General features: G+C 72.3%; 51 protein-coding genes (1 of these 51 only partly in view). 24 read left to right on the top strand and 27 right to left on the bottom strand.

Annotated features, from left to right (window positions below; translation table 11 throughout):
* Positions 1-207: 207 nt before the first annotated feature.
* A complete protein-coding gene (locus ACIQJT_RS07255; protein ID WP_365450174.1) occupies positions 208-801 on the top strand; it encodes an AAA family ATPase in 594 nt (197 codons plus the stop codon).
* Here the strand turns inward: ACIQJT_RS07255 and ACIQJT_RS07250 are convergent.
* From ACIQJT_RS07250 to ACIQJT_RS07220, 7 genes are all read right to left on the bottom strand, one after another.
* Positions 789-1,760 carry a BadF/BadG/BcrA/BcrD ATPase family protein gene (locus ACIQJT_RS07250; protein WP_365450176.1) on the bottom strand — a complete coding sequence of 324 codons (972 nt, stop codon included), beginning with the start codon at positions 1,758-1,760 and terminating at the stop codon, positions 789-791. The two genes, ACIQJT_RS07255 and ACIQJT_RS07250, sit on opposite strands and share 13 nt — an antisense overlap.
* Positions 1,751-3,016, bottom strand: a complete 1,266-nt coding sequence (locus ACIQJT_RS07245) for a 6-phospho-beta-glucosidase (RefSeq protein WP_402640637.1) — start codon at positions 3,014-3,016, stop codon at positions 1,751-1,753. Before ACIQJT_RS07245 ends, ACIQJT_RS07250 begins: the two co-directional genes overlap by 10 nt.
* A gap of 7 nt (positions 3,017-3,023) precedes the next feature.
* The gene (locus ACIQJT_RS07240; RefSeq protein ID WP_402640635.1) at positions 3,024-3,917 is read right to left on the bottom strand and encodes a carbohydrate ABC transporter permease; all 894 of its coding nucleotides are present in this window, start codon (positions 3,915-3,917) and stop codon (positions 3,024-3,026) included.
* A gap of 2 nt (positions 3,918-3,919) precedes the next feature.
* The gene (locus ACIQJT_RS07235; protein WP_365450182.1) at positions 3,920-4,864 is read right to left on the bottom strand and encodes a sugar ABC transporter permease; all 945 of its coding nucleotides are present in this window, start codon (positions 4,862-4,864) and stop codon (positions 3,920-3,922) included.
* Positions 4,864-6,207 carry an ABC transporter substrate-binding protein gene (locus ACIQJT_RS07230; protein ID WP_402640632.1) on the bottom strand — a complete coding sequence of 448 codons (1,344 nt, stop codon included), beginning with the start codon at positions 6,205-6,207 and terminating at the stop codon, positions 4,864-4,866. The genes ACIQJT_RS07235 and ACIQJT_RS07230 overlap by 1 nt, the downstream gene beginning before the upstream one ends.
* A gap of 54 nt (positions 6,208-6,261) precedes the next feature.
* Positions 6,262-7,455, bottom strand: a complete 1,194-nt coding sequence (locus ACIQJT_RS07225) for an ROK family protein (RefSeq protein ID WP_402640629.1) — start codon at positions 7,453-7,455, stop codon at positions 6,262-6,264.
* A 183-nt stretch (positions 7,456-7,638) separates the two neighbouring features.
* Positions 7,639-8,742, bottom strand: coding sequence for a mechanosensitive ion channel family protein (locus tag ACIQJT_RS07220; RefSeq protein WP_402640627.1), 1,104 nt, complete (start codon positions 8,740-8,742; stop codon positions 7,639-7,641).
* A 282-nt stretch (positions 8,743-9,024) separates the two neighbouring features.
* On the opposite strand from ACIQJT_RS07220, the gene ACIQJT_RS07215 reads away from it, so the two are divergent.
* Entirely contained in the window at positions 9,025-9,561 is a 537-nt protein-coding gene (locus ACIQJT_RS07215; RefSeq protein ID WP_030609777.1) for an HNH endonuclease, read from the top strand.
* Positions 9,562-9,651: 90 nt separating this feature from the next.
* Here the strand turns inward: ACIQJT_RS07215 and ACIQJT_RS07210 are convergent, their stop codons facing one another.
* From ACIQJT_RS07210 to ACIQJT_RS07200, 3 genes are read right to left on the bottom strand one after another with little or no spacing between them, the layout of a single operon-like run.
* On the bottom strand, positions 9,652-11,019 hold the full coding sequence (locus tag ACIQJT_RS07210) for an ABC transporter permease (RefSeq protein WP_402640625.1): 1,368 nt from the start codon (positions 11,017-11,019) through the stop codon (positions 9,652-9,654).
* Complete coding sequence (locus ACIQJT_RS07205; protein WP_402640622.1) at positions 11,016-11,702, bottom strand: ABC transporter ATP-binding protein; 687 nt, start codon at positions 11,700-11,702, stop codon at positions 11,016-11,018. Before ACIQJT_RS07205 ends, ACIQJT_RS07210 begins: the two co-directional genes overlap by 4 nt.
* Positions 11,699-12,232 carry a PadR family transcriptional regulator gene (locus ACIQJT_RS07200; protein ID WP_402640619.1) on the bottom strand — a complete coding sequence of 178 codons (534 nt, stop codon included), beginning with the start codon at positions 12,230-12,232 and terminating at the stop codon, positions 11,699-11,701. The genes ACIQJT_RS07205 and ACIQJT_RS07200 overlap by 4 nt, the downstream gene beginning before the upstream one ends.
* Positions 12,233-12,443: 211 nt before the next feature.
* On the opposite strand from ACIQJT_RS07200, the gene ACIQJT_RS07195 reads away from it, so the two are divergent.
* The 3 genes from ACIQJT_RS07195 (at position 12,444) to ACIQJT_RS07185 (ending at position 15,151) form a co-directional block, all read left to right on the top strand.
* On the top strand, positions 12,444-12,656 hold the full coding sequence (locus tag ACIQJT_RS07195) for a hypothetical protein (protein ID WP_365450199.1): 213 nt from the start codon (positions 12,444-12,446) through the stop codon (positions 12,654-12,656).
* A complete protein-coding gene (malQ, locus tag ACIQJT_RS07190) occupies positions 12,657-14,711 on the top strand; it encodes a 4-alpha-glucanotransferase (RefSeq protein WP_402640616.1) in 2,055 nt (684 codons plus the stop codon).
* 143 nt (positions 14,712-14,854) lie between these two features.
* The gene (locus tag ACIQJT_RS07185) at positions 14,855-15,151 is read left to right on the top strand and encodes a hypothetical protein (RefSeq protein WP_402640613.1); all 297 of its coding nucleotides are present in this window, start codon (positions 14,855-14,857) and stop codon (positions 15,149-15,151) included.
* 127 nt (positions 15,152-15,278) lie between these two features.
* On the opposite strand, the gene ACIQJT_RS07180 is transcribed toward ACIQJT_RS07185, so the two are convergent.
* Positions 15,279-15,845 (bottom strand): TetR family transcriptional regulator, encoded by a 567-nt coding sequence (locus ACIQJT_RS07180; RefSeq protein ID WP_402640610.1) that lies wholly within the window; start codon positions 15,843-15,845, stop codon positions 15,279-15,281.
* Positions 15,846-15,958: 113 nt separating this feature from the next.
* Here ACIQJT_RS07180 and ACIQJT_RS07175 point away from each other — a divergent pair, with 113 nt between their 5' ends.
* From ACIQJT_RS07175 to ACIQJT_RS07165, 3 genes are all read left to right on the top strand, one after another.
* Complete coding sequence (locus tag ACIQJT_RS07175) at positions 15,959-17,416, top strand: FAD-dependent monooxygenase (RefSeq protein WP_402640607.1); 1,458 nt, start codon at positions 15,959-15,961, stop codon at positions 17,414-17,416.
* Positions 17,417-17,496: 80 nt separating this feature from the next.
* A complete protein-coding gene (locus ACIQJT_RS07170; protein WP_365450212.1) occupies positions 17,497-18,450 on the top strand; it encodes a radical SAM protein in 954 nt (317 codons plus the stop codon).
* Complete coding sequence (locus tag ACIQJT_RS07165; RefSeq protein WP_402640604.1) at positions 18,447-18,860, top strand: NUDIX hydrolase; 414 nt, start codon at positions 18,447-18,449, stop codon at positions 18,858-18,860. The genes ACIQJT_RS07170 and ACIQJT_RS07165 overlap by 4 nt, the downstream gene beginning before the upstream one ends.
* Here the strand turns inward: ACIQJT_RS07165 and ACIQJT_RS07160 are convergent.
* The 4 genes from ACIQJT_RS07160 to ACIQJT_RS07145 form a co-directional block, all read right to left on the bottom strand.
* Entirely contained in the window at positions 18,832-20,553 is a 1,722-nt protein-coding gene (locus ACIQJT_RS07160; protein WP_365450218.1) for a hypothetical protein, read from the bottom strand. The genes ACIQJT_RS07165 and ACIQJT_RS07160 overlap by 29 nt on opposite strands.
* Positions 20,554-20,555: 2 nt before the next feature.
* Positions 20,556-21,254: a hypothetical protein gene (locus tag ACIQJT_RS07155; RefSeq protein ID WP_365450220.1), complete on the bottom strand. Its 699-nt coding sequence runs from the start codon at positions 21,252-21,254 to the stop codon at positions 20,556-20,558.
* Positions 21,255-21,314: 60 nt separating this feature from the next.
* On the bottom strand, positions 21,315-21,944 hold the full coding sequence (locus ACIQJT_RS07150; RefSeq protein WP_365450222.1) for a hypothetical protein: 630 nt from the start codon (positions 21,942-21,944) through the stop codon (positions 21,315-21,317).
* Positions 21,945-22,014: 70 nt separating this feature from the next.
* Positions 22,015-22,524 carry a MarR family winged helix-turn-helix transcriptional regulator gene (locus ACIQJT_RS07145; RefSeq protein ID WP_402640600.1) on the bottom strand — a complete coding sequence of 170 codons (510 nt, stop codon included), beginning with the start codon at positions 22,522-22,524 and terminating at the stop codon, positions 22,015-22,017.
* Positions 22,525-22,635: 111 nt separating this feature from the next.
* On the opposite strand from ACIQJT_RS07145, the gene ACIQJT_RS07140 reads away from it, so the two are divergent.
* The 3 genes from ACIQJT_RS07140 (at position 22,636) to ACIQJT_RS07130 (ending at position 25,895) form a co-directional block, all read left to right on the top strand.
* A complete protein-coding gene (locus ACIQJT_RS07140; RefSeq protein WP_402640598.1) occupies positions 22,636-23,586 on the top strand; it encodes an EamA family transporter in 951 nt (316 codons plus the stop codon).
* Positions 23,587-23,655: 69 nt separating this feature from the next.
* Positions 23,656-25,032, top strand: coding sequence for an RNA polymerase subunit sigma-70 (locus tag ACIQJT_RS07135; RefSeq protein WP_402640596.1), 1,377 nt, complete (start codon positions 23,656-23,658; stop codon positions 25,030-25,032).
* Between the two features lie 104 nt (positions 25,033-25,136).
* A complete protein-coding gene (locus tag ACIQJT_RS07130; protein WP_402640593.1) occupies positions 25,137-25,895 on the top strand; it encodes an SDR family NAD(P)-dependent oxidoreductase in 759 nt (252 codons plus the stop codon).
* Here the strand turns inward: ACIQJT_RS07130 and ACIQJT_RS07125 are convergent.
* The gene (locus ACIQJT_RS07125; protein WP_402640591.1) at positions 25,864-27,039 is read right to left on the bottom strand and encodes a hypothetical protein; all 1,176 of its coding nucleotides are present in this window, start codon (positions 27,037-27,039) and stop codon (positions 25,864-25,866) included. The two genes, ACIQJT_RS07130 and ACIQJT_RS07125, sit on opposite strands and share 32 nt — an antisense overlap.
* Positions 27,036-28,382, bottom strand: coding sequence for a HesA/MoeB/ThiF family protein (locus ACIQJT_RS07120; protein WP_402640589.1), 1,347 nt, complete (start codon positions 28,380-28,382; stop codon positions 27,036-27,038). The genes ACIQJT_RS07125 and ACIQJT_RS07120 overlap by 4 nt, the downstream gene beginning before the upstream one ends.
* A 315-nt stretch (positions 28,383-28,697) precedes the next feature.
* On the opposite strand from ACIQJT_RS07120, the gene ACIQJT_RS07115 reads away from it, so the two are divergent.
* Positions 28,698-29,951, top strand: coding sequence for a M14 family zinc carboxypeptidase (locus tag ACIQJT_RS07115; protein WP_402640586.1), 1,254 nt, complete (start codon positions 28,698-28,700; stop codon positions 29,949-29,951).
* Positions 29,952-30,015: 64 nt separating this feature from the next.
* Here the strand turns inward: ACIQJT_RS07115 and pepN (ACIQJT_RS07110) are convergent, their stop codons facing one another.
* Entirely contained in the window at positions 30,016-32,592 is a 2,577-nt protein-coding gene (gene pepN, locus ACIQJT_RS07110; RefSeq protein WP_365450236.1) for an aminopeptidase N, read from the bottom strand.
* Positions 32,593-32,750: 158 nt separating this feature from the next.
* On the opposite strand from pepN (ACIQJT_RS07110), the gene ACIQJT_RS07105 reads away from it, so the two are divergent.
* Complete coding sequence (locus ACIQJT_RS07105) at positions 32,751-33,221, top strand: DUF1203 domain-containing protein (protein ID WP_365450238.1); 471 nt, start codon at positions 32,751-32,753, stop codon at positions 33,219-33,221.
* A 3-nt stretch (positions 33,222-33,224) separates the two neighbouring features.
* Here the strand turns inward: ACIQJT_RS07105 and ACIQJT_RS07100 are convergent, their stop codons facing one another.
* Entirely contained in the window at positions 33,225-34,241 is a 1,017-nt protein-coding gene (locus ACIQJT_RS07100) for an aspartate-semialdehyde dehydrogenase (RefSeq protein WP_402640582.1), read from the bottom strand.
* Between the two features lie 303 nt (positions 34,242-34,544).
* Here ACIQJT_RS07100 and ACIQJT_RS07095 point away from each other — a divergent pair, with 303 nt between their 5' ends.
* Together ACIQJT_RS07095 and ACIQJT_RS07090 are read left to right on the top strand one after the other, a co-directional pair.
* Positions 34,545-35,069: a sigma-70 family RNA polymerase sigma factor gene (locus tag ACIQJT_RS07095; protein WP_053852501.1), complete on the top strand. Its 525-nt coding sequence runs from the start codon at positions 34,545-34,547 to the stop codon at positions 35,067-35,069.
* A 1-nt stretch (position 35,070) separates the two neighbouring features.
* Positions 35,071-35,784, top strand: a complete 714-nt coding sequence (locus tag ACIQJT_RS07090; protein WP_402640578.1) for a hypothetical protein — start codon at positions 35,071-35,073, stop codon at positions 35,782-35,784.
* 60 nt (positions 35,785-35,844) lie between these two features.
* On the opposite strand, the gene ACIQJT_RS07085 is transcribed toward ACIQJT_RS07090, so the two are convergent.
* On the bottom strand, positions 35,845-39,138 hold the full coding sequence (locus tag ACIQJT_RS07085; RefSeq protein WP_402640576.1) for a S8 family serine peptidase: 3,294 nt from the start codon (positions 39,136-39,138) through the stop codon (positions 35,845-35,847).
* 275 nt (positions 39,139-39,413) lie between these two features.
* A complete protein-coding gene (locus tag ACIQJT_RS07080) occupies positions 39,414-39,956 on the bottom strand; it encodes a CGNR zinc finger domain-containing protein (protein ID WP_365450247.1) in 543 nt (180 codons plus the stop codon).
* A gap of 121 nt (positions 39,957-40,077) precedes the next feature.
* On the opposite strand from ACIQJT_RS07080, the gene ACIQJT_RS07075 reads away from it, so the two are divergent.
* From ACIQJT_RS07075 to ACIQJT_RS07055, 5 genes are all read left to right on the top strand, one after another.
* Positions 40,078-40,521: a VOC family protein gene (locus tag ACIQJT_RS07075; RefSeq protein WP_365450249.1), complete on the top strand. Its 444-nt coding sequence runs from the start codon at positions 40,078-40,080 to the stop codon at positions 40,519-40,521.
* A gap of 2 nt (positions 40,522-40,523) precedes the next feature.
* On the top strand, positions 40,524-41,405 hold the full coding sequence (locus ACIQJT_RS07070; RefSeq protein ID WP_402640573.1) for a pyridoxamine 5'-phosphate oxidase family protein: 882 nt from the start codon (positions 40,524-40,526) through the stop codon (positions 41,403-41,405).
* A 9-nt stretch (positions 41,406-41,414) separates the two neighbouring features.
* A complete protein-coding gene (locus ACIQJT_RS07065; protein ID WP_402640571.1) occupies positions 41,415-41,861 on the top strand; it encodes an NUDIX hydrolase in 447 nt (148 codons plus the stop codon).
* Positions 41,862-42,093: 232 nt separating this feature from the next.
* Positions 42,094-43,860, top strand: a complete 1,767-nt coding sequence (locus tag ACIQJT_RS07060; RefSeq protein WP_402640568.1) for a TIGR03767 family metallophosphoesterase — start codon at positions 42,094-42,096, stop codon at positions 43,858-43,860.
* A 99-nt stretch (positions 43,861-43,959) separates the two neighbouring features.
* Positions 43,960-45,096, top strand: a complete 1,137-nt coding sequence (locus tag ACIQJT_RS07055; protein WP_402640566.1) for a serine hydrolase domain-containing protein — start codon at positions 43,960-43,962, stop codon at positions 45,094-45,096.
* A gap of 92 nt (positions 45,097-45,188) precedes the next feature.
* On the opposite strand, the gene ACIQJT_RS07050 is transcribed toward ACIQJT_RS07055, so the two are convergent.
* Both ACIQJT_RS07050 and pepN (ACIQJT_RS07045) read right to left on the bottom strand, forming a co-directional pair.
* Positions 45,189-46,247, bottom strand: coding sequence for a hypothetical protein (locus tag ACIQJT_RS07050; protein WP_402640564.1), 1,059 nt, complete (start codon positions 46,245-46,247; stop codon positions 45,189-45,191).
* Positions 46,248-46,453: 206 nt separating this feature from the next.
* Positions 46,454-49,048, bottom strand: a complete 2,595-nt coding sequence (pepN, locus tag ACIQJT_RS07045; RefSeq protein ID WP_402640562.1) for an aminopeptidase N — start codon at positions 49,046-49,048, stop codon at positions 46,454-46,456.
* A gap of 136 nt (positions 49,049-49,184) precedes the next feature.
* Here pepN (ACIQJT_RS07045) and ACIQJT_RS07040 point away from each other — a divergent pair, with 136 nt between their 5' ends.
* A complete protein-coding gene (locus ACIQJT_RS07040) occupies positions 49,185-49,847 on the top strand; it encodes a disulfide bond formation protein DsbA (protein WP_365450264.1) in 663 nt (220 codons plus the stop codon).
* On the opposite strand, the gene ACIQJT_RS07035 is transcribed toward ACIQJT_RS07040, so the two are convergent.
* From ACIQJT_RS07035 to ACIQJT_RS07025, 3 genes are all read right to left on the bottom strand, one after another.
* The gene (locus tag ACIQJT_RS07035; RefSeq protein ID WP_402640559.1) at positions 49,848-50,054 is read right to left on the bottom strand and encodes a hypothetical protein; all 207 of its coding nucleotides are present in this window, start codon (positions 50,052-50,054) and stop codon (positions 49,848-49,850) included.
* Positions 50,055-50,150: 96 nt separating this feature from the next.
* Positions 50,151-51,578 carry an FGGY-family carbohydrate kinase gene (locus ACIQJT_RS07030; RefSeq protein WP_365450269.1) on the bottom strand — a complete coding sequence of 476 codons (1,428 nt, stop codon included), beginning with the start codon at positions 51,576-51,578 and terminating at the stop codon, positions 50,151-50,153.
* Positions 51,579-51,598: 20 nt separating this feature from the next.
* Positions 51,599-52,642: a 2-hydroxyacid dehydrogenase gene (locus tag ACIQJT_RS07025; RefSeq protein ID WP_402640556.1), complete on the bottom strand. Its 1,044-nt coding sequence runs from the start codon at positions 52,640-52,642 to the stop codon at positions 51,599-51,601.
* Between the two features lie 97 nt (positions 52,643-52,739).
* Here ACIQJT_RS07025 and ACIQJT_RS07020 point away from each other — a divergent pair, with 97 nt between their 5' ends.
* From ACIQJT_RS07020 to ACIQJT_RS07010, 3 genes are all read left to right on the top strand, one after another.
* The gene (locus tag ACIQJT_RS07020; RefSeq protein ID WP_402641333.1) at positions 52,740-54,182 is read left to right on the top strand and encodes an FGGY-family carbohydrate kinase; all 1,443 of its coding nucleotides are present in this window, start codon (positions 52,740-52,742) and stop codon (positions 54,180-54,182) included.
* 85 nt (positions 54,183-54,267) lie between these two features.
* Complete coding sequence (locus ACIQJT_RS07015) at positions 54,268-54,897, top strand: histidine phosphatase family protein (RefSeq protein ID WP_365450273.1); 630 nt, start codon at positions 54,268-54,270, stop codon at positions 54,895-54,897.
* Between the two features lie 12 nt (positions 54,898-54,909).
* Positions 54,910-55,686: an SAM-dependent methyltransferase gene (locus ACIQJT_RS07010; protein WP_365450275.1), complete on the top strand. Its 777-nt coding sequence runs from the start codon at positions 54,910-54,912 to the stop codon at positions 55,684-55,686.
* Between the two features lie 113 nt (positions 55,687-55,799).
* Here the strand turns inward: ACIQJT_RS07010 and ACIQJT_RS07005 are convergent, their stop codons facing one another.
* Positions 55,800-56,078, bottom strand: partial view of a superoxide dismutase gene (locus ACIQJT_RS07005; protein ID WP_402640554.1) — the 3' end only. It continues 363 nt past the right edge of the window; only the last 279 of its 642 coding nucleotides appear in the window; its start codon lies off the right edge, out of view; it ends in the stop codon at positions 55,800-55,802.

Here is a 56,078-nt window from a genome sequence, read left to right as displayed (position 1 = left end):
CGGGTGTGTCACCGTTTGACCTCCCCCATGGTCATCCCTCGCCGCAAGTATCGCTGCCGGGACCGACATCCGCACCGGGCTTCACTGGATCTTGATCGGATCGCAGCGGACTGCCTGCCGCCGGCTCCGCGTTCTGCACCACCCCTTGCCCATCAATACGCCGCCGGAATCGGTTCGGTTCCCCCGGGGGCGCGTAGGGTCGACGTCGTGCGCGGGGTACGTGTGGTGATGATCGGCGGAACGTCTCATACCGGCAAGACGACGGTCGCGGAGGCGGTCGCCGGCCGGCTCGGCTTCGAGCACCGCTCGACGGACCTGCTGGCGAGACATCCGGGGCGGCCCTGGCGCACGCCGGAGCGGGAGGTGCCGCCGCACGTGGCCGAGCACTACGCGACGCTCGGCGTCGACGAGCTGATCGACTCGGTCCTCGCCCACTACGAGCGGCTCTGGCCGCGCATCGAGGAGCTGGTCAGGGCGCACGCCGGCGCGGGACCCGGTCTCGTCCTGGAGGGTTCCGCCCTGTGGCCGGAGCGGGTCGCCGCGCTGGACGTCCCCGGCACGGCCGCCGTGTGGCTCACCGCCGGCGAGGACGTCGTACGCGCCCGGATCCGGGCGGGCGGGCACTACGGCGAGGCGTCGGAGGCGGAGCGCGCGCTGATGGACACGTTCCTGGCCCGCAGCGTGCGTTTCCAGGAGCTCGTGGTGGCGGCGGTCGACCGGCTGGGACTGCCCCGCGTCGACGTCGGGGACGGCATGTCCGTCCCCGACGTGGCCGACGCGGTGCTCGCTCAGACCTCGTAGTACGCCCGCACCCTCGCCTGCGCCTCCGGGGGCGCCCCCGCCCGGTCCAGCCCGAGGAGCGCGGCGCCCAGGACCGGGCTCGCGGTCACCACCCGGGGTACCGCCTTGGGGGCGCGGGCGGCCAGGAGTTCCCGTACGCCGTCGTCCAGTTGGGGATGGCGGGCGGCCAGGACGCTGCCGCCGAGCAGGACCGGGGTCTCCTCGTCGAGGAGGTCGAGACGGGTCAGGGCCACCGTCGCCATGGACACCACCTCGTCGGCCAGGCGGTCGACGAGCGAGCGGGCCACCGGGTCGCCGGCGGCGGCCGTGGCGAACAGCACCGGCGTCAGTTCGTGGCGGCGGGCGGGGGCGATCTCCTCCAGGTGCAGGGCCTCGATGAGGGCGTACATCGACGGCAGCCCGAAATGCGCGGGCAGCACGCGCGCGAGTTCGGTGGGGGCACCCCGCCCGTCCTCCGCGCGGGCCGCGTGCCACAGCGCCTCCTCCGCGAGACCCCAGCCGCCGCCCCAGTCACCGGAGATCCGGCCGAGCGCGGGGAAGCGGGCGGTACGGCCGTCGGGGCGCATGCCGACGCAGTTGATGCCCGCGCCGCACACCACGGCCACCCCGCGCGGTTCGGTCGCCCCGGCCCGCAGGATCGCGAAGGTGTCGTTGCGGACCTCCACGTCCGGGCCCCACGCGCGCGCGTGCAGCGCCGCGGTCAACTGCTGCTCCTCCACCGGGAAGTCCGCGTTGGCGAGACAGGCCGAGACGTGCTCCACCGCGCTCACCCCGGCCGCGGCGAAGGCCCGCCCGACCGCGTCGGCGACGACGTCCACCGCCTTCCCGACGCCCACCACCGGGGGCCGGAACCCGCCGCCGCGGGCCGTGGCGAGGACGCTGCCGTCGGCCGCCACGACCGCGACGTCGGTCTTGCTGTTGCCCGCGTCGACGGCGAGGACGCTTGCGGTCAGGCCCACGCGAGATGCTCCCGGTTGTGTGCGATCAGTCGGTCGGTGAGTCCCTCGGCGTACGCGTACTGGCCGACGAGGGGGTGGGCGAGGAGCGCCCTGAAGACCCGGTCCCGGCCCCCGCGCAGGGCGGCCGTCAGCGCCAGGTCCTCGTACGCGGTGACGTTGGCCATCAGTCCCGCGAACAGCGGGTCCACGGCCGGCACCGCCAGCGGGGTCGGTCCCTTCGGGCCCACCGCCGCCTGCACCTCGATCACCGCGTCGTCGGGCAGGAAGGGCAGCGTGCCCCGGTTGAGGGTGTTGACCACCTGGTAGGGGCTGCCGCCCCCGCCGAGCAGCCCGGCGGCCAGGTCCACGGCCGCCTCCGAGTAGTAGGCGCCGCCGCGCTTGGCGAGCAGCTCCGGCTTCTCGTCCAGGGCCGGGTCGCCGTACATCCGCAGCAACTGCTCCTCCATCGCCGCGACCTCGGCCGCCCGGGACGGCTTGGTGCCCAGTTCCCGTACGACCTCGTCGTGCGCGTAGAAGTAGCGCAGGTAGTACGACGGGACCACGCCGAGCCGGTCGAGGAGCGCGCGCGGCAGGTGCAGGTCGCCGGCGATCGCCTCGCCGTGCTCGCCGAGCAGCTTGGACAGGACGTCCTCGCCCTCGGGGCCGCCGAGCCGTACCCCGGTCTCCCAGGTGAGGTGGTTGAGGCCCACGTGGTCGAGGTGGACGTCGGAGGGGGTGACGCCGAGCAGCCCGGCGAACTTCCGCTGGAAGCCGATCGCCACGTTGCACAGCCCGACCGCCTTGTGCCCGGCCTGGAGGAGGGCACGGGTGACGATCCCGACCGGGTTGGTGAAGTCGATGATCCAGGCGTCCGGGTTGGTCCGGCGGACCCGTTCGGCGATGTCGAGGACGACCGGGACCGTGCGCAGCGCCTTGGCGAGGCCGCCCGCGCCGGTGGTCTCCTGGCCGACGCAGCCGCACTCCAGGGGCCAGGTCTCGTCCTGCTGCCGGGCCGCCTGGCCGCCGACACGGAGCTGGAGGAGCACGGCGTCGGCGCCGTCCACGCCGGCGTCCAGGTCGGACGTGGTGACGATACGGCCGTCGTGGCCCTGCTTGGCGAAGATGCGCCGGGCGAGCCCGCCGACCAGTTCCAGGCGCTCGGCGGCCGGGTCGACCAGGACGAGTTCCTCGACGGGCAGGGTGTCGCGCAGGCGGGCGAATCCGTCGATGAGTTCGGGGGTGTAGGTCGAGCCTCCGCCGACCACGGTCAGTTTCATGTGGGGTTCAACCCTTCACTCCGGTCAGGGTGACGCCCTCGACGAACGCCTTCTGCGCGAAGAAGAACACGAGGATCACGGGGGCCATGACCAGCACGGTGGCGGCCATGGTGAGGTTCCAGTCGGTGTGGTGCATGCCCTTGAAGGACTCCAGGCCGTAGCTCAGTGTCCAGGCGTTCTGGTTCTCCGAGGCGTAGATCTGCGGGCCGAAGTAGTCGTTCCAGGCGTAGAAGAACTGGAAGAGCGCGACGGCCGCGATGCCGGGCCTGGCCATCGGGACGACCACCCTGAGCAGGGTGCGCAGGTCACCGCAGCCGTCGACCTTCGCCGCGTCCACGTACTCGTTGGGGATCGTCATCAGGAACTGCCGGAGCAGGAAGATCGAGAAGGCGTCCCCGAACGCCATCGGGATGATCAGCGGCCACAGCGTGCCGGACAGTCCGAGCTGCTTCGCCCAGAACAGGTACATCGGGATGATGACGACCTGCGGCGGCAGCATCATCATCGAGATCACCAGCATCAGGGAGAGACTGCGGCCCCGGAAGCGGAACTTGGCGAGCGCGTACGCCACCGGGACCGACGACACGACCGTGAGGACTGTTCCCAGTCCCGCGTAGACGAGCGTGTTGCGCCACCAGGTCAGGAAGCCCGGGGTGTCGAGGACCCGCTTGTAGTTGCCCCATTCCCAGGTGTGCGGGATCAGGTCGCGGCTGAGGGCCTGGCTGTCGCTCATCAGCGAGGTCAGGAACACGAACACGAAGGGCAGGGTGAAGAAGAGCGCGGCGGCGATGCCGAGGGAGTGGACCGCCACCCACTCCAGGAGGGCCCGGCGGCGGGCGGTGCGTTCGGCGGGCGAGGCCGGGGTCTTCAGCTCCGCCGGCCGTTCCAGTACCTGGGTCATGGTCAGTCACCTGCCTGGATGAGACCGCCCCGGCGCCGCATCAGGAACGCGGTGAACACCATCGACAGGGCGAAGAGGACGAGGGCGACGACACACGCGGAGCCGTAGTCGAAGCGCTGGAAGCCGAGGTTGTAGACGAGCTGGGGGAGGGTCAGCGTGGACTTCTCCGGATAGCCGGGCTCGAACTGCGTGCCCGCCCCCTGGATCACCCCGGAGGCGACCTTCCCGGCGATCAGCGGCTGCGTGTAGTACTGCATGGTCTGGATCACGCCGGTGACGACCGCGAACATCACGATGGGCGAGATGTTGGGGAGGGTGACGAACCGGAACCGCTGCCAGGCGGACGCCCCGTCCAGCTCGGCCGCCTCGTACTGCTCCTTCGGCACGTCGAGCAGCGCGGCCATGAAGATGACCATGAGGTCGCCGATGCCCCACAGGGCGAGCAGGGTGAGGGCCGGCTTCGACCAGGCGGGGTCGTTGAACCAGCCCGGCGCCGGGACGCCGGCCTTCTCCAGGATCGAGTTGACCGGTCCCGTACCGGGGTTGAGCAGGAACGCGAAGGCCATGGTGGCGGCGACCGGCGGAGCCAGGTACGGCAGGTAGAAGAGCGTCCGGAAGACGCCCGTCCCCGTCTTGATCTTCGTGATCAGCATGCCGACGCCGAGTCCGAAGACGACCCGCAGGGACACCATCACCACGACCAGCCACAGGGTGTTGCGCAGGGCGGGCCAGAAGAGCGGGTAGTGCTCGAAGACGTAGGTCCAGTTCTTCGTCCCGCTCCAGACCGGCGGCCTGAAGCCGTCGTAGTGCATGAACGAGAAGTAGACGGTGGAGATCAGCGGATAGGCGAAGAAGACCGAGAAGCCGATCAGCCAGGGGGACATGAAGGCGAGGGTCCGCAGCGCCGACCGGCGGCGCTTCGAGGCGAGCGTGATCGTCGCGGCCATCACTTCGCCTGCGCGATGTCCGTGTCGATCTGCTTGGCCGCGTCGGCGAGGCCCTTCTTCAGGTCGGTGACCTTGCCGCTCTCGTAGGCGTAGCCGAGGTCCTGGACGGTGGTCAGGTAGACACCGCCGTTGATCGAGGAGGGGGCGGTCGTCGAGTTCGGGTTCGCGGCGATGTCGAGGAAGGTCTTGAAGCGCGGGTCGTACTTCAGCTTCGGGGACTTCAGGGCCGCGAGCGTCGAGGGCACGTTGTGGATGGCGTTGGAGAAGCCGACCACCGCGTCCGTGTCCGTGGTGATGTACTTCAGGAACGCCCAGGCCGCGTTCTGCCTGGTGCTGTTGGCCGCGATGCCGGCGATGGTGCCGGTGATGTAGCCCTTGCCGTACTGGTCGGCCTGGTCGTCGGGAACGGGCAGCGGGGCGACGCCGATGTCGAAGCCGGGCTTGGCGTCCAGGGCCATGCCGAGCCGCCACTCACCGTCGAGCTGCATGGCGACCTGGCCGGTCTGGAAGGGGTGCTTGGGGCCCCACTCGTCGCCGAGGCCCGCGCGGTACTTCTCCAGCTTCCGGTAGCCACCGAGCTCGTCGACGAGCTTCTTCTGGACGGTGAAGGCGGCGGTGACGGCCGGGTCGGTGGCGATCGTGGACTTGCCCGAGGTGTCGAAGTAGGTGGGCGAGAACTGGCCCAGGTAGTGCTCGGTCGTGGTCTCCCAGCCGTGGTAGTTCGGCATGAACCCGAGCTGCTTGTACGAGTCGCCCTGGGGGATCGTCAGCTTCTTGGCGTCCTTCTCGAACTCGGACCACGTCCTGGGCGGGCTGGTGATCCCGGCCTTCTCGAACGCGGTCTTGTTGTAGTAGAGCCCGTAGGCGTCGCCCAGCAGCGGCACGGCACAGCGGTCGCCGTCGAACTGCGTGTACTCGTTCATCGCGGCCGGGAAGGTCTTGGCCGGGTCGATCCGCGACTTCTCGAAGAACGGGTTCAGGTCGACCAGCGCGCCCGAGGAGCAGAACTTGCCCACGTTGTTCGTGGTGAACGACGAGATGACGTCCGGGGCCTTGCCGCCGCCCGTGCGCAGCGCCTGGTTGATCTTGTCATCGGTCATGTTGCCGACGACGTTGACGTGGATGTTGGGATGCGCCTTCTCGAACCCGGCGACCAGCGTCCGCACGGCCTTCACCTCGGAGTCCGCGCTCCAGGCGTGCCAGAAGTTGATGGTCGTCTCCTTCGACGCGTCGTCGTCGGCGCCGGAGGAGGACTGGCCGGTGCACGCGGTGGTGACGAGCACGGCGGACACGGTCAGGGCAAAGGCCGCTTTTCGGGCGGACGAGGGTATGGCTGAGCGCATGGCGGGGTCTCCCAGGGACGGGCGGTGAGATGCGGTGTGTGGGGGAGTGCGGGGTCAGCGCGAGGTGTCGAAGACCTCGTCGCGGGTGGCCGCGAGCGCGCTCTCCAGGGCGCCGCGCAGCACGGGGTGTTCTCGGACGGCGCCGACGACCAGCCGGGGCCGGGAGGCTGCCAGCTCCTCCAGCTCGGCCTGGACGAGGGCGCGCAGGGTGTCGCCGCCGGCGGTGAGCGAGGCACCGCTGAGGACGACGAGCTCGGGGTCGAGGACGGAGACGAGGGAGGCGAGACCGGTGGCCAGCCGGGTGGCGTAGGTCTCCAGGAGCAGCCGGCCCAGGTCGGTGTCCTCGGCGGCGGCCCGCTCGACGAGGGCGGCGGCGACCTCGGCGTACGGCCCCGAGGGGATGTCCGTCATGCCGAGCTCGCGGGCGAGCCGGGGGACGGCCTGGGAACCGGCGAGTTCCTGGTAGCCGCCGCTGTTGGCCTTGGTCACGTGGCGCACCAGGGGCGCTCCGGGAACCGGCAGGAAACCCACCTCTCCCGCGCCGCCGGTCCAGCCGCGGTGCAGCCGGCCGCCGAGGACCAGGGCGGCACCGAGACCGCCCTCGTTCCACAGCAGCACGAAGTCCTCGTGGCCGCGGGCCGCCCCGAGCCGCTGCTCGGCCACGGCGACGAGGTTGACGTCGTTCTCGTACTCGACCGGCATCGGCAGCGCGGCGGCGAGTTCGTCGAGGAGGGTCGGCGAGTGCCAGCCCGGCAGGTGGGAGGCGTAGCGCAGCCGGCCCGTGCCCGGGTCGAAGGCGCCCGGGGTGCCGATGACGAGCCGGTGTACGTCGCCGCGGGCCAGCCCCGCCGCCTTCACCGCGCCGTCGAGGGCATCGGTGACCTGCTGCACCACGGGCTGCGCGGGCCGGCGTCCCGGGGTCGGCAGTTCGTAGGAGCCGACCGTGCGGCCGGTGATGTCGGCGACGGCGGCGAGGACGCGTTCGGGGGTGACGTCGAGTCCTGCGGCGTACGCGGCGGTCGGGTTGACCTCGTAGAGCTGGGCGTTGGGGCCGGGCCTGCCCTCGCTGGTGCCGGTGGCGAGGACGAGTCCCGACGCCTCAAGGCGGGCCAGGAGCTGGGACGCGGTCGGCTTGGAGAGGCCGGTGAGCTTGCCGATCCGGGTGCGGGAGAGGGGGCCGTGCTCCAGCAGGAGGTCGAGTGCGGCACGGTCGTTCATGGCGCGCAGTGTGCGTGGTGTGCCTGCCATGGGTGCCCCTCTCCGTGACTGCCGGACGACTTTACTGTCCGGAAACTGTTAGGAAGGTTTCCTGTCTGATGCACACGGAACTTAGGTCTGGGCCACCTGTCCGTCAAGGGGGGAACGGCAAACCGCCCCCGCAGGAGACGGAGTCGTTACCTGCGGGGGCGCGGTTCGCGGGGGAGAGGCGTCCTACTTCGGGGCCGGGCGCTGGACCGGTGCCTGTACCAGCGGGGAGGCCGCCGCCGACTGCGGGGACTCGGAGTTGGCGAACACCGACGGGGCCGCGACCGCCGCGGTCGGGTCGGCGGCCTCCTCGTCGGCGGGGACGGCCGCACCGCCCACGATGCGGATGTCCGCCGCGTCGAAGGCGCGCTTGATCCGCCAGCGCAGCTCGCGCTCGACCGTGAGGGACTTGCCCGGCATCGTCTTGGCGGAGACCCGCACCACCATCGAGTCCAGCAGGACGCTGTCCAGGCCGAGAACCTCGATCGGGCTCCACAGGAGCTCGTTCCAGGGCTCCTCCTTGCTCATCTTCTCGGCGACCTCGCCCAGCACCCGCTTGACCTTGTCGAGGTCCTCGGAGGCCCGCACGGTCACGTCGACGCCGGCCGTCGCCCAGCCCTGGGAGAGGTTGCCGATGCGCTTGACCTCGCCGTTGCGGACGTACCAGATCTCGCCGCTGTCGCCGCGCAGCTTGGTCACCCGGAGGCCGACCTCGATGACCTCGCCGGAGGCCACGCCCGCGTCGATGGTGTCGCCTACGCCGTACTGGTCCTCCAGGATCATGAAGACACCGGAGAGGAAGTCCGTGACGAGATTGCGGGCGCCGAAACCGATCGCCACGCCGGCGACACCGGCCGAGGCGAGCAGCGGGGCGAGGTTGATCTCGAAGGCGCCCAGGACCATCAGGGCGGCGGTGCCCATGATGATGAAGCTCGCCACCGAGCGCAGCACCGACCCTATGGCCTGCGAGCGCTGGCGACGGCGCTCGTTGTTGACGAGCAGACCGCCGATCGCCGTGCCGTCGACTGCCAGCGCGGTGCGGTTCATCCGGTCGATGAGCTTGGTGATGGCCCGCCGCACGACCATTCTCAGCACGGCGGCGATCACCAGGATCAGCAGGACCCGCAGACCGATCGCCAGCCAGGTCGACCAGTTCTGCTCGACCCAGCTCGCGGCGTTCGTCGCGCTCTCCTGGGCGTCCTGGAGACTCGGCACGGCCGGCGTCGAGGTGTCCGAGGGGGACGGCGACGGCGACGGACTCGCGGCCAGTAGGACGGCGGACAAGGACACGGCAGGTACCTCCAGGTGCTGCGTCCGCCTTCCGGTGCGGCGGTCAAGGTCACGAAAAGGTCACCGGAAAGGCAGGCTCACCACACTAACGGTGCATCGTGTGTGGATCGTTGCAATGTTCGGGGGAGAGACGGCTCTCACCTGGGGATGAAGAAAGGTGTGGTCGAAAACACTCCCAGCCCGTTACCGGGACATGGTGGCGTTTCTCCCGGCCGAGAGGGGAGACTGACTGCAGTTCGTCCCGGCGCGAGCCACGCGCCGCCGACGCCCAAGGAGGCATCCGTGCCGCATGTCCTGGTACTCAACGCGTCGTACGAGCCCCTCGGCGTCGTACCGCTCCGCCGCGCGCTCGTCCTCGTCCTGGAGAACAAGGCCGTCTCCCTAGAGGAATCCGGCGCCTTCATGCACAGCGCGACCGTCACAGTCCCCGCACCCAGCGTGGTCCGGCTCAAGCGATTCGTCCGGGTTCCCTACCGTGGGCCCGTTCCTCTCACCCGCAGGGCGCTCTTCGCCCGCGACGGGGGCCGGTGCATGTACTGCGGTGGCGTCGCAACCAGCGTCGACCACGTCATCCCGCGCAGCCGCGGGGGCAAGCACGTCTGGGACAACGTGGTGGCGTCCTGCCGGCGCTGCAACCACGTGAAGGCCGACCGGCACCTGTTCGAGATCGGCTGGCGGCTGCGCCACAAACCCGCTCCACCCTCCGGCCTGGCCTGGCGCATCATCGGCACCGGCCACAGGGACCCGCGCTGGCTGCCGTACCTGCAACCGTACGGCGCCGAGGACGCCATGGCCCGGATCGACGGCATCTCAGCCTGACGACGATCCGGGCCTTCGTGTTGCCGCACGCGGCGGCTCGGAACCGGCCCCGGAGGTCCCCTGTGCCTCCGGGGCCGGACCGTCGGCGGGTCAGGCGTGCCTGAGCTCGGCGGGGCGGACCGAGCGGCGCAGCAGCGGCAGTGAGGTGGCCGCGGCCAGCAGACAGGCCGCGTACACCGCGACCGGGACCAGGAGAGCGGCGTACGGCACCCCCGTGTCCGCGTGGTGCGTGGTCAGCGAGGCGTACCCCAGCCCGATCGCCGTACCGCCCGCGCCCGCCACCACGACCGCGGGGGCCAGCGGCAGCGCGGTCTCCAGGAGCAGCGCCCCGGCCAGCACCCGGTACGGCACCCCCACGGCGACCTGGACGGCCAGGCCCCGGCGCCGGGTGGCGAGGGACTCCAGGGTGCCCACGGCCAGTCCCGTCACGGTCAGGGCGAGGGCGACCAGGATCGCGGCGGCCGTCAGGTCGACGCCGGTCGTGTAGTAGGCGATGTCCGTCGCCACGGTCCCCTCGGCGCGCCGGGTGTGCAGGGTCTCCAGCAGCACCTGGCGCACGCCCACGAACCCGGCCCCGACGACCGTCACCAGCAGCACCGCGGCGTGTGTGCGGGCCGCCGCCCACGGGTCGTCCCGCAGCCGTTCCGCCGCGATCAGCACCGCCGGGCTCTGGGCGCGGGCGGCGAGCGGCCGGCCCAGTCCCCGGGCCGCCGTACCGGTCAGCGCCACCGTCGCGGCCCCGACGAGCAGTACGACGACGAACAGCGCGGGCGGCCCGAGGGCCACCCTGACCGGGCCGCCGAGGAACGACGAAACACCGACGAACAGCGCCGTGACCGCGAGCAGCCCGATCACCGCCCGCAGGACCCGCCCCGGCCCCCACACGGGCCGCACCCGCCGTACCCAGCCCAGCGGCGAGGCCACCACCCGCCGCAGCGAGAGCATGCTCACGGCCGCGCCCAGCACCGGCACCGCCACGAGGGGCAGGACGGCACCGGCCCAGGCGAGGGCGGGCGGCCGCTCCCACAGGTGCAGCATCAGCGGTACCCACACGGCCGTGGCCGCCACCGAGCCCGCCAGACAGGCCGGCCCCGACTCCAGGGCAGCGATCCGCCGCACCTGCCACGGCCCGGCACCCGCCAGCCGCAGCGCGGCCAGCCGCCGGTCCCGGTGCACCGCGCCGATCCGCGCGCACTGCCCGAGGAAGCCGAGCACCGGGATCAGCAGCAGCGCCGTCAGGACGCCGACGTTGCGCCGGTCGCCCGCCGAGTTCAGCAGTCCCGCCCCGAAGGACACGGAGTAGTACCCGTCCAGCGAGTTCAGCGCGACGACCGCCGCGCCGATGCCCGTCGCGAGCGCCGCCCCGAGGGCCGTGAGCCCGATCCGCCACCACTCCCGCCGGTCGGACCCCCGGGTGAGCAGCCAGGCCGTCCGCAGATCGCCGCGCAGCGTCCTCACGCCGTCACCCCCACCGGGACCACGGCCCCGTCGGCCATCCGCACCTCGCGGTCCGCGTACGCCGCCACCTGGGCGTCGTGGGTGATCAGCAGGACCGCCGTGCCGGTCTCGCGGACCGTGTGGACGAGCGCCGTCATGACCTGCTCGCTCGCCAGCGAGTCCAGCGCGCCGGTCGGCTCGTCCGCGAAGACGACCTTGGGGCCGGTGACCAGGGCCCGGGCCAGCGCGGTCCGCTGGGCCTGCCCGCCGCTCAGCTCGCCGGGCCGCAGTCCGGCCTGGCCGCGCACCCCGAACCGCTCCAGCCAGGCACCGGCGCGCACATGGGCGTCGGCGCGGGAGAGGCCCGCGAGCAGCAGCGGCAGCGCCACGTTGTCGAGGACCGTCAGCTCGGGGGCGAGCTGCCCGAACTGGAAGACCACGCCGAACTCCGTACGGCGCAGCTCGCTCAGCCTCCTCTCGGGCAGGCCGGCGAGGCGCTCACCGCCGTAGGACACCGAACCGGCGTCCGGCGCGACGATCCCGGCCAGGCAGTGCAGCAGCGTCGACTTCCCGCTGCCGCTGGCGCCGGTGACGGCGAGGATCTCGCCGGCGTCCAGGTGGACCGAGGCGCCGCGCAGGGCCTCGGACCTGCCGTACGTCTTCACGAGGTCGCGGGCCGCGAGCAGCGGCTCTGGGTTGCTCATGCTGAGTCGACCTCCGCGGTCAAAGGGGTGAGCCGGGCCGCCGTGGTGGACATCCAGCGGAGGTCGGCGTCGAGGTGGTTGAGGGCGTAGTCCGCCGAGAGCACGGTCGCGAGGTCGGCCCCTTCGGCGGTCTTGACCGCCGTGAGCTCCCGCATCCGGGCCATGTGGGCGGCGCGCTGGGCCCGGAGATAGGCGGCCGGGTCGCCGCCGGACAGGATCGAGACGACGACCTTGGCGAAGATCTCGTTGGTCACGAAGGGTGCGGGCGGGGCGACCTGCCCGGCCCACTCGGCCAGTTCGCGCGACCCCGCCTCGGTAGAGCGGTACCTGGTGCGCTCCGGGCCGCCGTCGGAGTCGGTGCCGTCGACCTCGGCGAGGCCGTCCCGGACCAGGCGCTGGAGAGTCGTGTAGACCTGCCCGTAGGCCAGCGGGCGGGCCTCGGGGAAACGCTCGTCGTGGCGTCGCTTGAGGTCGTAGCCATGGCTCGGCCCTCCGGCGAGCAGCCCCAGCAGGATGTGGCGGGTGCTCATGGCGATCAGTATGCACCACGTACATGTACTGAGTGAATAGTGATCAGTGGGGCAGTGCCGTGCGGGGCGCCCGGCGGACAACCGGTGGACGGGAGCGGCGGCGACACGGAACATGACGAAAAGCACGTTCTCCCCCTCGGCACGTCTGGCGTCGCGTCCTGTGGGTAGGGCTGCGGTGACCCCCGTCGTCGTACCCGACTAGGAGGCCCCCGTGGCCGCACCGGCACCCGTACTGCTCCCGGCCCTGTCCAAACCCGGGGCGCCCGCTGACCACTTCTGTGTCTTCAGCGCCGAGGGCGCCTGCACCGAGACTCCCCTCACCAGCGAACCGCCCCTGCCCGACGCCGAGCCCCTCACCAGCGAGCCGCCGCTCGCCGACGCCGCCCCCCTGACCAGCGAGTCCGACGCTTACCTGGAGCCGTAGATGGTGGCGCCCCCCGGTCCGGAGCTGTCCCGGCTCGCCGAGTCGTACGGCGTGGCCACCTCCTACCAGCCCTCCCCGGACCGCACGGTCGCCGCCTCCGCCACCGCCGTCACGCTGGCCCTGGCCGCCCTCGGCGTCGACGCGGGCGATCCGGCCGCCGCCCTCGCGGCCCGGGAGCGCGAGCTGCGCGCCCGCCTGCTGCCGCCGACGGTGGTGTGCTGGAGCGGCAGCCCGCCCGCCTTCCTCGCCGACCTGCCCGCGGGCACCCGGCTGCGCATCACCACCGAACAGGGCGAGACCCGCGCCGCCGCCGACCGACTCCCGCCCGGCGTGCACCGGTTGACCGCCACCGCGCCCGACGGCCGCACCGCCGACGCCCATCTGATCGTGGCCCCGCCCCGGCTGCCCGCACCGCCGAGGCGGTCCTACGGCCTCCTCGTCCAGCTCTACTCCCTGCTCTCGCACCGCTCCTGGGGCATGGGCGACCTCGGCGACCTCGCCGAACTGACCTCCTGGGCGGGCCGTGCCCTCGGCGCCGGCTTCGTCCAGGTCAACCCGCTGCACGCGGCGGTGCCCGGCGCCCCCACCGACCCGTCCCCCTACCGGCCGTCCTCGCGCCGCTTCCCCGACCCGGTGCACCTGCGGATCGAGGACATCCCCGAGTACGTCCACGTCGCCGACTCCGAGCGGCTGCGGACCCTGCGCGAGCGGGCCGAGCGGCTGCGGGCGTCCGTGCTGGACAAGGGCGCGCTGATCGACCGGGACGCGGTGTGGGAACTGAAGCGGGAGGCGCTCGAACTGGTCCGCGAGGTCCCGCTCGGACCCGGCCGCCGCGCCGCCTACGCCGACTACCTCGCCGAGGGCGGCCAGGCCCTGGAGGACCACGCGACCTGGTGCGCGCTGGCCGAGGCGCACGGCTCGGACTGGCGCGGCTGGCCGCCCGGCCTGCGCGACCCGCGCTCCGCCGAGACGGCCCGCGCCCGTCGTGAGCTGATGGACCGCGTCGACTTCCACTGCCGCCTCGCCTGGCTCACCGAGAGCCAGCTCGGCGCCGCGCAGCGCACCGCGCGCGAGGCGGGGATGCCGGTCGGCGTCGTCCACGACCTGGCGGTGGGCGTGCATCCCGAGGGCGCGGACGCGTGGGCCCAGCAGGCGTACTTCGCGGCCGGGATGTCCGTGGGCGCGCCCCCGGACGCCTTCAACGCCCGCGGCCAGGACTGGGGACTGCCGCCGTGGCGCCCGGACCGGCTCGCGGAGTCGGGCTACGCGCCCTACCGGCAACTGCTGCGGGCCCTGTTCCGGTACGCCGGCGCACTGCGCATCGACCACGTCATGGGCCTGTTCCGGCTGTGGTGGGTCCCGCAGGGACACCCGCCCACGGAGGGCACCTACGTCCGCTACGACGCCGAGGCGATGCTCGCCGTGCTCGTCCTGGAGGCCTCGCGCGCCGGGGCGGTGGTGATCGGCGAGGACCTCGGCACGGTCGAGCCCGGGGTGCGGGAGGCGCTGCGCGAGCGCGGAGTGCTGGGCACGTCGGTGCTGTGGTTCGAGCGGGACTGGGAGGGCGACGGGCGTCCGCTGCCGCCCGAGCGCTGGCGCGCCGACTGCCTGGCGACCGCGACCACGCACGACCTGCCGCCCACCGCCTCCCGCCTCACCGGGGAGCACGTCGAACTGCGGGACAGCCTCGGCCTGCTGACCCGGCCGCTGGAGGAGGAGCGCGCGGAGGCCGCGGCGGACACCGGGGAGTGGCTGGAGCTGCTGGCCCGGCTCGGCATGCTGCACGGCACGGGCGGCGGCGCCGACCCCTCCTCCGAGGAGGCGCAGATCCAGGCCGTCCACCGGTACCTGCTGAACACCCCGGCCCGCATGGTGGGGGTCTGGCTGCCGGACGCGGTGGGGGACCGCCGGCCGCAGAACCTTCCCGGGACCTGGGACCAGTACCCGAACTGGCGGTTGCCGATCGCGGACGGGGAGGGGCGGGTGGTGACCCTGGAGGACCTGGCGGGATCGGCCCGGCTGCACGCGCTGGTGGAGGTGCTGCGGGCGCCGTAGGGGCGCTGTGGGCATTTGCAGGGGTGCCGGGGCGCTGCGGGGGTGCTGGTGCGCGTCGGGGAGGCGGCCGCCCGCACGACCGGAGGCGCCTCATACGGCACCCCGGACGCGCGGCCCGAACCGCCGTTGGATACTTTGGCTCCGTGGACAAGAAGAACGCCCTGCGCGCCGGCGCCCTGGTGGCCGGTACGACGCTGATGATGCTGCTCATGTCGTCCCCCGCCTCCGCGCTGTCCCGCGACGACGGCGACGACCCCGGCACGGGCCTGAGCGTCATCGAGACGCTGGGTCTGTTCGTCGTGGCCCCGCTCGTGCTGTTCGCGGTCATCGCCGGTCTGGTGGTGGTCCTGGACAAGTCCAAGGAAGAGCACCGGGTGACCAGCCGCAACATCAGGACCAAGCCCGCCGAGGCCGAGGCGAAGGCCGGCTCCAAGGCCTGACCTCCGCTCCTCCCGGGCGCAGACCCCGCTTCTTCGGGGCGCTGCCCTTCCCTTCTCCGGGGCGTCGACCCCGCCGCACGTACGCCCGTCAGGCGCGCGTGGGCGAGGTCGGCGCCCTCGCGCGTTCTCAGGGGCTCGGCGCGGTGAGGTACCGCTGGAGGGTCGGGGCCAGCCAGGCCACGACCTCCTCGCGGGTCAGCGCGACGACCGGCGGGAACCGCAGCACGTACCGGGTGAGCCCGAGCCCGAGCAGCTGTGTCGCCATCAGCCCCGCCCGCACCGCGGCCTGCTCGGGGTCCGGGCACACCTGGCGGGCCACCGGCAGCAACTGGTCCCGGAAGATGCCCTGGGTGCGCTCGGCCCCGGCCGGGTTGGTCACACCGACCCGGAGCAGCGCGGTGAGCACCTCGTTCTGCTCCCACATGGTGAGGAAGTGCGACACCAGCACCCGGCCGACGTCGTGCCGGGGCAGCGCGGCGAGGTCCGGCAGCCTCAGGTCGACGGCCACGACCGCCGCGAACAGGCCCTCCTTGCTGCCGTAGTAGCGCATGACCATCGACGGGTCGATGCTCGCGTCCTTGGCGATGGCGCGGATGGTGGCGCGTTCGTACCCGTCGGCGGCGAAACGCTCGCGGGCCGCGGTGAGGATCGCGGTGCGGGTGGTGTCGGAGCGGCGACGGGGGGTCTCGTTCATGCCGACGATCGTAGGTCAACAGATGTTGGCCAACAAGTGTTGACGCCGGGAGGGGGTGCCGCTACCTTCGTCAACAGGCGTTGGCAAACAAGCGTTGGCAACAGGAGGCCACCATGAACGGCACCTCGGAGAACGGCACCCCCGTGATCGTCGTCGGTTCCGGTCCCACCGGCCTGCTCCTGGCCGGTGACCTGGCCGTCGCCGGCGTCCCCGTCACCGTCGTCGAGAAGCGCCCGCACCGGATCAGCAACCTCTCCCGCGCCTTCGTCCTGCACGCCCGCACCCTCGAACAGCTCGACGCCCGCGGTCTCGCCGACGGCCTGGAGGCGGTGGGACAGCGCCTGGACAGACTGCGCCTGTTCGGCAACCTCACCATCGGCCTGGACACCCTCCCCTCCCGCTTCCGTCACCTGCTGGTCCTGCCGCAGTACGAGGTCGAGAAGGCCCTGGAGCGGCGGGCCGTGGAGGCGGGCGTCGACTTCCGGTACGAGACCGAGGTGACGGCCCTGTCCCAGGACGGGAACGGCGTGACGGTGCGGGTCGAGGGACCGGGCGGGGTCATGGAGTCCCTGCGCGCCGAGTACGTCGTGGGGGCCGACGGCATGCGCAGTGCCGTGCGCTCCGCGATCGGGCTGCCCTTCCCCGGCCGCTCGGTGATCCGCTCGGTGGTCCTGGCGGACGTCCGCCTCGCCGAGCAGCCCGAGACCCTGCTCACCGTCAACGCCGTGGGAGACGCCTTCGCCTTCATCGCCCCCTTCGGCGACGGCTACCACCGGGTCATCGCCTGGAACCGCGCCCGTGATGTCCCCGACAGCGAGCCCCTCGGCCTCGACGAGATCAAGGAGGTCACCCGTCTCGCCCTGGGCCGCGACTTCGGGATGCACGACGCCCGCTGGATGTCCCGCTTCCACAGCGACGAACGCCAGGCCCCCGCCTACCGGGTGGGCCGGGTCTTCCTGGCCGGCGACGCCGCCCACGTCCACACCCCGGCCGGCGGCCAGGGCATGAACACCGGCCTCCAGGACGCGGCGAACCTGAGCTGGAAACTGGCCCAGGTGACGGGCGGCCACGCGGGCCCCGAGCTCCTGGACACCTACCAGTCCGAACGCCACCCCGTCGGCAGGTCCGTCCTCCGCAGCAGCGGCGGCATCGTCCGCCTCGCGATGGCCAGGCGCCCCTGGGAGCTGGCGCTGCGCACCGCCCTCACCGCCGTCCTCGACCACGTCGGCCCGGCCCGCCGCAGGATGCTCGGCCGGCTCACCGGGATCGGCTACACGTACCCCGCGCCGCGCTCGGCCCATCCCCTGACCGGCACCCGGGTCCCCGACGTGGCCTTCGCGGACGGCGGCCGCCTCCACGAGTCGCTGCGCGGCGGCCGCTTCGTCCTGATCACCCCCGGGTCCGAGGCCCACGACACCCGGGACACCCACAAGGACCGCCTCGCCGTGGAACGCTGGGCGAGCTCCCGCCGGACGACCGTTCTGGTACGCCCCGACGGGTACGTGGGGTGGGCGATGGAGGAGGCGACACCGCGGGACATCGAGACGGCGCTTGCAGTGCACGTGGGCTGACGGCAATCCGGTGCGCGGGTGTGGCGTCTTCGCCCCCGGGGCAGTGTTCGGAGGGGAGCGCGTCCGCCGTCGGCTACGGAATGGTCACCAGAAGGGTGACAGTTGGGACGTCGGCAGGCGGGCTGCTTCGGTGCGCCTGTACATTCGGCCGGGTGCTCCCCCCGTACGTGGATCTTCGTCCGATCGGCAGATGCAATCTGAGCTGCCCCTTCTGCTTCGGGCCACGCCACGAAATGCCCACCATGCGGCGTGCGGAGGCACTCCGGATCGCTGCGAGGCTGCGGCAGGAGGGGGTGCAGGGAGTGGTGATCTCGGGAGGCGAGCCCACCCTCCTGCCGTATCTCGGGGAGCTGGTACGGGAGTTGAGCAGTCCGCTCCCCGACGGCGGAGTGCCTCCCAGGGTGGTGCTCAGCACCAACGGACTCGCCCCGGTCAGGCTCATGGAGCGCGTTCTGCCGGCGCTGTCGTGGATCGCCCTGCCCCTGGACTCGGCGGACGAGAAGGAGCACCGGGAACTGCGCAAAGGGGTCGCCCCGCACCGGGAAAGAGTGCTCGGCCTGCTCCAGGAGGTCCGGAAGAACCACCCGCAGGTCGGGGTGAAACTGGGGACCGTCGTCACCCGGCGCAATGTCGCCGGAGCTCCGCGCGTGCTCGACCTCGTCGAGGACTCCTGCCGCCCCGACGTGTGGAAGGTCTACCAGATGTCGGAGACCAACTACGGCGCTGACAACGCCAGTTGGCTCTCCCTCCGCGACGAGGAGTTCGAAGAGGTGGTGGCCCGCTGCCAGAAGGCCGCCGACGAGCGGGAGGTGCCGCTGCGCGTCTACCGGAACGCGTCCCGGTCGGGTACCTACTTCTTCGTCGACCCGGACTGCGAGGTCGTCGTCGTGGAGGCGGGCGAGGAACGGCGGCTCGGGAACTTCTTCGACCTGGTGCAGGACGACGGCCCGGCCGCGTCGGACCTGGTCCATCCGTACAGCAACGCCGCCAATTTCACAGGGACGTACCCGGACGTACGAGGAGGGCAGCGATGACGACGGCACAGGTGCGCGTGGGAGTCCAGGCCATCGTCCGCTCCGGCGGGCGCGTCCTGCTGGGGCTGCGGGCCAACACCTTCGGTGCCGGCAGCTGGGGGCTGCCCGGCGGGCACCTGGAGATCGGTGAGACCCTGACCGGTGCCGCCTGCCGGGAACTGGAGGAGGAGACCGGCGTCCGTGCCCGTCAGGCCCGGGTCGTCTGTGTCACCGACCCCGACCCGGCGGCCAACCATCACATGCAGGTCGGTGTGGAGATCCCCGACTACACGGGCGAGATCCGGGTGCGGGAGCCGGACCGGTGCGAGCGCTGGGAGTTCTGGCCGCTGGACGCGCTGCCGACACCGTTGTTCGTGGGCTCGGTCGAGGTGCTGCGGAAAGTCAGGGACGGGGCACTTCTCCCCTCCTGACGCTCGCCCGCATGCGCACGGACGCGAGTGCCCCCATCTCCGAGCGCAGCGCGGCCTTGTGCTGCTCCTGGTTGGCCTCGAACTCCTCCCAGGTGCTGGAGAGTTCCCACTGCGCCCGGAACTCCTCCAGGCTGTCCGCGTAGTACCGGCTGTCCTTGCGGAACTCCACTTCGAAGACGCTCATCCCCCGCCGCGTCCGGCGCTGCGGATTGGACGTGATGTACGGCTCGAAGAACCCGGCGTTCGAGGTGAGCAGGGTGGAGCCGCTGACGTCCAGGGAGGTGATCCGCAGCTCGATCAGATCCGGGTACATCGACTTGAGCAGCCGGTACGACTCGATCACGGGCAGGAAGGTGTTGTTGTACGAGGGACTGCTCTCCACCAGCTCCACGATGTTCTGGTAGTTGCCGGGTTCGGCGGCCGCGTCGTGCGGCATGAAGGCGGCGAGGCTGTTCCAGGGACTGCTGATGACGACGTTGAAACGGACCCCGCGCTCCAGCGCGTCCTTGACCCGCCCGTAGAAGAGCCGCGTCTCCTTGAGGAAGTAGGAGGCCCCGGCGTGGGCGATGAGGCGGATGATGCCGGTCTCCTCCTCCAGCGCCCTGCGTTTCGCGTCGTTGCGCTCGGTGTTCTGGTGCGGCTTGTACACCTTCTCGATGTGGTAGGGGAGCTTGTCGTCGGGCGTGATGGCTGCCCGCATGACCGCGAGTTCGTCCTGGAGGATGTGCGTCTGGGGATGCTCCTGGCCGAGGTCGGGAGAGGCGACGGCCCGGGCGGCGGCGGTGACGAAGGCCTGCACGGCGGCTTCGGTGCGCTCGTTCGCCTGCCCGTCCCAGCCCCCAGCCGCGGCGAACTCCGTGGCCGCGAGCGTTGCCTGGGCGATGATCGTCTCGCGGTGCTCCAGGCCCAGGGTCACCTGCGCGGTGACGTGGAGCAGCTCCAGCGCGGCCAGGTTCTCCAGGCTCGGGTCGGCGTCGTGGCGTGCCGCGGCCAGGGCGACACGGGCCCCAATGGCCCGGGCGTGGTCGGCGCCCTCGCTCTCGACGAACCGGGTCACCGACTGGTCGAAGCTGTCGACCGCGTTGTGCAGTTCCTGCTCGTCGCCGGACGCCCTGGCGAGGTCGAGGCGGACCCGGTCGGCCGTCAGCCGGGTCTCCAGGTCCTTGTCCTGTTCGTACTTGAGCGAGTCCAGCGCCTTGTCGGCCCAGATCGCGGCCGCGTCCGGATCGCCGAGCTGAAGGCTCACCACGCTCAGGTTGGCGAGGATGGCCGGGACCTCGTAGGTCTCGTACTCGTGGGCGCGGGTGAGCGCGCAGTCCAGTACGGCCATGGCCCGCACCAGGTCGCCCTGTTCGGCGAGCAGGGAGCCGAGGTGGTTCCAGAGCTCCGGCTCGCGGTAGACGACCTGGTCGATCTCGGAGAGCCGCATGGCGCGCAGCGTCGTGTCGGTCAGGTCCATGGCGGCCTTGTCGAGGCCGAGCGCCAGCAGCAGTTCGACCAGGTGGGCGTAGCGGGCGATCCGCTCCGGCTCGTCCTCCCAGACGGCCTGGCCGCTGCGCAGCCGGTCCACATAGCTGATGAGCGCCGCTTCGGACTCCCGCGCGGACAGCTGCGTTTCCGTGCCGCCGTCCTCGTGTTCCGCCTTGTCCTCGGCGATCGCTATCGCTTCGTCGAGGTCATTGATGTCGATCATCGTCAGTTTCCTTCTGCGGAACGCCGTGCGCGCCGGCTCGGCTCGGTCCGCGTCCAGCGCGGTCGCACGCTTCCGTAACCCCGGTCGTGCAAAACCTGGTTGGCCCGGGTGCGCTTCTCCGCCTTCTTGCCGCCGGTGACGTCGTCGAAGAGCCTCAGCGCCTCCGCGACGGATATGGCGAAGGCCTCGTCGCTCTCGCGCGGCGAGGTGTCCCGGGGCTTCACCAGCAGGCCGAGGACGACGGGCGGGTCCTGGCGGGTCTCCTCGATGGGACTGCCGGCGTAGGCCGCCGGGTCGCGGAGGACGCGCTCGCAGCGCAGCCGCAGGGCCGTCACCGTGAGGTGGGGACTCTCGTGGTAGACGGCCGCGGGTTCGACGACGCTGCCCGTCAGGGGCTTGGGGTCGACGGAGACGGTCGCCCGCCAGGACTGCCCCTCCTGCGCCTCGCCGAAGGCGGTCGTCGCCAACGGGCCCGTGGTGCCGTTCAGTTCGAGTCTGAGCAGGGCGAGGTCCGACGGTGTGTTGCCCCACAGGACGTGCGCGGGTGTGCCGTCCCGCAGGTGCAGGAGCGGCTTCGTGGTGAGGACGTCCGGCCCGAGGGCGTGGGCGGTCGTCAGCGCGAAGGGGCGCGCGATACGCAGGCCGGACGCGATGCGCTTTCCGGCGAGGTATAACTCGATCAGATGTTCGTCCCGCGCCATGGCCCGGCCCCCCGTCTGCTCCGCTGCGCGTTCCAGAAGTCTCACCCGGAACGAAGAACGTTAACCGTGGTCGGGTTTCCGCGGCGCCTTCTTCCCGATGACCGTTTCCCAGGAGGCGGACGAGCCGGATGTGGTCACGCTCAGCCGGATGCCGAGGAAGCGGCCGGCGGGTGGCCGGCCGGATCTCCGCCGCCCGCCGTGGACGTCGGCCAGCAGCAGTTCGAGGAGCCGGGCGTCGGCCTCCTCCGCCTCCTCGACGCGTTTGGTGAACTTCTTCCACAGGCCGTCCGCCTGGCTGGGGAGCCGGACGGCCGCCCCCTGCTGGTGCCACTCCTCCCACGCCTCCAGCCACCGCTGCAGGCCGTCGAACGACTTCTCGCACGCCTCCCGGAGCCGCTCGGAGCTGTAGAGCTCGATGCGTGCCGCCAGCGCGGCCGCGGAGTGCAGGGCCTCGCTGCGCACGCCTTCCAGCTCCGGGAGGTCGAAGCTGCGGCGGGTGTGGGCGCGCAGCTGGGCGTAGGTGTGCACGGTGCTCATGAGATCGTCGTACGTGGCCACCCGGCGGTCCCAGAGGCGCCGTTCCCGCTCGCGCCTGGACGTCGCCCGCTGGGTGATCCAGGCGGCGCTGAGGGTGGCCGTCGCTCCCAGTGACGTACCGATGATCGCGGCCTCTGCCGGTGTGATGCGCACGCTGTCATGATGCGGGGGGTGGCGGGACGGACGGAACGCCTCCGGCGGGGCGGGGACCGAGGAGCCGGGGTCACTCCGGGGAGTTCTGCGTCCCCTCCAGCAACTTCCGCAGCAGGTCCGCCAGTTGGCCGGCCTCGTCGTCGTCGAGGGCGGACAGGGCCTCCGTCTGGACGGTCAGGCCCGCTCCCACCGCCTCGTCGATGACGTTCAACCCCTTGTCGGTGAGGGTCACTTGGAGGCCGCGCCGGTCGTGGGGGTCGGGGGAGCGGCGGAGCAGGCCGGCGCGTTCGAGCCGGTCGAGGCGGCCCGTCATGCCGCCCGTGGTCAGCATCAGCGTCGAGGAGAGCCGGCGGGGGGAGAGAGTGTACGGCTCCCCGGCGCGGCGGAGCGTGGCGAGGACGTCGAACTCGCCGCGGGAGATGCCGTAGGGGGCGTACGCCTTCTCCACGCGGTCGCCCATGGCGCGGGAGAGGCGGTAGACGCGTCCGAAGACCTCCATGGCCCTGGTGTCGAGGTCGGGCCGTACCGTCGCCCACTGCTCGATGATCGCGTCGACGGCGTCCTTGCGCGGTGCACTCATGTGCCGAGTATCGGCGGGACACCGGCTCGGCCGCAAGAAAGTGGCTTGCGGAAAAGTAGCTTAGGGGTAAGCTACTTTCATGCAAGCTAAGCAATAGGGGGAGTCGCAATCATGGGGAAACCGAGCCTCAACCGTCCCGCCACCGTCCTTCTCGCCGCCCTCGCCCCCGTCTCCTGGGGCACCACCTACGCCGTCACCACCGAGTTCCTCCCGGCCGACCGGCCCCTGTTCACCGGCATGATGCGGGCGCTGCCCGCGGGGCTCATGCTGCTCGCCCTCGCACGGGTGCTGCCACGAGGTGTCTGGTGGGGAAAGGCGGCGGTGCTGGGGGCCCTGAACATCGGGGCCTTCTTCCCGCTGCTGTTCCTGTCGGCGTACCGGCTGCCGGGCGGGATGGCCGCGGTGGTCGGGTCGGTGGGGCCGCTGATCGTCGTCGGGCTGTCGGCCCTGCTGCTGGGACAGCGGCCGACCACCCGGAGCGTGCTCACCGGGCTCGTGGCCGCGTTCGGTGTCAGCCTCGTCGTGCTCAAGGCGGCCGGGGCCCTCGACCTCCTGGGCGTGCTGGCAGCGCTCGCGGCCACCGCCTCGATGTCCGTCGGCACCGTGCTGACCAAGCGCTGGGGCCGCCCCGACGGCGTCGGTCCGCTCGCGCTCACCGCCTGGCAGCTCACCGCGGGCGGCCTGCTCATCGCACCGCTCGCCCTCTTCGTCGAGGGCGCCCCGCCCGCGCTCGACGGGCCCGCGGTCGGCGGCTACCTCTATCTCGCGCTGGCCAACACGGCGGTGGCGTACTGGCTCTGGTTCCGCGGCATCGGCCGCCTCACCGCCACCCAGGTCACCTTCCTCGGCCCGCTGTCCCCCCTGACCGCCGCGGTCGTCGGCTGGGCGGCGCTCGGGCAGGCGCTCACCCCGGTGCAGCTCGCGGGGATGGCGCTGGCCTTCGGGGCGACGGTGGCGGGACAGTCGGGGGTACGGCAGCCCGTGCGGCCGTCGGCCGGTTCGGCGGGGCCGGGGCGCCGCGAGCGGGCGGCGGGCCCGGCACCGGTCGCGCTTCGCCGGTAGCGGCGCGTGTCCCGCGGTGGCGTTGTACCGTCACTCCGATCCCGTGTTACGAAACTCCCGGAGGCGCACGTGGCCACAGACGTCTGCGCGGTGTGCGGGAAGTCGCTCCCCGCGCGAGCCGGCCGTACCGGACGCGGCTCCGTCTACTGCTCCGCCGCCTGCCGGCAGAAGGCCTACCGGGAACGACGGCAGCCGCAGGGCCTCACCGTGCAGGGGCTCATCGACGACATCGGGCGGCAGGCCCTGCGGTTGGCGCCCCAGCCGGCGGACGCCCTCTACTCGACCGTGTCCGAACTGTCGGAGTCCGTCGCCCGGTTGAGGCGTGTGGCGCGCACGGTGCGCGACACCACCCAGGACGCCGGGGAGGCCGCGGAGACCGGGGGTGCCGGGGATGCCCGGGGCGACGGGGATTCCGTAACGGCCGCCCCCGTGACGCAACGCACCGAAGGCGCTGCCCTCACCGAGTCCGACTTCGCGGCCCTCACCGAGCAGTACCGGCGTGAGATCCAGGTGCACTGCTACCGCATGACGGGGTCGTACGACGAGGCCGAGGACCTGGTGCAGGAGACCTTCCTGCGGGCCTGGCGGGCGCGGGACGGCTTCCAGGGCCGGGCGAGCGCGCGGACCTGGCTGTACCGGATCGCCACCAACACCAGCCTGGACCAGCTGCGGCGCACCGCGCGCCGCCCGCAGCGCTACGAACCGGTGCCGGGCATGAACCACGGCGAGGGCGAGCCGCCCGCCCGTATCACCTGGTTGCAGCCCTATCCCGACGACGAGATGCCCCTCGCCGAGGAGCACGAGCAGCCCGAGTCCGCCGCGGTGTCCCGCGAGACCCTGGAGCTCGTCCTCCTCGCCGCGATCCAGCACCTGCCCCCGCGCCAGCGGGCCGCACTGGTCCTGCGCGACGCCCTCGGGCTGACGGCCGCCGAGACCGCCGCGGCCCTGGAGACCAGCGTGGCCTCCGTCAACAGCGCGCTCCAGCGGGCCCGGCCCACCCTGCGCGAACACCTGCCCCGGGAGCGCTCGGACTGGCGGGCCACCGTGCCCACGGAGGACCAACAGGCGGTGCTGGACCGGTACATGGCCGCCGTCGGACGCCTCGACTTCGACGCGATGGCCGCGCTGCTCACCGAGGACGTCACCCTCACCATGCCGCCGAACCCCTTCTGGTTCGTCGGCCGGGACGCGATCATCGACTTCGTGCGGGTCAGTCTCGATCCCGGCTCCCCGATGTTCCTCGGGCACTGGCGCAGCCTGCCCACCCGGGCCAACGGCCAGCTCGCGGCGGCGAACTACGTCCGCAGGCCCGGGACCAGCGTCTTCCGTGCCCAGGTGCTGGACGTCCTGCGCTTCGGCGACCAGGGCCGCGGCGACCGCATCGCGGAGATCACCTCCTTCGAGCCGCACCTCTTCGCCGCCTTCGGACTGCCCCCGCGGCTGTGACGACCGAGGGGCCGACCGAGCAGCGGTGCCCCCACCGATGAGCGTCCGGGGAGTCGTACGTCTGCATGGATGTCACGTACGAAACACCTTCCAAGGAGTTCACCATGCTGCTCACCGACAAGACCGCGATCGTCTACGGCGCCGGCGGTTCCATCGGCGGGGCCGTCGCCCGCGCCTTCGCCGAGCAGGGCGCGCGGGTCCACCTCGTCGGCCGCACCCGTGCGTCCCTGGAGGCGGTGGCCGCCGACATCAAGGACGCCGAGGTCGCCGTCGTGGACGCGCTGGACGAGGCGGCCGTGGAGGCGCACGCGGAGCAGGTCGGGGACATCGACATCTCCGTCAACCTGGTCACCCGCGGCGATGTGCAGGGCGCGCCGCTGACCGACATGGCGGTCGACGACTTCATGCGGCCGGTCGCCGACGGTCTGCGCGCCAACTTCCTCACCGCCCGCGCTGCCGGACGCCGGATGGCCGCGCGTGGCTCCGGTGTGATCATCGCCCTCAACAGCGGTTCCGCGCACGGCAGTCCGATGATGGGCGGCACCGGTCCCGCGGACGGGGCGATCGACACCCTCGTGCGCAACCTGGCGATCGAACTGGGCCCGCGCGGGGTGCGGGCGGTGGGGCTGTGGGTGGCCGGGGTGCCGGAGACCTTCACCGTGGAGAAGCTCTCCGCGGTCAACCCGACCATCGACGAGAGTGCCGTCCAGGGCATCGTCGACCACCTCGCGGGCATGCGCATGACCCGCCGCAACCCCACCCTCGCCGAGGTCGCCGCCACCGCGGTGTTCCTCGCCTCCGACCACGCGGGCGGCATCACCGGCACGTTCGTCAACGCGACGGGCGGGATGGTGTCCGTCTGAGTCTGCTCCCCCGCCACCAGGTGCGCAGCCACAGGGCGTGCAGCCCGCCGAGCGTGACGACGACGGCGATCCCGTCCAGCCGGTCCCAAGCCGACCGCCCCGCGGCCGACTTGACGAGGGCACGGGCGAACAGGGTCAGGTCGGCGGGCAGGGTGACGGTCGCGAAGAACGCGAGACACAGCGTGGTGCCGAGGACCAGCACCACGCTGTACGCGCGCACGGCCCGCCGTTCGTGCGCGGGCAGTTCGAGACTGGGGTCCGCCTCGCCGGTGCGCCGCAGCAGACGCCGGGCCCGGTACCTCGTGTACGCCACCCCGTCCCCGAACAGGTCGCGGCAGCGGGTGAGGTCCTGGAGGACGAAGTACAGGTCCGTGCGCATGAAGACCATGAGCTGGAACGGGAGGGGGAGCAGGGCGAGCAGCGCCACCGCGGCGAGGACACGGCGGGGTGTGCCGCTCGTGGCGCCCGCGGCCAGGGCGGCCATGGACGCGGCCGTCAGGTTGGTCGCGATGCCGGCGAGGTAGGCGGTCAACCGGTGCCGTCTCGGGGCGAGTTCGATCCCGCTGATGTCCGTCTGCATGACCAGGAACTGGAGCCGGGTGCCGAGCCGCATCCGTCCCGCCACACCGGTGGCCCGGGCGGTCAGCAGGTGGGCGCACTCGTGGAGCAGCAGCAGGCTCCAGCCCACGGCCGCGCCGAGGGCGAGGACCGCGCTGCCGTGCGAACTCCACAGCAGCGTGCGGTAGTCGAGCGGCACGGGCGGCCGGCTGCACAGGGCGACCGTGATCAGCAGGGCCACGGCCACGGGGACGGCGGGACTCAGCAGCCAGCGCACATGACGGGGCCGTATCCACGCCAGCGTCGGTGGCGGCGGCGGTTCCTGCTCGATCGCACGGCCGTCGACCTCCGCGACGAACCCGAGGTCCATCAGCGCCGCCACGAAGTCCGGTACGTCGATGTCGTCACCGGTCCGGTCCCGGAGCCGGGCGCCGACCTCGGCCGGGGTCAGGCCCTCGTCGAGCAGGTCGAGGGCCTGCTTGCCCACCGCGGGCAGGGCGACGAACCGGCCGGTCGCCCTGCGGCCCACGATCCACTCGTCGCCGTCGGGGCGGGAGTCCAGCGCGTGCAGCCGTACCCGGTTCACGCACGCTCCCCGCACGCCGGGCAGTCCGGGTGCCGCGGTGTGCGCTGGTGGACCGGGTCGCCGGGGAGCATGAGGTTCACGCCGAAACGGAAGCCCGGCTCCATCGCGGGGATTCCGGTCAGCAGGGCGAGGGCGGCATGCGCGAGCAGCGCTCCCGAGAGCCCGGCGGTGACGGCGCTCGCCGGGTTCCACGGCATCCGCGGCGAGGCGTCCTCCGGGTCCTGCCCCGGCCCGAGCCGCAGGTCACGCCGGGCGATCTCACCGTCCCGCAGACACTCCCAACAGGCCCCCCGCCCCGGCACGTACACCCCGGCGGTCACCAGCGGCCCCCGGTACCCGGCGTCGACCCACGGCACCCCGGCCGCCAGGCACGCCCGGTTGGTCCAGCGCCGCAGGGACTCGGGGCGGTCGGCGGCGAGGACGAGGAGGTCGTAGGGGGAGGGGGAGACCGGGCGCACGAGAGCCTGTGGGCCGGCCGCGGTCGCGGTGGGCGCCCCGGTCGGTCCGGGGTCCGCCCCAGGGCTACGGCGGCCCTCGTCCCCGCGGCTTCGGGCGTCGCCGCTTCGGCCGGTGGCCTGCGCCGGGTGTGCCGTGTCCGACGGCCGCCCCGTCCCCGGTCGCCCCGCCCCCGGTCGCCCTGCCCCCGGTGGTCCGGCCAGCAGTTCCGTCAGGTCCTCCTGGCCCGTCACCTCCCTCCGCTCCCCGGTCACCGTCACGTCCGAGTTCAGTGCCCGCAGGGTCGTCAGCGCCGCCTCCACCTTCGGGCGGCCGAGGTCGGACTCCCGGTACAGGGGCTGGCGGTTGAGGTTGGAGAGCTCGACCACGTCCGGGTCGACGCAGTGGACGTGGCCCACGCCGGACGCGACCAGGGCCTGGGCCGCGTGGCCGCCCGTGCCGCCGACGCCGATCAGGAGCACCCGGGCCCCGCGCAGCCGGAGCTGGGCGTCCCAGGGGCTGGCGCGCGGGGCGAGGTCCATCCAGCGGAGCAGGGGGACACCGCGGCTGTAGCGGTCCTCCTCGCGAGGCGGCACCGGCACGGACGCCCCGGCGTCGTCCACGAAACCGGCGGCCAGCAGGTCCGCCATCGCCTGGCGGGCGTCCGCGTCGGTCAGTGCGGGGTGCGCGCGCAGGACCTCGGCGACCACCTCCGCCGGTGTCCGCGTCCCGTCCATCGCCCCCACGAGCGTCCACACCCAGCCCTGCGGGTCCGCGATCTCCGCGCCGATGCCGTGGATCACGCTGCCGACCCGGACGTTCCCGTCGACGGTGCGGTAGGCGCGGTGCTCGGGCTTGATCCGGGGGCGCCCGAACGACTCGACCGTCACCGCCGCCGTATCCGCCACCGGGGCCCCTCCCCTTTACACGTACACCTTCTTGACACTCTGACCCCATCGGCACAGCCTTGACAAGAGCGGTCAGCGATCGCTTCGGAAAGGTCAAATCCCGTACTGAAACGAGGAGTTGCGATGCCGACAAAGATCGTGATCCGCCCCTTGGACAAGAAGGAGACCACGGGGGACAGCGGCGGCAACGGCGGCAGTTGAGAGGAGCTCACATGACCGTCAAGATCGTGATTCGCCCGCTGGACAAGAAAGAGACCACTGGGGACAGTAATTCCCAGGGTGCTTGATCGGACCAGCAGCGTTCGGAGGACCGGCGTGCGGACTTCGCTCTATCCGGCAGTCGACGAACTGGAGCGAAGGGCCCGCACGCTGGTCCGCGCCGCCCCCGGCCTGCTGCGGCTGGAGCAGGTCGGCACGAGCCGGGCCGGGCGCCCGCTGTGGCTGCTGTCCGCCGGACACGGCGACCGCCACGTCCTGGCCGTCGCCGGCGCCCACGCCAACGAACCGGTCGGCGGCGCCTCGGCGTTGCGGCTCGCCGCGCTGTTCGCCGGGCGGCCCCGTGTGCTCGAAGCCCTCGGCTGCACCTGGCACTTCCTGCTCTGCCTCGACCCCGACGGGGCCCACCTCGCGCACGGCTGGCAGCCGGAGCAGCCGGAGCCGTCGCTGACGGAGTGTCACCGCTACTTCTACCGGCCCGCGTTCGCCCGCCAGCCGGAGTCCCTGCCCGTGCCGCCCGGCAGGCCGCTGCCCGAGTCGGCCGCCCTCCTGCGGCTCCTCGACGAGCTGCGGCCCGTCGCCCAGTTCACCCTGCACGGCATCGAGTTCGGCGGTGCCTTCGTGATGATGACGCGGGAGGTGCCCGGCGCCGCGGAGGCCTTCCGGCGTACGGCGGCACACCTGCGGGTCCCCGTGGACCGGGACCCCGTCGACGGCCCCGACTGGCGGCTCGACCCGCCCGGCGTCCTGGTGCTGCCCGACGGGCACGGCGAGGGCGAACGGGACCCGAGCGGTTACGTCGCCGAGAGCACCTGGCTGCACCCCCGCCGCCACGGCACCCTGACCACGCTGATCGAGACGCCCGCGTGGGCCGTGCCCTCGGTGAGCGACGCCCGGCCCGTCACCGACCCCGACCGGGCGGCCGCCCGTCTGGGGGAGGTGCTGCTGGGCCGGACCCGGGAACTCGCGGACGTCCTCGGGAGCCGGCTCGACACGGCCGTGCCGGAGGATCTGACGCCGCTGGGGGACGCAGCGCGAGAACTCCTCGACGTGGCGCCCGCGATCGTCGCGGGCTGGGCCGCGGAGGAACCCGGGCGTTTCCACGGCCACTTCGCGTCCCGGGGGATCTCCGCCCGCCGTATCCCGCTCAGGGTGGCGGCGATGGCGAGCCGCGCCCTTGCCCGCACCGACCCCCGGGCCGCCGAGATCCTCGACGACCTGGTGCGCGAGTGGAGCCAGGAGCTGGAGAAGACGTACGACCTGCGATGGGTGCCGGTGGCCGCACAGACCGCGCTGCACGTCCGCACCATGCTGAACACGGCCCGCCTGCTACGCATGGAGGGCGACGGCTGACGGGGGCCACGCCACCCGGGTGTCGGGCGGCCCGCGTTCCGCAGGACCGCCCGCCCCCGTCCCCCTACTCGCCCGCCCGGGCGTCCGCTGCCTGGGCCTTCAGGGCGCGATCCACTCCTGCGCGGGACTCGGAGACGAGTCGGCGCAGGGCCGCGTTCGGCTCGGCGTCGGCCAGCCAGGCGTCCGTCCGGTCCAGGGTCTCCTGGGAGACCTGGAGCGAGGGGTAGAGGCCGACCGCGATCTGCTGGGCGATCTCGTGCGAGCGGGACTCCCAGATGTCCTTGACCACCTCGAAGTACTTGTCCGCGTACGGCGCGAGCAGCTCCCGCTGGTCGGTCTGCACGAACCCGCCGATCACGGCCTCCTGGACCGCGTTGGGCAGCTTGTCGGACTCGACGACCTGCGCCCAGGCCTCCGCCTTCGCCTCCTCGGTCGGCCGCGAGGCACGGGCGGTCGCCGCGTGGCGCTCACCGGCGGCCGTCTTGTCCCGCTCGTACTCGGCGGCGATCTCCGACTCGTCGTAGCGGCCCACGGAGGCCAGCCGCTGCACGAACGCCCAGCGCAGCTCCGTGTCCACGGCGAGACCCTCGACGACCTGGGACCCGTCGAGCAGCGCCTCGAGGAGGTCCAGCTGCTCGGGGGTACGGGCCGTCGCCGCGAACGCCCGCGCCCAGGCGAGCTGGTGGTCGCTGCCGGGCGCCGCGGACCGCAGGTGGGCCAGCGTGGCGTCGGTCCAGCGGGTCAGCAGGGTCTCGCGGGCGGCGGGGGCGGCGTACAGCTCGATCGCCAGCTTCACCTGCCGGTGCAGCGACTGCACGACACCGATGTCGGACTCCTTGCCGATCCCGGAGAGGACCAGCGAGAGGTAGTCGCGGGTCGCGAGTTCGGCGTCCCGCGTCATGTCCCACGCCGACGCCCAGCACAGCGCGCGCGGCAGCGACGACTCGAAGTCGCCCAGGTGCTCGGTCACGAAGGCCAGCGACTGCTCGTCGAGGCGGACCTTGGCGTACGACAGGTCGTCGTCGTTGAGGAGCACGACCGCCGGACGGCGCTTGCCGACCAGCTGCGGCACGGCCGTCAGCTCGCCGTCCACGTCCAGCTCGACGCGCTCGTCGCGGACCAGCTTGCCGGTGGTGTCGTCGAGTTCGTACAGGCCGACGGCGATGCGGTGCGGGCGCAGGGTGGGCTCGCCCTTGGCACCGGCGGGCAGGGCCGGGGCCTCCTGGCGGATGGCGAAGGAGGTGATGACACCGTTGCCGTCGGTCTCGATCTCCGGGCGCAGGACGTTGATGCCGGCCGTCTGGAGCCACTTCTGCGACCAGGTGCCGAGGTCACGGCCGGAGGTCTCCTCCAGCGCGCCCAGCAGGTCGGACAGGCGGGTGTTGCCGAACGCGTGGCGCTTGAAGTACGCCTGCACACCACCGAAGAACTCGTCCTCGCCCACGTAGGCGACGAGCTGCTTGAGCACGGAGGCGCCCTTGGCGTACGTGATGCCGTCGAAGTTGACCAGCACGTCATCCAGGTCGCGGATCTCGGCCATGATCGGGTGCGTGGAAGGCAGTTGGTCCTGGCGGTACGCCCACGTCTTCATGGAGTTGGCGAACGTGGTCCAGGAGTGCGGCCACCGGCTGTCCGGGGCGTACGCCTGGCAGGCGATGGAGGTGTAGGTGGCGAACGACTCGTTCAGCCACAGGTCGTTCCACCACTCCATGGTCACGAGGTCGCCGAACCACATGTGGGCCAGCTCGTGCAGGATGGTCTCGGCGCGCATCTCGTAGGCGGCGTCGGTCACCTTGGACCGGAAGACGTACTGGTCGCGGATGGTGACCGCGCCCGCGTTCTCCATGGCGCCCGCGTTGAACTCCGGCACGAACAGCTGGTCGTACTTCTTGAAGGGGTACGCGTAGTCGAACTTCTCCTGGAACCACTCGAAGCCCTGCCGGGTCACCTCGAAGATGGCGTCCGAGTCGAGGTGCTCGGCGAGCGAGGGGCGGCAGTAGATGCCCAGCGGGACGGACTGGCCGTCCTTCTCGTACACGCTGTGCACCGAGTGGTACGGGCCGACGATCAGGGCCGTGATGTACGACGAGATCCGCGGGGTCGGCTCGAAGACCCAGACGTCGTCCTTCGGTTCGGGCGTCGGGGAGTTGGAGATGACGGTCCAGCCGGTCGGCGCCTTCACGGTGAACTGGAAGGTGGCCTTCAGGTCCGGCTGCTCGAAGGAGGCGAAGACCCGGCGGGCGTCCGGCACCTCGAACTGGGTGTACAGGTACGCCTGCTGGTCGACCGGGTCGACGAAGCGGTGCAGGCCCTCACCGGTGTTGGTGTAGGCGGCGTCCGCGACGACCCGCAGGACGTTGCGGCCCTCCAGGAGACCGGGCAGGGCGATCCGGGAGTCCTTGAAGACCTCGGCGGGGTCGAGCGCGTCCCCGTTCAGCGTGACCTCGTGGACCGTGGGGGCCACCAGGTCGATGAAGGACTCGGCGCGGTTCTCGGCGACATCGAAGCGCACCGTGGTCACGGACCGGAAGGTACCGCCCTCCTGCGCGCCGGAGAGGTCGAGATCGATCTCGTAGGACTCGACACTGAGCAGCTTCGCGCGCTGCTGAGCCTCTTCGCGAGTCAGGTTTGTGCCAGGCACGCGGTCATCTCCTTGTTTCCTCGATATGAGTAGGTTCGGCGGTCCGGCCATCCTTCCACGAACTGTCTCCGACGGATCGGGGGATTACCCTGCGGTTCCGGGGGTTCCACGTCCGGTTTCCGCCGGTCATCCGGGCGCGGCCGCGCCAGCCTGGTCCCATGACGACCTACACCGCACTCCCCATCGGCCCCGCGGTCCTCCGCGAGCTGCGCACCGCCGACGACGCCGGCCGCCCGCCGGCCCCGTTCACGGACGAGGAGGGCGGCGCACCCCTCAGGTGCTGTCTGCGCCGCAGCGAGCCGGGCGAGCGGATCGCACTCGTCTCCTACGCCCCGCTGCGCCGCTGGGCGGCCGAAACGGGCGCGCGTCCGGGGGCGTACGACGAACAGGGCCCGGTCTTCGTCCACGCCGGGGAGTGCGCGGGACCGGACCCCGACGGCCTCCCCTTCGCCGACGCGCACCGAACCGTCCGCCGCTACTCGTCCGACGGACACATCCTCGGCGGAGAGCTGGTCGACCGGCTCGACGACGACGCCTTCCGAAACGCGTTCGACGACCCGTCCGTGGCGCTGGTCCACGTCCGGGCCGTCGAGTACGGCTGTTTCCTCTACGAGGTCAGGCGGCCCTGAGGGTCAGCCCTTGAGCTCCGCCGCCACCAGCTCCGCGATCTGGACCGCGTTCAGCGCGGCGCCCTTGCGGAGGTTGTCGTTGGAGATGAACAGGGCGAGGCCGTGGTCGACCGTCTCGTCGCGGCGGATGCGGCCGACGAAGGAGGCGTCCTGGCCGGCGGCCTGAAGAGGGGTCGGGATGTCCGAGAGGGTCACGCCCGGGGCGCCCGCCAGCAGCTCCGTCGCGCGCTCCGGGGAGATCGGGCGGGCGAAGCGGGCGTTGACCTGGAGGGAGTGGCCGGAGAAGACCGGGACGCGCACACAGGTGCCGGAGACCTTCAGCTCGGGGAGCTCCAGGATCTTGCGGGACTCGTTGCGGAGCTTCTGCTCCTCGTCGGTCTCGTTCAGGCCGTCGTCGACGAGGTTGCCGGCGAAGGGCAGGACGTTGAAGGCGATGGGCCGCTTGTAGACCTGCGGCTCGGGGAAGTCGACCGCGCCGCCGTCGTGGGTGAGCTTGTCCGCGTCGGCGGCGACCTTCTGCACCTGGCCGTGCAGCTCCGCCACGCCCGCGAGGCCCGAGCCGGACACCGCCTGGTAGGTGGTGGCGATCAGCGTCAGCAGGCCCGCCTCCGCGTCCAGTACCTTCAGGACCGGCATCGCGGCCATCGTGGTGCAGTTCGGGTTGGCGATGATCCCCTTGGGGCGGTCCGCGATGGCGTGCGGGTTCACCTCGGAGACGACCAGCGGGACCTCGGGGTCCTTGCGCCAGGCCGAGGAGTTGTCGATCACGACCGCGCCCTGCGAGGCGACCTTTTCGGCCAGCGCCTTCGAGGTCGCGCCGCCCGCGGAGAACAGCACGATGTCCAGGCCGGTGTAGTCGGCCGCCGCCGCGTCCTCCACCGTCACGCCGTCCAGGACGGAGCCGGCCGAGCGGGCGGAGGCGAACAGGCGCAGCTCCGTGACCGGGAAGTTCCGCTCCTTGAGGATCTTCCGCATGACCGTGCCGACCTGTCCGGTGGCTCCGACGATTCCGACCCTCACGGTGACTCCCTATCTCTTCGCACGTGACCGAGGCTTTTCCATCATGCGGCCGACCCGGGTCAGCCTGTCCAATTCTTTGTGCTCCATGCTCGAGGGCTGGGACGCCCCGAGGCGGCCGACGGGTTGCGGAACTGTGGCCGCACCCTGCCTGAGCTGGAGAAATTCGCCCGCCGGTCACCTCGTGCCGCAAGCCGTACGGTCCCGGGCGCCCGGTGTGACGTACACCTCGGAGAAATTGTCCCGGGCCCCGCCGAACGTTTTCCGTCCCACCGGCGTCGTAGGAGAAACGCGGCGAGGGGAGGGGTGTCGGTGCTGCGCGGAATCGGCCGCCGGACCCAGGGGGACGACCCCCTGGACGCGGCGCAGGAACGCCGGGTGCGGGCCGTGCTCGCCCTGGGCGGGGTGCCGCAGGCGGACCTGCCGGACGGGGTGCAGCAGGTCCGCCTGCGGTTGCTGGAGCGGGCGGCGAAGGGGCACGAGGCGCCGCGGGACGTGTCCGCGTGGGCCGCCGTCGTCGCCTCCAACCTCGCCATGGACTGGCACCGGGCCAAGAAGCGCCAGGAGCGGCTGGGAGAGCGGCTGGCCTCGCTCAGACAGCACGAGCACCCCTCCGGGGAGGACACCAGCGTGCTGTCCGTCGCCGTCGCGCAGGGCCTGGACGAGCTGCCCGACCAGCAGCGCCAGGTCCTGGTGCTGCGGTTCTTCGCCGACCTGCCGGTGCGCTCGATCGCCCAGGAGCTGGGCGTTCCGGAGGGCACGGTGAAAAGCCGCCTGCACACGGCGGTGCGGGCCCTGCGCGCCCGCCTGCACGAGGACGAGGTGGTGTGACATGAGCGCCGAGAACGAGACGTACGACAGCGACGCGCTCATGGCCGCGATCACCGGTGAGGAGCTCGGCGACGAGGCCCGCGCGGACAGCGCGTTCCTCGCCGAGTACCGGGCGGCCGAGGACGACATCGGGCTGCTCAGGGAGCAGCTCGGGCTCCTCGGCGAGGCCCTCGCCGAAGCGCCGCCCACCCCGGACCCCGTGCCCGCGCGGCTACGGCCCTCCCCGGCCCGCCGCCGCGTCCGCACCCTGGCCTTCGGCACCCTCGCGGTGGCCGCCGTCGCGAGCGTCGTCACCGGGCTCGGCTGGCTCCTCGGGCACAACGGCGGGATCAGCCAGGACGCGGGCGGCAGCGCCGACTCGGCCTCCAAGGCGGAGTCGGGGGTCCGCTTCGGCAGCCCGGCCTACCTGGCCTGCGCGACCACGGTCGCCGAGGGCGAGGTGACCGCCGTCGAGGAGCTGCCCGCCACCGGGGAACTCCGGGTCACCGTGCGGGTGAGCCACTGGTTCAAGCCGACGCTCGGCGTGCGGGACCTCACCTATGTGATCGGCGAGTACGACCTGCCCGAACCGCTGACCAAGGGCACCGCCGTGCTGTTCGGGGTGAGCGCGGGCTCGCCGGCCCCCGACCACTGGGCCGTCGGGGAGCGGGAGATCGCCCGGGAGCGGGCCTTCGTCACCGCCTCGCTGCCCGCCTCGCGCGGACTCAGCTGCTAGGGGGACGAGAAGGGCGGGCGCCCCAACGGACGCCCGCCCCTGTCGCCGTACGGAGAAGTGCTACGGCGTGACCTTCTCGATCTTCACGCTGCCGACGCCCGCGACCGTGCCGCGCGCGTTGACGAGGCTGACCTGGCCGAAGAACTCACGGCCCTCCGGAGCGGGCGCCAGGGCGGTGACGCTGCCGGAGACGGTCGTCGAGGCGCCCGTGGCGAGCTTCACCGGCGCGTCGGAGACGGTGACGGTGCCCAGGGCGCCGGAGAAGAACACGTCCTGGTAGTCGTACGCCGTGGAGCCGGCCGGGACCGAGTAGCCGACGACCTCGATGGTGTACGTGCCGGCGGCGGGCGAGGCGACCGAGACGGACTCCTCCGAGTCACCGTCGGCGGACGAGCCGACCACGGTGCCGGCCGCGTCGTAGACCGCCAGGTCCAGGTCCGCGGCCACGTCGGAGACGTTGCCGATGGCGACGTCGAGCGACTTGGCGCCCGCGGGCACCTCGACCGTGGTGGTCTGGGTGGCGCCCTCGGCGATGGTCGGGCGGGCCGTCTTGGACGAGCCGAGCGGGCCGCCGGCCAGCTTGCCGTCGATCGCGGCGAACTTGTTGGTCACCTTCCAGGAGGCGGTGGCCGGGGTGCCGACCTTGGCCTCGGGGACGGTCACGGTCTCCGGGTCGAAGGCCGCGCCGTAGACGGCGACGTCCAGCTTGTACGGGTTGTCGAGCAGCGGCGAGGTGCGGCGCGACTCGACCTCGATCTCCCAGACACCGGCCTGCGGGTCGGCGTAGGAACGGGCGTCCGGCTTGCAGCCGTTGCCGTCGAGGTAGTTGTTGTAGCAGTACGGGGTGCTGGTGTTGTCGACCGGGACGCCGTAGGGGTGGAGGGCGATGAAGCGGGTCTGGCTCTTGTCCTTGAGCCCGCCGATCGCGACCTCCAGCGACTTGGCGCCCGCGGGCACGGTCACGAAGTACGACTGGCTGCTGTTGCGCTGCACGGTGTTCGACGCGGTGTAGGTGTACTTCACCGGCGCCGAGACGACGACCGTGGTCAGGACCTGCTGGTCGATGCCCTCGGTCTTCGGGTCGTCGACGACGAGGATCGCGCTCTTGAGGCCCGCGGACCTCGGCTGGGCCTGGACCTTGACGGTCACCGGCTGGTTCAGCGGGAGCCGGATGTCGTCCTTGCCGAGGATCCGGAAGGTGTCACCCGCGTTGTTGTGGAAGTGCAGGTCGTGGCGGAGCGCCTTGTCCGCGCCGGACGTACGGGTGATGGTGACGTCGTACGTCTTCTTCTGGCCGGCCTTCAGGCCGCCCTCGCGGTCGTAGAGGCCGGTGCCGTAGCCCGGGGTCTTCAGGAGCTGGTCGATCGCGGTGTCGACCGGGGCCTTGACCGTGTAGTCGTGGGCGGTGGCGCCGTCCTTGATGGAGTCCCAGGCGTCCACGATGTCGATGAGGCCCGCGCCCTCCTCGTACGCCTGCACACCCTTGATGTGCTTGGCGGTCGAGGTCAGGGCGGTGCGCAGGGTGGCCGGCGTCAGCGCGATGTGCTTCTGCTTGGCGGCCGAGATGAGCAGCGCGGAGGCGCCCGCGGCCTGCGGGGAGGCCATCGAGGTGCCCTGGAGCATCGAGTAGCCGGCCGGCAGCGAGTAGCCCGCCTCGGCGACCGGGGAGCCCGGCAGCCAAGTCTGGGTGGTGTTGATGGCCGCGCCCGGGGCGGACAGGGTCGGCGTGAAGCCGCCGTCCTCACGCGGACCGCGCGAGGAGAACGGCATCATGGCGTACGACTTGGTCACCTGCGAGCCGTAGTTGGCGGCCCAGGTCGCCTTGGAGATGGTCGCGCCGACCGAGATGACCTTGTCGGCCAGGCCCGGGTCGCCGATGGTGTTCGCGCCGGGGCCGGAGTTGCCCGCGGAGATCACCAGCTGGACACCGTAGGTGTCGATGAGGCGCGTGTAGAGCTCGGCGCGCGCGTTGTTGCCGTCGTTGAGCGCCGGCAGGCCGCCGATCGACATGTTGACGATGTCGACCCCGCGGTTGACGACGAGGTCGATCATGCCCTCGGTCAGCGCCACGTTGGTGCAGCCGCCGGTCCAGGTGCAGGCACGGGAGGAGACGAGCTTGGCGCCCGGGGCCGCGCCGTTCATCTTGCCGCCGAACAGGCCGTTGGCGGCGGTGATGCCGGCCACGTGGGTGCCGTGCTCGGACTCGATGACGCCGATGTTGACGTAGTCGGCCTTGCTGCCCGCGGCGTCGTAGACGACGTCCTTGCGGATCTCGACGACGAACGGCTGGCGCTCGGCGACGTCCGTCGCCGGGTTGTCGGTGCCGAACCAGCCCACCTGATGGCCGTCCTTGTACGGCTTCATCGGGGTGTCGTCGGCGAAGTCCTGGTTGTTGTTCAGGTCGACCCGGACGGTCCCGGCGGCCTTGTCGTACAGCACGCCCCAGGTGTCGGTCGTGTCGCCGTCCCGGTTCGCGTCGCCCTTGGCGTCGCCGCCCGTCGTCGCGGCCTCACGGAACAGGTTGACCTGGTACGACCCGGCGGGCGCCGTCCAGGTGCGGCCGTCGAAGGTGAAGCTGGGGCCGGAGACCGCGGTGGTCATCCGCCGCCAGGTGGCGTCGCCGTCGGAGACCGGGTCGGTCGCCGTCACCCAGTCGACGATCTTCCGCTCACCGGTGGTGGTCTTCTGCAGGGCCGGGTGGCCGAGGTCCACACCCGAGTCCAGGATGCCGATGGTGACCCCGCGGCCGTCCGCCTTCGGGTGGTCCTCCACGAAGTCGACGGCGCCGGTCTCGAAGGACGGGTTGTACGGGTTCGTCGCGGGGGTCTTCTTGCCGGGCGCGGGGTAGGTCTTGGTGCCCTTGCCCGCGGCGCCCTTGGCGGTGTCGGCGCTCGGCGTCGGGTCGTCCAGCGGGATGTCCTGCTTGACGTCGATGCCGTGCACGGAGGAGAGCTTCGCGGCGGCGGCGATGGCCGAGTCCGCCTTCGCGGTGGGGACCGTGGCCCGGACGTAGCCGAGCTTGTCGTAGGTCCGGCCCACCAGGCCGCCCTTGACCGCGTCCAGCTCCTCGGCGACCTGCTCGGTCCTGCCGGGGGCGGTGGCGACCATCAGCGTGATGTTCTTCGCGCCGTCGGCCTTGGCCTCGGCGAGCGCGTCGGCGTCGTCCGAACCGAGCTTCTCGTCGGCGGACTTGAGGCCCGGGTCCGAGGTCGCGGGGGTGGTGCCCGCGTCGGCGGAGAAGGCCATGGGTATCGGACCCGCCGCGGAGAGCGCGGCGACGAGTCCGGCGGCCGCGGCTATGCGCGCCACACGTCTCGCGCCCGATATCGGAGCGCGCTGGGGGGTGAGGGTCATCGGCATCCCTTGTAGGTAAAGGAACGAGCGGGTGTGTGACCGGGATCGATCGGTCCTGGCCACGGCGATCCGGAAGAAGACCCCGGATGACCGCCCAGCTTTACGCATGGGAAGGATGTTTAGGGAGAGTTGACCGAATCGATATGGCTGTATGGGGAAAACCCCCGATGCCCTTTGCGGACATCGGTGAAGAGGCGTAAGAAAGCGGTCAATTCACCCTGACGGTCTCTTGGGTGGCTCTTTCAGGCCGTCCCCGGGCGCCCTTCCGGTGCCCCTCAGGCGTCCTTGCTGCGCGCGTAATGCCGGGACGCCTTCGCGCGGTTGCCGCAGGTCGCCATCGAGCACCAGCGCCGGGTGCCGTTCCTCGACGTGTCGAGGAAGTGGAGCACGCACGACTCGTGGGCGCACGACCTGATCCGGTCCGGGGCGGTGCCGAGCAGCGCCAGGTAGTCGCGGGCGGCGAGCCAGCCGGGGCCCCAGGCGGGGTCGCTCAACTCGGGCCGCTCGACGGGCCCTTGCGGGGTGAGCGCGACCCGGACCCGCCCGTGCTCCAGCACCGCGTCGACCAGCGGCGCCCCCTCCTCCAGTGACCCGTCCACCGCCGTGCGCAGGGCCTCCCGGGCCTGCCGCAGGTGCCGCAGCATCCGGTCGTCGGGGGTGTGCTCGCCGCCCAGTCCGGCCGAGTCGAGCCACACCGCGAGCCCGTCGACGTCGGTGAGGAGGTCCTGGAGGGTCCCCTCGCTCATCCACCGCGTGTTGAGGAGGTCGAGGGCGAGCGGTTCGCCGGTGAGCGGGCGGGGGTCGCGGGGGGCGGGCATGCGGGGCTCCCTTCCGTGCTAACCGGTCAAGCCTACGTGACTGGTTGCACTCCCCGCTTCTAACCCTTAAAGTCCATCACAAGGGTTAACCACCGGGTTGCCCAAGCTGAAGGGGACAGCCGTGACCTTGCGCACCGGCCACATCGGCCTGAACGTCACCGACCTCGACCGTTCGCTCGCCTTCTACCGGGACGTCCTCGGCTTCACGCCCCTGGCCGAGGGCAAGGAGGAGGGCCGCCGGTACGCCTTCCTCGGCGACGGCGACACCCTCGTCCTCACCCTCTGGCAGCAGGCGGAGCAGCCGTACGCCCCCGACCGGGCGGGACTGCACCACCTGGCCTTCCAGGCCGACTCGATCGAGCGGGTCAGGGAGTACGAGGAGGCGCTGCGGGCGTACGGCGCCGACTTCGCCCACGCAGGGGTGGTCGCCCACCGCGAGGGCGCGGCGTCGGGCGGCATCTTCTTCCACGACCCCGACGGCACCCGCCTGGAGATCTCCGTACCGGAGGGCGCCGAGGAGGCGCCCGCGCCCTCCGGCGCGGCTCCGACCTGCGGTTTCTTCTAGCCATGGGCGTCTATCACGCGGGCTCGCGGGCCGTGCAGGACCGGGTCGGGGTGCGCGAGCAGGCCGACCACGTGGGCCGCTCGGTCGGCCGGGGCATCCGGGAGGTCGCCGCAGCCTTCCTGGAGCTCCAGCCGCTGCTGGTGGCCGGTGCCGCGGACCCCTCGACGGGCCGGGTCTGGGCGTCCCCGCTCACGGGAGCGCCGGGCTTCGTACGGGCGACCGGCCCGCACCGCGTCTCGGTCGCGGGCGGATGGCTGCCGTCCGACCCCCTCGCGACGGCGTTCACCACCCCCGGCACCCCCGTCGGCACGATCGCCCTCGACCCCCGCACCCGCCGCCGGATGCGGCTCAACGGCCGACTCGGGCCCACGGCAGGGGGGTTCGCGATCGAGGCCGACCAGGTCTTCGCGAACTGCCCGAAGTACCTCCAGAAGAGGCAGTCGTACGAGGTGGTGGCCGGCCGGCGCCGCGGAGACACCCTGCACGGCGGTGAACTCACCCCCCGGCAGGCCGAGTTCGTCGCCGCGGCGGACACCTTCTTCCTGGCCTCCGTGCACGGGGGCGGCGCCGACGTCAGCCACCGGGGCGGCAACCCGGGTTTCGTGCGCGTCGACGCACCGGGGGAACTGAGCTGGCGCGACTACCCGGGCAACTCGATGTTCCTCACCCTCGGCAACCTCGCCGCGGACCCGCGGGCCGGCTTGCTGTTCCTCGACTGGACGACCGGCACGGTCCTCCAGCTGACGGGCGAGGCGAGCACCGAGTTCGGTCCCGAGCGCAGGGTCCGCTTCACCGTGCGCGAGACCGTCGAGACCCCGTCCGCGCTGCCACTGCGCTGGTCGGCGCCCGAATACTCCCCGGCCAATCCGGTCCCGGCGGGCTAACTTGGCGGTATGCGCGCAAAGTTGAGGGTGGCGGCCTACGCCGTGTGCGTCCGTGACGGACAGGTCCTGCTGGCCCGCTGGATCGACCACGGCCGGCCACGGTGGACGCTGCCCGGCGGCGGCACGGAGCACGGCGAGGACCCCTACGACACCGTGCTGCGGGAGGTGGCCGAGGAGACGGGCCACCGCGTCGAGGTCACCGGCATGCTCGGGGTGCGGTCGGCGCGCTTCCCGGAGCGGCGCCGCTTCGGCCGCACCGTCGACGCCCACCACGTGGGACTCCTGTACGAGGCCCGGATCACCGGAGGCGAACTGCGCTTCGAGGTCGGCGGCTCCACGGACATGGCCGCATGGCACGACCTCGACGCGGTACCGGAGCTGGAACGGGTGCCGCTGGTCGACTTCGGCCTGCGGCTGTGGCAGGAGCGGCCGGTCACCGGACGGCCCGGGGGATAGCTGTCCTACCCCGGAAGATGAACACGGAGTGACCGCCCCCGGACCGTTCGACGAGCGCTCCTGAACACACGGGGTGGGCCAAGATCCACGTACGGTGATCGGCGCTGCGCGTTGCCGTCTCGTTCACGCGCAGGTCATTCCCGGTGCCAAGCATCCAGAGCGAGCGGGTGGTTCGCGAGCGCGAGCCCCCGCGACCACTGCCGACGCAGTTCGCACTCGGGGAGATCGCGCCATGTCGCGCACACGCTCTGTCGCCAGCACCACGCCGGCGGTCCACCGCCGTACCGTCCTCGCCGCCGCGGGCGCGGCCGCCGTCTCCACGGGCGTCGGCTACGCCCTGCGGCCCACCGACAGCCAGGCCGCGACGGCCACCGGGGCCGCCGAGGCACCGGTGGCCCAGACCGTCCACCGGGCCGCCGCACCGGCCGCGGCCCCCCTCGCCCCGTACACCCGCGGCACCACCGTCGCCTCCGTCGCCGCCCCGCGCACGGGCTCCGGCTACCGGCGCCTCGGCGACGGCCCCGGCTGGAGCCGCACGGTGCGCTCCGAACTCGCGGCCCCGAAGGCCGGGCGGGCCGGCCGCCGTACCGCGCTGGCCGCGTTCGTGCAGCTCACCGACCTGCACCTGATGGACACCCAGCACCCGCTGCGCCTGGAGTACCTGCGCTCTACCGACGTGCACGCCTGGCGGCCCCAGGAGGCGCTGACCGTGCCGGGCGCGATCTCGCTCGTCGAGCGGATCAACGCGCTGCGCGGCGCCCCCGCCACCGGCGCCCCGCTCCAGTTCGCCATGACGACCGGCGACAACACGGACAACAACAGCCACACCGAGCTCGACTGGTTCCTGACCGTCATGAGCGGCGGCAGAATCATCCCCAACTCCGGTGACCCGCGGCACTACGAGGGCGTCCAGAACAGCGGCCTCAAGCAGTACTGGCAGCCCGACTCGACCACCCGAGACGCCGACAAGCAGCGCGGCTTCCCGCATCTCCAGGGCTATCTCGCCGCCGCCGTCCGGGAGTTGAACAGCCCCGGCCTCACCGTCCCCTGGTACTCCACGGTCGGCAACCACGACAGCCTGCCGCTGGGCTGCTACGGCCACGGCGACTCCTGGCTCGCCGAGTACGCCGTCGGCGGCAAGAAGCTGATGTCGCTGCCCCCGTCCGAGTCGAAGAAGCTCCAGGACATGATCCGCAAGGCCTCCGACCCCCAGGGCCACGCCTTCCGCGACCTGCTCAAGGCGTACGCCCGGAGCATGCGCTCGGTCACCCCCGACGAGCGGCGCGCCCCCTACACCGCCCGTGATTACCTCAGGGCCCACCTCGACCCCGCACACCGCGGCGCCGGCCCGGTCGGCCACGGCTACTCCACCGCCAATCTCGACGAGGGCACCCAGTACTACAGCTTCCGCATCGCCGACGACGTCATCGGCATCAGCCTCGACACCACCGACCCGGGCGGCCACTACCAGGGCTCCATGGGCACCCGGCAGTTGCGCTGGCTGGACCGGACGCTGCGGGAGAACAAGGACTCCTTCGCCGTCGTCTTCAGCCACCACACCAGCGACTCGATGACCAACACCCGCCCCGACCCGGCCCACCCGGGCGAGCGCCGGCACAACGGCCAGGAGGTCGTCGCCCTCCTCACCCGGCACAGCAACGTCCTCGCCTGGGTCAACGGGCACATCCACCGCAATGTGATCACGGCCCACTCCGCCCCCGGCGGCCGCTCCTTCTGGGAGATCTCCACCGCCTCCCACATCGACTTCCCGCACCTGGCCCGGGTCGTCGAACTGGCCGACAACAAGGACGGCACGATCTCGGTCTTCACCACCCTGATCGAGTCCGCGGCCCCCCACCGCACCGACTTCACCGACCTCTCCCAGACCGGCCTCGCCGCCCTCTACCGCGAACTGGCCTACAACGCCCCCGGTTCGAGCGACAAGCTCGGCGGCGCCGCACAGGACCGGAACACGGAGCTGGTCCTGAAGAAGGGCTGAAAGCGGCTCAACCCGCCTGATCCACCTCAACCTTCCCGGTCCGGGCCGAGTCTCTCCCGCCGATCACGCTCGCCGAGCGTGCCGGAACAGGGGGAAGACATGACCGTACGCACGACTGTGGCGCTCGGGGCGAGTGCCGTGGCACTCGCGACCGGCCTCGCCGCCCCGGCGACGGCGGCCGGGTCCGACACTCATGCGGCGACCCGGCAGGCCGTCCGCGCCGCCGTGAAGGACGGCGTGCCGGGGGTGACGCTCACCGCGAGGGACGGGCGTGGCACCTGGTCGACCACCGCCGGCGTCGGCGACCTCAGGACGCACGCGCCGCGTTCGGCGGACGACCGCTACCGCGTCGGCTCCATCACCAAGACCTTCGTCGCCACCGTGCTGCTCCAGCTGGAGGCGGAGGGACGGCTGTCGCTGGACGACACGGTGGAGAAGTGGCTGCCCGGCACGGTCCACGGCAACGGCCACGACGGCGGCCGGATCACCCTGCGCCAGCTCCTCAACCACACCAGCGGCGTCTTCGACTACACCTCCGACGACACGTTCGGGCGCACGTACTTCCTCAAGGACGGTTTCCTCGCGCACCGCTACGACACCCAGAGCCCCGGGCAGCTGGTCGCCATCGCCATGGCCCACCGGCCGGACTTCGCGCCCGGCACGTCCTGGAGCTACTCCAACACCAACTACGTCCTGGCCGGCATGGTGATCCAGCAGGCCACCGGACGGACGTACGGCGAGGAGATCCGCCGCCGTGTCGTCGTCCCGCTGCACCTGAGCGCCACCTCGGTCCCGGGCACCCGTGTCACCGTGCCCGAGCCCAGCAGCCGGGCCTACTCCAAGCTCGCGCGGACGGCGACGGGACCGACGTACGACGTCACCGAGCTGAACCCGTCCCTCGCCTCCTCGGCGGGCGAGATGATCTCCGACGCGGCCGATCTGAACCGCTTCTACTCGGCCCTGCTGCGGGGGAGGCTGCTCCCGCCGAAGCAGCTCAGGGAGATGAAGACCACGGTGACCGTCGACGAGATCCCGGGGGCCGGTTACGGCCTCGCCCTGATCGACCGCGAGCTGAGCTGCGGGGTCCACGTGTGGGGCCACGACGGCGGCATCCACGGCTCCTCCTCCGTGGCCGTGACCACGGCCGACGGGCGGCACTCCCTCGCCTTCAACTTCAACGGCGACTGGTCGGGGGACACCGACGCCGTGATCGAGGCGGAGTACTGCGGCCGGTAGGCGCGCCGCCGTCGCACACACACGAGGAGGGGCCACGGCTCCCCGGTGCCGTGGCCCCTCCTCTCCCCTCCTGGTCCCGCCCCGGTCCGTCACTACCGGGGCAGCACCACGACATAGGCGGCGGGGTCCCGGTCGCCCGAGGCCATCAGGGCCGTACGGACCACCGTCGCCTGCTGTTCCATCGAGTCCCGGAGCTTGCGCGGGGTGATGTGGACCACCGTGATGCCGAGCCGCTCCAGGTGCTCGCGCTTGCGGGCGTACTCGGACCACAGGGCGTCGTCGTCCTGCCGATGGCCCTGCCGGGGTGCCCGGGTGTCCAGCTCCACCGCGACCGCCTGCTCCGGCCAGTACGCGTCCAGGCCGCCCAGGTGGGGGCCGCCCGGCAGCCTCAGGTCGACGTTCCACACCGGGTCGGGCAGGCCGTACTCCGTGACCATGCGGTACAGGCGGTCCTCCGCGATGGCGCGGCCCTCGGCGAGCAGGGAGTCCACCGCGTCCACCACGTGCGGGCGGTTCAGCAGCTTGGCGTTGGTCAACTCCCTTACGACGGCTGCCGGTTCGCAGTGTCCGCCGCGCACCGCCTCGGTCAGCAGCCGGCGTACCGCGCCCGCGTCCGTCAGATCGGTGACCGCGTCGGCGAGGGCGCGCGGCACCGGGGCGACCGGGACGCCGGTGACCTGTTCGGCGGCGGGGAGCGCCGAGGTGCGGACGATCCGCGCGCCGCCCGTCGAGCGCAGCCGCCGCAGCCTCGGGACCAGGACGTCGATCCGGTCCAGGGAGGGCAGCGGCGGTGTCGAGCTGAAGCCGTGCAGCGTGAGCGCCGCGAGGCCGGTGATCATCGCCTCGGCGTACACCGGCCGGTGCGGCTCCTCGGCGCCCGGCTGCACGGGGACCCCGGCGCTCTGCTCCCGTGCCGCGTACATCAGCACCGCGTGCAGCCGCTCCTCGCTGGTCGGCGGGCCGGGGTGGAGCAGGAAGACGCCCGGGAGGATCTGCTGCCAGGGGCCGCCGGGCCGGCACTGCTCGTTGGCCTCGGCGACCGAGACGCCGGTCGCGCGCAGCCGGCCGGCCGTCACGACACGGCGGTGCACCTCGGAGAGGTGACGCAGGGGGCGGGGGGAGAGCGGGGGGACCGGGGTGTTGTGGTTCATGCAGCGGAGATTCCCGCCTCCGGAGCGCCCGATAACCGCTGTTACACGCTCGTCGACAAATACGGACAAGGCAGTACTAAAGGACGGATGTTCGGGTGCCGAGTAGGCGGCGAAAACCCCTGGTCCATTCGGGTGGGACCAGGGGTTACGGCTCCGATTGACCGTATTTCGTAACGGCTACCGGACGCCCAAGCTCAGGCCAAAGGTCAGTGTGTGTTGACGGCGTTGACGGCCTGCGCGTCGCACTCCTGCCCCCGCAGTGCCCGGGCCAGATCGTCCCGCCCCTCCAGCACCAGCCTGCGCAGCGCCGGTGCCGCGTCCTCGTGGGCGGCCAGCCACGCGTCGGCCGCGTCCAGCGTCGCCCGCGAGTCCTGGAGGGAGGGGAACAGCCCCGAGACGATGTTCATCGCGATCTGGATCGAGCGCTCCCGCCACACCCGCTCGATCACCGCGAAGTACTTCTGCGTGTACGGCTCCAGCAGGCCGCGCTGGGAGGGCTGGCCGAACCCCGCGATGGTCGCCTCGGCCAGGGCGTTGGACAACGCGTCGGACTCCACGACCTGCGCCCACGCCTGCGCCTTCACCGCCTCGGACGGCCGGGCGGCCAGGCAGCGGACCTGGTGGCGCTTGCCGGACGCGGTGTCGTCGCGGGCGAGCTCGGCGGCCAGCGTCTTCTCGTCGGCCACCCCCCACACCGTCAGCGGCTGGAGGAACGCCCACCGCAGCTCCTGGTCGACCTCCAGCCCCTCGATCACGGACGTGCCGTCCAGCAGGCCCTGCAACAGGTCGAAGGCGGCGGGGCCCTCGGCCGTCCGCGCGAAGAACCGCGCCCACGCCAACTGCTGCTCGCTGCCCGGCTCGGCGGCCAGCAGCTCCCGTTCGGCGCCCTCGGCGAGCAGCCGCGCACCCGGCTCCCGCCAGTCGGGCGCCACGTAGTGCACGAGGGCCGACTCGGCCCAGGCGTGCAGCATCTGCAGGACGCCGATGTCGGACTCGCGGCCCGCGAAGCGCAGCACGATGGCGATGAACTCCCTGGCGGGCAGCAGCGCGTCCCGGGTCATGTTCCACAGCGCCGACCAGCACAGGGCGCGGGCGAGCGGGTCGGTGAGGTCGCCGAGCCCCGCCTTCAGGGCCTCCAGGGAGCCCGCGTCGAAGCGGGTCTTGCAGTACGTCAGGTCGTCGTCGTTGACCAGCACGAGCTCCGGCGCCTCGGCACCGGCCAGTTCCGCCACCACCGTGCGCGGGCCGTCGACGTCCGCTTCGGCGCGCGCGTACCGCTCCAGGGCCCCTTCCGGCGTACGGCGGTACAGGCCCACCGCCACCCGGTGCGGCCGCAGCTCCGGGTGCGACTCGGCCGCCTCCTGCACGACGGCCAGCTCGTCGACGCGTCCCTCGGCACTCAGCAGCACCTGCGGGGTCAGCGAGTTGACCCCGGCCGTCTGGAGCCAGGCCCGCGCCCACGCGCCCATGTCCCGGCCGCTGGTCTCCTCCAGCACGGACAGCAGGTCGCCGAGACGCGTGTTGCCGTACGCGTGCCGCTTGAAGTAGCGCCGGGCGCCCTCCAGGAACGCGTCCTGGCCGACGTAGGCGACGAGCTGCTTCAGGACCGAGGCGCCCTTGGCGTAGGTGATGCCGTCGAAGTTGAGCTTGGCGTCCTGGAGGTCGCGGATGTCGGCGGTGATGGGGTGCGTGGAGGGCAGCTGGTCGGCGCGGTAGGCCCAGGCCTTGCGGCGGTTGGCGAAGGTGATCCAGGAGTCCTTGAAGCGGGTCGCGCCGACGTTGGCGAAGGTGCCCATGAAGTCCGCGAAGGACTCCTTCAGCCACAGGTCGTCCCACCACACCATGGTGACGAGGTCGCCGAACCACATGTGGGCCATCTCGTGGAGGATCACGTTGGCCCGGCCCTCGTAGGAGGCCCGGGTGACCTTGCCCCGGAAGATGAACTCCTCGCGGAAGGTCACCAGGCCCGGGTTCTCCATCGCGCCGAGGTTGTACTCCGGCACGAACGCCTGGTCGTACTTCCCGAAGGGGTACGGGTAGTCGAAGTGCTCGTGGAAGAAGTCCAGGCCCTGCTTGGTGACGAGGAACACGTCGTCGGCGTCGAAGTGGGGGGCGAGCCCCTTGCGGCACAGGGCGCCGAGGGGGATCTCCAGACGGGTGCCGTCGTCGAGGACGCGCTCGTAGGAGTCCGTCACGTAGTGGTAGGGGCCGGCCACCACACAGGTGATGTACGTCGAGATCGGCTTGGTCTCCGCGAACCGCCACACCCCCTCGCTCCGGGAGCCGGCCCCGTTGCTCCACACCGTCCAGCCCTCCGGCGCCCGCACCTCGAAGCGGAAGGGCGCCTTGAGGTCCGGCTGCTCGAAGTTGGCGAAGACCCGGCGGGAGTCGGCCGGCTCGTACTGCGTGTAGAGGTAGACCTCGCCGTCCTCCGGGTCGACGAAGCGGTGCATGCCCTCGCCGGTGCGGGAGTAGGCGCACTGGGCGTCGACGACCAGTTCGTTGTCGGCGGCCAGGTCCTCCAGGGCGATCCGGGAGCCGTCGAAGACCTCGCCGGGGTCGAGGTCCCGGCCGTTCAGCGACACGGCCGTGACGCTCGGCGCGACCAGGTCCGCGAAGCTCGTGGCCCCCGGCTCGTTGCACCGGAAGCGGATCGTGGTCACCGAACGGAAGGTGCGCGGACCGTCCCCGGGCTCGTCCCCGACCGCCGAGCGCAGGTCGAGGGACACCTCGTACCCGTCGACGGACAGCAGGGCGGCCCGCTCCCGGGCCTCGTCACGGGACAGATTCTCACCGGGCACGGCGATGCTCCCTCGGATGGTGTTCAGCATGCGGACAGGCCCGATCCTGCCATGTGCCCCTGACATCGGTCAGCCGGGAATGGGGTGGGCGGCGGCCGGTGTTGCCGGGGGAAACGAACGCTCTTCTAGGAGACCCATGTCCGAGACCGCGAACGCCTCCGGCAAGACCCCCGTCGACTTCTGGTTCGACCCGCTGTGCCCGTGGGCCTGGATGACCTCCCGCTGGGTCCTCGAGGTCGAGAAGGTCCGGGAGATCGAGGTGCGCTGGCACATCATGAGCCTGGCGGTGCTGAACGAGCCGAAGCTCGACGAGCTGCCCGAGGAGTACCGCGAGCTGCTCGAGACCAAGGCCTGGCAGCCGATCCGGGTGGTCACCGCGGCCTGGCAGAAGCACGGCTCCGACATCCTCGGCCCGCTGTACACCGCGCTCGGCACCCGTATCCACAACGAGGGCCTGGGCCCGACCCGCGAGGCCGTCGAGGGCGCCCTGGCCGACGTCGGCCTGCCCGCCGACCTGATCGAGTACTTCGACCAGAAGGACTTCGAGTTCGACGCCGAGCTGCGCGCCTCCCACAAGGAAGGCATCGACAAGGTCGGCCAGGACGTCGGCACCCCGGTCATCGCGGTCCCCGGCGCCGACGGCGAGCAGATCGCCTTCTTCGGCCCGGTCGTCACCCCGGCCCCCCAGGGCGAGGAGGCCGCCCGCCTCTGGGACGGCACCCTCGCGGTCGCCTCGGTCCCGGGCTTCTACGAGATCAAGCGCACCCGCACGAAGGGCCCGGACTTCAGCAACCTGTAGTCATTTCCCCGGCTCGGGGAAGGTACCGCCGTCGTTCACGTCGCCCAGCCGCTGGTAGCGGCGGCAGCCCTCGCGTGAACAGCGGCGGTACGAGCCCAGCCGGGCCCACTTCGGCTTGTTCTCCCGGACGTATGCCTTCTCGGCGTCGTTCCTGAGCGGTTCGAACTCCTCGGACGAACCGCAGTTCTTGCAGGGCATCTTCGTCATGTGACCCCCGATGGCCCGAGGCCGGCTGCCTCGGCCCTGCGAGCGTAGGTCTTCGCGGGGCCGGGGCGGCAGCCCGGAATCGGTCCCGCCGTGTCGTCAGCGCCGTGCCCGCGCGCGGGTCTCCTCCAGCCGGTTCAGGTGCTCCTCGTACCCCTTCGCGTAGTACGACGCCCGCCCCGCATCCGGCTCGACGACCGCCGTCGGCTCGGTCCAGACTCCCGCGTCCAGCGAGATGCCGAACCGCTCCGCCGCGGCCAGCACCGCCCCCCGGGCACCCACCTCGCCCTCCACGACCCTGAGCGGCCGCCCGAGAACGTCCGCCAGCAGCTGCATCCAGGCAGGGCTGCGGGTCCCGCCGCCGCACACCGCCAGCGACCCCGTCAGGCCGGCCGCCTCCAGACAGTGCCGGGCCGCGTACCCGATCCCCTCACAGGTCGCCCGGACGAGATCCGCCTTCGTCGTCTCCAGCGACACCCCGCTCAGCTCGGCCCGCAGACGCGGCTCGACGAAGGGCGCCCGCTCCCCGGAGGGAGCGAAGTACGGCAGCACCCGCACCCCGTGCGCCCCCGGCGGGGTCGACGCCAGCAGGTCGTCCACCTCGGCGTGGGTGACGCCGGTCGTGGACAGCACCCAGTCCAGCGCGGCCGTGCCCACCATCGCCGGCATGGCCCGCAGCCGGTGCCCGTGCCGGTCGGTGGAGATGTACAGCCCGGCGGGCTCACCGCTCAGGTCGAGCTCGGTCGTCGCGACCAGCGCGGCGAGACAGGTCCCCACGATGAGGAGACCGTCCCCCGGCTCCGTGACCCCCGCGCCCAGCGCGCACGCCGGGAGGTCGTACGGCCCGTTCGACAGCCGCGTCCCGGCGGGCAGCCCTTCGCCGCGCGCCTCGCCCGTGCTGATCGGATCCCCGATCGAGGGCAGCAGCCGCCGCCGGCGGGTCAGTCCCAGCAGCTCCACGACCCGGTTGTCGTACGACCGGGTCCGCGGATCGAGGAACGGCATCGACGCGTCCGACACGTCCGTCACAGCGGGCGCCGCGCCCGTCAGCCGCTGGAAGACCATGTCCTTGCAGTACACGGCGCTCGCGGCCGAGTCGAGGGACTTCGGGTCGTACCGGTCGAGCCAGGCCAGCAGCGGCCCCGGCGAGCCGGGGAACATCGCGCCGCCGGTCCGCCGGAACACCGTCTCGAAGGTGCCGTCCGCCAGCCACTGGTCGAGCAGTTCGTGCGCCCGCCCGTCCATCCAGGACACCGCGGACCGCACCGGCAGCCCCTCCCGGTCGACCAGCCACACCCCGTCGCCCTGCCCGGTCAGCCCGGCCAGCTCCACCGGCTCCGGCACCCGCCCGGTCAGCCCGGCGAGGACGGCGACGACCGCGTCGTAGACCTCCGCCATGTCCTGCTCGACGTGCCCGCCGTGCAGGGAGAGCTCCACCGGGCGTGACTCGACGGCCAGTTGGCGTCCCTCACGGTCGAAGGCGGCGGCCTTGACGACGGACGTGCCCACATCGATACCGACGTACATACAGATTCCCTCCTACGACGTCACGTCAGGCAGTGCGCCAACCGCTCTCCCCGCGCCCAGCGGCCCACCTCCTCCGCCGCGATCCTCGCCGCCTTCTCGGCCACCGCGCGGCTCGCCCCGCCGAGGTGCGGGGTCAGGACGACCCGGTCGGCCAGGGCGCGCAGCCGGGAGTCCGCGGGCAGCGGTTCGTGCTCGTAGGTGTCCAGGGCGGCCGCCGACAGCCGACCGGCCTCCAGGGCGTCGCACAGTGCGCTCTCGTCGACGAGCGGGCCGCGGGCCACGTTCACCACGACCGCGCCCTCGGGCAGCAGGCCCAGCTCGCGGGCGCCGATCAGACCGCGGGTCTCGGCGGTGAGCCGGGCGTGCAGGGTGACCGCCCGGGAGCGGGTGAGGAGCTGGTCCAGGGAGTTCACGCGCAGGCCGTGGATCTCACCGCGCACATAGGGGTCGTACACCATCACCTGCGCCCCGAAGGCGCACAGCACGCGGGCGACCCGGCTGCCGACGGCGCCGTAGCCGACGAGCCCGACGGGCAGGTCCTCCAGCTCCAGGCCGCTGTGCTCGTAGGTGTAGTAGGCGGCGCCGCCCTCCCAACTGCCCTGTGCGGCGAGGAGGTCGTGGGCCTGCGGGATGCGGCGCAGGGCGGCGAGGAGCATGCCGACGGTGAACTCGGCGGTCGCGGCGGCGTTGCGGCCGGGCGCGAAGCACACCCGGACGTCCCGGGCCTTGGCCGCGTCGAGGTTCACGTTGACCGGGCCGCCCCGGCACACCACGACCAGCTTCAGCCGGTCGGCGGCGTCCAGCACCCGTTCGGTGACCGGGCCCATCTGGGTGACGAGGACCTCCGCCCCCGCCAGCGCCTCGATCAGCTCGTCCTCGGCGTCGCTCGCCTCCGTCACCTCCGACACGGGCCCGAAGGGTTCCAGGGGCCAGCCGAGCGTCAACTCCGTCGTCACCGCGGCGATCGCGCCCAGCTCGGCCTCGACGGCCCTGGCGATCAGCCCCGGCAGCACGAAGTGGTCGCCGGCCGCCACGACACGTACGGGATCGGTCCTCCGGGTCATCGTCGACCTCCGAGTCGTCGCTTCACTGAGACGATGTTGGGCCGCGGATCCCGGGTACGCATAGACCCCGTGCGGGTGGGAGGCCCCGATGACCGGTATGACAGACGAGAACGAGACGGCGTGGCTGGGGATCGACCTCGGCACGCAGAGCGTGCGCGCACTGGCGGTCACGGCCGGCGGAACCGTGCTGGGCCGGGGTTCCGCCCCGCTCGGCGGCCGGCGCGAGGGCGTGCGGCACGAGCAGGACCCGGGGGAGTGGTGGGAGGCGGTGCGCACGGCGTCCCGTGCAGCGTTGTTCACCCTGACGGGCGTACGGATCGGCGGCGTCGCGGTGTGCGGGACGTCGGGAACGGTCCTGCTGACGGATGCGGAGGGCCGGCCGACGGGCCCGGCGCTCATGTACGACGACGGACGCGCGGCGGACGAGGCGGCGCGGCTCAGGGAGGCGGGCCTCGCGGTCCAGGACACCTGGGCGCTGCCGAAGGCGCTGTGGCTCGCCGCCGCCCACGGCAGGGGCCGGGTCACCCATCAGCCCGACACCGTCACCGCCCGGCTGGTCGGCCGGCCGGTGCCCACCGACTCCAGTCACGCCCTGAAGACGGGCTACGACCTCCAGCGCGACGCCTGGCCGGACATCGCCCTCGACCTCCCCGAGGTCGTCCGCCCCGGCACCCGGCTCGGCACGGTCTGCCCGGCCGCCGCCGAGGCCACCGGCATCCCCGCCGGGACCCCGGTCGTCGCCGGGATGACCGACGGCTGCGCGGCCCAGATCGCGGCCGGCGCCCTGCGGCCCGGCTCCTGGAACTCGGTGCTCGGCACCACCCTCGTCCTCAAGGGGGCCGCCCCGGAACCGGTCCGGGATCCCACCGGCGTGGTCTACAACCACCGCGCGCCGGACGGGACCTGGCTGCCGGGCGGGGCGTCGAGCGTGGGCGCGGGCGCGCTGCCCGCGGACGCCGACCCCGTGGCCATGGACCAGCGGGCGGCCGCGTTCGAGCCGTCCGGCGCGATCGCCTACCCGCTGGTGTCGCGCGGGGAGCGGTTCCCGTTCCGCGCGCCGGACGCCACCGCCCTCACCCTCGGCACCCCGGCCGACGACGCCGACCGCTGGGCCGGCCTCCTCCAGGGCGTCGGCTTCGCGGAACGCCTGTGCCTGGACTACCTGCACCACCTCGGCGCCCCGCTCGACGGCCCCCTCACCTTCACCGGCGGCGCGGCCCGCAGCCCGTACTGGAACCAGCTGCGCGCCGACATCCTGGGCCGCCCGGCCCGAGTCCCGGAGCAGACCGAACCGGCGCTGGGAATGGCCGCGTTGGCGCTCCACGGCACCACGGGCACCCCACTGGCGGAGGCCGCCGAGCACATGGTCCGCATCCGCGCGGTCGTGGAACCCCGCCCGGACCGCACGACCCTCTTCGCCGAACCGTACGCCCGCCTCCTGGAGGAACTCACCGACCGGGGCTGGCTCCCGGCCCCGGTCGCGGCACACGCGCGTGACCGGCTGAACCGGGAAAACCAGCCCGGACGCCCGCTGACCTAGGGCCCGCGGGGCTGTGTCGATCTGCGGCTCCGCCGCGGGGCCCGACCAGCCACAACGGCGCCGCACCTACCGACTGGACCAGTTCATGACCACAGGCACGACCCTCCTCCTGACCCGCCACGGCCAGACCATCTGGCACGCCGAGAACCGCTACGCGGGCGTGAGCGACATCGGGCTCACCGACGAGGGCCGAGCCCAGGCGGAGGCGCTCGGGCGGTGGGCCGCCGTGCACCGCCCCGACGCGATCTGGACGTCGGACCTGTCGCGGGCGATCGCCACCGCGGAACCGGCCGCGCGCGCCCTCGGCGTCACCCCGCATCGGGAACCCGGCCTCCGGGAGTGCGACTTCGGGGTGGTGGAGGGCCGCACCCTCGCCGAGTTCGCCGCGGAGGTGCCGGACGCGGCCGAGGCCTTCCGCGCCGACCCGGTGGCGTACCCCTTCCCCGGCGCGGAGGACCCGGCGGCGGCCGCGGCCCGGGGCACGCGGGCACTGCGCCGCATCGCGGCCGCCCATCGCGGCGAACGCGTCCTGGTCGTCGCCCACAACACCCTGCTGCGGCTGGTGCTGTGCGCGCTGCTGTCGATCCCGCTCGGGGAGTACCGCAGAGTGTTCCCGCGGTTGCGCAACGCGGCGATCACCGAACTCCGCCTGCACGAGGACGGATCCGCCGCACTTCTCTCGCTCAATGTGCCGTGCGGACCGGGCAGGTCGTAGCACGATAGGCCCATGACGGAGATCGACACCTCGGTGCCGCATTCGGCCCGGATCTGGAACTACTGGCTCGGCGGCAAGGACAACTACCCCGTCGACGAGGCGGCCGGCGACGCCTACACGGCCGTCTTCCCCGGCATCGTCACGATCGCCCGCAGCAGCCGGGCCTTTCTCGGCCGCAGCATCAGGTACCTGGTCGAGGAGGCGGGCGTCCGCCAGTTCCTGGACGTCGGGACCGGGCTGCCCACGGTCGACAACACCCACGAGGTCGCCCAGCGCATCGCCCCCGAATCGAAGATCGTCTACGTGGACAACGACCCGCTGGTCCTCGCCCACGCCCGCGCCCTGCTCACCTCCACCCCGGAGGGCGTGACGGCGTACGAGGACCTGACGCTCTACGAGCCGGAGAAGATCCTGGAGGCGGCCTCCCGCACCCTCGACCTCACCCGCCCCACGGCCCTGATCCTCAGCGGGCTCCTCGGCCATGTCGCCGACTACGACCTGGCCCGGGACCTGGTCCGCAGGCTGCTGGCTGGCCTGCCCTCGGGCAGCTACCTGTGCGTCAACGACGGCTCGCGCGGCACCGACCCGGACTACGAGCAGGCCCAGGACGCCTACAACGAGACCGGCGCGGTGCCCTACTTCCTGCGTCCGGTGGACAAGATCGAGGCGTTCTTCGAGGGTCTGGAACTGGTGGACCCGGGCGTGGTGTCCGTCCCGCTGTGGCGCCCGGACGGCGACACGGCCCCGGCCCCGATCGGCCAGCACGGAGGCGTCGGGCGCAAGCCCTGACCCGAACCGGAAGGCCCCCGCGAGTCACGTCCTCACGGGGGCCTCCGTCCTTCCGCCCGCCCGCGTGAAGGGTGAGAAGACGATCACGAGACGGGACGCTTCGGCACGGTCGCTCAGGGCGCCAGCAGCAGGACGTCGGTACGGGACTTGGCGGCCTCGTAGCGCCGGGCCACGTCCTGCCAGTCGACGACCGCCCACATCGCGTCGAGGAAGTCGACCTTCTGGTTGCGGTACTGCAGGTAGAAGGCGTGCTCCCAGGCGTCGAAGACGAGGATCGGGGTCGAGCCCTGACCGACGTTGCCCTGGTGGTCGTAGACCTGCTCGACGATCAGCCGCCCGCTGAGCGGCTCGTACGCCAGCACGCCCCAGCCGGAGCCCTGGGTGGTCGCCGC

The sequence above is a fragment of the Streptomyces sp. NPDC091972 genome, from assembly GCF_044756385.1.
Classification (GTDB): domain Bacteria; phylum Actinomycetota; class Actinomycetes; order Streptomycetales; family Streptomycetaceae; genus Streptomyces.
The sequence above is the reverse complement of the archived record's forward strand: the minus strand, read 5'-3'. Positions and strand labels throughout refer to the sequence as shown.

Excerpts from the sequence above, each read along its gene's own strand:
- ACIQJT_RS07025 (WP_402640556.1), bottom strand. The coding sequence starts at position 52,642 with ATGACCCGGAGGACCGATCCCGTACGTGTCGTGGCGGCCGGCGACCAC.
- ACIQJT_RS07200 (WP_402640619.1), bottom strand. The coding sequence starts at position 12,232 with ATGAGCACCCGCCACATCCTGCTGGGGCTGCTCGCCGGAGGGCCGAGC.
- ACIQJT_RS07080 (WP_365450247.1), bottom strand. The coding sequence starts at position 39,956 with ATGCCCGCCCCCCGCGACCCCCGCCCGCTCACCGGCGAACCGCTCGCC.
- malQ (WP_402640616.1), top strand. The coding sequence starts at position 12,657 with ATGGTGGCGCCCCCCGGTCCGGAGCTGTCCCGGCTCGCCGAGTCGTAC.
- ACIQJT_RS07030 (WP_365450269.1), bottom strand. The coding sequence starts at position 51,578 with ATGTACGTCGGTATCGATGTGGGCACGTCCGTCGTCAAGGCCGCCGCC.
- ACIQJT_RS07145 (WP_402640600.1), bottom strand. The coding sequence starts at position 22,524 with ATGAGTGCACCGCGCAAGGACGCCGTCGACGCGATCATCGAGCAGTGG.
- ACIQJT_RS07160 (WP_365450218.1), bottom strand. The coding sequence starts at position 20,553 with ATGATCGACATCAATGACCTCGACGAAGCGATAGCGATCGCCGAGGAC.
- ACIQJT_RS07040 (WP_365450264.1), top strand. The coding sequence starts at position 49,185 with ATGTCCGAGACCGCGAACGCCTCCGGCAAGACCCCCGTCGACTTCTGG.
- ACIQJT_RS07225 (WP_402640629.1), bottom strand. The coding sequence starts at position 7,455 with ATGGCAGGCACACCACGCACACTGCGCGCCATGAACGACCGTGCCGCA.
- ACIQJT_RS07010 (WP_365450275.1), top strand. The coding sequence starts at position 54,910 with ATGACGGAGATCGACACCTCGGTGCCGCATTCGGCCCGGATCTGGAAC.
- ACIQJT_RS07035 (WP_402640559.1), bottom strand. The coding sequence starts at position 50,054 with ATGACGAAGATGCCCTGCAAGAACTGCGGTTCGTCCGAGGAGTTCGAA.
- ACIQJT_RS07245 (WP_402640637.1), bottom strand. The coding sequence starts at position 3,016 with ATGAAACTGACCGTGGTCGGCGGAGGCTCGACCTACACCCCCGAACTC.
- ACIQJT_RS07130 (WP_402640593.1), top strand. The coding sequence starts at position 25,137 with ATGCTGCTCACCGACAAGACCGCGATCGTCTACGGCGCCGGCGGTTCC.
- ACIQJT_RS07105 (WP_365450238.1), top strand. The coding sequence starts at position 32,751 with ATGACGACCTACACCGCACTCCCCATCGGCCCCGCGGTCCTCCGCGAG.
- ACIQJT_RS07180 (WP_402640610.1), bottom strand. The coding sequence starts at position 15,845 with ATGAACGAGACCCCCCGTCGCCGCTCCGACACCACCCGCACCGCGATC.
- ACIQJT_RS07065 (WP_402640571.1), top strand. The coding sequence starts at position 41,415 with ATGCGCGCAAAGTTGAGGGTGGCGGCCTACGCCGTGTGCGTCCGTGAC.
- ACIQJT_RS07140 (WP_402640598.1), top strand. The coding sequence starts at position 22,636 with ATGGGGAAACCGAGCCTCAACCGTCCCGCCACCGTCCTTCTCGCCGCC.
- ACIQJT_RS07175 (WP_402640607.1), top strand. The coding sequence starts at position 15,959 with ATGAACGGCACCTCGGAGAACGGCACCCCCGTGATCGTCGTCGGTTCC.
- ACIQJT_RS07055 (WP_402640566.1), top strand. The coding sequence starts at position 43,960 with ATGACCGTACGCACGACTGTGGCGCTCGGGGCGAGTGCCGTGGCACTC.
- ACIQJT_RS07020 (WP_402641333.1), top strand. The coding sequence starts at position 52,740 with ATGACAGACGAGAACGAGACGGCGTGGCTGGGGATCGACCTCGGCACG.
- ACIQJT_RS07070 (WP_402640573.1), top strand. The coding sequence starts at position 40,524 with ATGGGCGTCTATCACGCGGGCTCGCGGGCCGTGCAGGACCGGGTCGGG.
- ACIQJT_RS07060 (WP_402640568.1), top strand. The coding sequence starts at position 42,094 with ATGTCGCGCACACGCTCTGTCGCCAGCACCACGCCGGCGGTCCACCGC.
- ACIQJT_RS07165 (WP_402640604.1), top strand. The coding sequence starts at position 18,447 with ATGACGACGGCACAGGTGCGCGTGGGAGTCCAGGCCATCGTCCGCTCC.
- ACIQJT_RS07240 (WP_402640635.1), bottom strand. The coding sequence starts at position 3,917 with ATGACCCAGGTACTGGAACGGCCGGCGGAGCTGAAGACCCCGGCCTCG.
- ACIQJT_RS07230 (WP_402640632.1), bottom strand. The coding sequence starts at position 6,207 with ATGCGCTCAGCCATACCCTCGTCCGCCCGAAAAGCGGCCTTTGCCCTG.
- ACIQJT_RS07085 (WP_402640576.1), bottom strand. The coding sequence starts at position 39,138 with ATGACCCTCACCCCCCAGCGCGCTCCGATATCGGGCGCGAGACGTGTG.
- ACIQJT_RS07170 (WP_365450212.1), top strand. The coding sequence starts at position 17,497 with ATGGTCACCAGAAGGGTGACAGTTGGGACGTCGGCAGGCGGGCTGCTT.
- ACIQJT_RS07090 (WP_402640578.1), top strand. The coding sequence starts at position 35,071 with ATGAGCGCCGAGAACGAGACGTACGACAGCGACGCGCTCATGGCCGCG.
- ACIQJT_RS07155 (WP_365450220.1), bottom strand. The coding sequence starts at position 21,254 with ATGGCGCGGGACGAACATCTGATCGAGTTATACCTCGCCGGAAAGCGC.
- ACIQJT_RS07205 (WP_402640622.1), bottom strand. The coding sequence starts at position 11,702 with ATGAGCAACCCAGAGCCGCTGCTCGCGGCCCGCGACCTCGTGAAGACG.
- ACIQJT_RS07050 (WP_402640564.1), bottom strand. The coding sequence starts at position 46,247 with ATGAACCACAACACCCCGGTCCCCCCGCTCTCCCCCCGCCCCCTGCGT.
- ACIQJT_RS07235 (WP_365450182.1), bottom strand. The coding sequence starts at position 4,864 with ATGGCCGCGACGATCACGCTCGCCTCGAAGCGCCGCCGGTCGGCGCTG.
- ACIQJT_RS07015 (WP_365450273.1), top strand. The coding sequence starts at position 54,268 with ATGACCACAGGCACGACCCTCCTCCTGACCCGCCACGGCCAGACCATC.